At 67.8% G+C, this 57671-nt stretch carries 42 protein-coding genes (1 of these 42 running past the window's edge); 24 read left to right on the top strand and 18 right to left on the bottom strand.

Annotated features, from left to right (window positions below; genetic code table 11):
- From ARGLB_RS10395 to ARGLB_RS10375, 5 genes are all read right to left on the bottom strand, one after another.
- Positions 1 to 3788, bottom strand: partial view of an Ig-like domain-containing protein gene (locus tag ARGLB_RS10395; RefSeq protein ID WP_003801984.1) — the 5' portion only. Its footprint begins 2302 nt before the window's first position; only the first 3788 of its 6090 coding nucleotides appear in the window; the start codon lies at positions 3786 to 3788; the stop codon falls past the left edge of the window.
- A 228-nt stretch (positions 3789 to 4016) separates the two neighbouring features.
- The gene (locus ARGLB_RS10390; protein WP_003801982.1) at positions 4017 to 5192 is read right to left on the bottom strand and encodes an adenylate/guanylate cyclase domain-containing protein; all 1176 of its coding nucleotides are present in this window, start codon (positions 5190 to 5192) and stop codon (positions 4017 to 4019) included.
- Entirely contained in the window at positions 5182 to 5781 is a 600-nt protein-coding gene (locus ARGLB_RS10385) for a PH domain-containing protein (RefSeq protein WP_003801979.1), read from the bottom strand. The genes ARGLB_RS10390 and ARGLB_RS10385 overlap by 11 nt, the downstream gene beginning before the upstream one ends.
- Positions 5774 to 6817: a biotin--[acetyl-CoA-carboxylase] ligase gene (locus ARGLB_RS10380; RefSeq protein ID WP_003801977.1), complete on the bottom strand. Its 1044-nt coding sequence runs from the start codon at positions 6815 to 6817 to the stop codon at positions 5774 to 5776. The genes ARGLB_RS10385 and ARGLB_RS10380 overlap by 8 nt, the downstream gene beginning before the upstream one ends.
- Before the next feature lie 130 nt (positions 6818 to 6947).
- Positions 6948 to 7817 (bottom strand): SDR family oxidoreductase, encoded by an 870-nt coding sequence (locus tag ARGLB_RS10375; RefSeq protein ID WP_003801975.1) that lies wholly within the window; start codon positions 7815 to 7817, stop codon positions 6948 to 6950.
- 231 nt (positions 7818 to 8048) lie between these two features.
- On the opposite strand from ARGLB_RS10375, the gene ARGLB_RS10370 reads away from it, so the two are divergent.
- The 5 genes from ARGLB_RS10370 to ARGLB_RS10350 all read left to right on the top strand — a co-directional run bounded on the left by ARGLB_RS10370 (position 8049) and on the right by ARGLB_RS10350 (position 14096).
- Positions 8049 to 9632: an acyl-CoA carboxylase subunit beta gene (locus ARGLB_RS10370; protein ID WP_003801972.1), complete on the top strand. Its 1584-nt coding sequence runs from the start codon at positions 8049 to 8051 to the stop codon at positions 9630 to 9632.
- Positions 9629 to 9856 (top strand): acyl-CoA carboxylase subunit epsilon, encoded by a 228-nt coding sequence (locus ARGLB_RS10365; protein ID WP_003801970.1) that lies wholly within the window; start codon positions 9629 to 9631, stop codon positions 9854 to 9856. The genes ARGLB_RS10370 and ARGLB_RS10365 overlap by 4 nt, the downstream gene beginning before the upstream one ends.
- Before the next feature lie 53 nt (positions 9857 to 9909).
- A complete protein-coding gene (locus ARGLB_RS10360; RefSeq protein ID WP_003801968.1) occupies positions 9910 to 11610 on the top strand; it encodes a DUF885 domain-containing protein in 1701 nt (566 codons plus the stop codon).
- Between the two features lie 235 nt (positions 11611 to 11845).
- On the top strand, positions 11846 to 13252 hold the full coding sequence (locus ARGLB_RS10355) for a dicarboxylate/amino acid:cation symporter (RefSeq protein WP_003801967.1): 1407 nt from the start codon (positions 11846 to 11848) through the stop codon (positions 13250 to 13252).
- Between the two features lie 139 nt (positions 13253 to 13391).
- On the top strand, positions 13392 to 14096 hold the full coding sequence (locus tag ARGLB_RS10350; RefSeq protein WP_003801965.1) for an alpha/beta fold hydrolase: 705 nt from the start codon (positions 13392 to 13394) through the stop codon (positions 14094 to 14096).
- A gap of 70 nt (positions 14097 to 14166) precedes the next feature.
- Here ARGLB_RS10350 and ARGLB_RS10345 read toward each other — a convergent pair whose 3' ends face one another.
- Complete coding sequence (locus ARGLB_RS10345) at positions 14167 to 14742, bottom strand: hypothetical protein (protein WP_003801963.1); 576 nt, start codon at positions 14740 to 14742, stop codon at positions 14167 to 14169.
- Positions 14743 to 14999: 257 nt separating this feature from the next.
- Here ARGLB_RS10345 and ARGLB_RS10340 point away from each other — a divergent pair, with 257 nt between their 5' ends.
- The 4 genes from ARGLB_RS10340 (at position 15000) to ARGLB_RS10325 (ending at position 20882) form a co-directional block, all read left to right on the top strand.
- On the top strand, positions 15000 to 15719 hold the full coding sequence (locus tag ARGLB_RS10340; protein ID WP_003801961.1) for a TetR/AcrR family transcriptional regulator: 720 nt from the start codon (positions 15000 to 15002) through the stop codon (positions 15717 to 15719).
- 1 nt (position 15720) lies between these two features.
- On the top strand, positions 15721 to 18276 hold the full coding sequence (locus tag ARGLB_RS10335; protein ID WP_003801959.1) for an MMPL family transporter: 2556 nt from the start codon (positions 15721 to 15723) through the stop codon (positions 18274 to 18276).
- 32 nt (positions 18277 to 18308) lie between these two features.
- Positions 18309 to 18968 (top strand): Maf family protein, encoded by a 660-nt coding sequence (locus ARGLB_RS10330; protein WP_043418731.1) that lies wholly within the window; start codon positions 18309 to 18311, stop codon positions 18966 to 18968.
- Between the two features lie 102 nt (positions 18969 to 19070).
- The gene (locus ARGLB_RS10325) at positions 19071 to 20882 is read left to right on the top strand and encodes an acetyl/propionyl/methylcrotonyl-CoA carboxylase subunit alpha (protein ID WP_003801954.1); all 1812 of its coding nucleotides are present in this window, start codon (positions 19071 to 19073) and stop codon (positions 20880 to 20882) included.
- Positions 20883 to 20984: 102 nt separating this feature from the next.
- Here the strand turns inward: ARGLB_RS10325 and ARGLB_RS10320 are convergent, their stop codons facing one another.
- Positions 20985 to 22397: an MFS transporter gene (locus tag ARGLB_RS10320; RefSeq protein ID WP_043418704.1), complete on the bottom strand. Its 1413-nt coding sequence runs from the start codon at positions 22395 to 22397 to the stop codon at positions 20985 to 20987.
- Between the two features lie 280 nt (positions 22398 to 22677).
- Here ARGLB_RS10320 and ARGLB_RS10315 point away from each other — a divergent pair, with 280 nt between their 5' ends.
- The 4 genes from ARGLB_RS10315 to ARGLB_RS10300 all read left to right on the top strand — a co-directional run bounded on the left by ARGLB_RS10315 (position 22678) and on the right by ARGLB_RS10300 (position 28647).
- A complete protein-coding gene (locus ARGLB_RS10315; protein ID WP_003801951.1) occupies positions 22678 to 24105 on the top strand; it encodes an MFS transporter in 1428 nt (475 codons plus the stop codon).
- A 1-nt stretch (position 24106) separates the two neighbouring features.
- Positions 24107 to 26308 (top strand): molybdopterin oxidoreductase family protein, encoded by a 2202-nt coding sequence (locus ARGLB_RS10310; RefSeq protein ID WP_003801949.1) that lies wholly within the window; start codon positions 24107 to 24109, stop codon positions 26306 to 26308.
- Positions 26305 to 27867, top strand: coding sequence for an FAD-dependent oxidoreductase (locus ARGLB_RS10305; protein WP_003801947.1), 1563 nt, complete (start codon positions 26305 to 26307; stop codon positions 27865 to 27867). The genes ARGLB_RS10310 and ARGLB_RS10305 overlap by 4 nt, the downstream gene beginning before the upstream one ends.
- Before the next feature lie 72 nt (positions 27868 to 27939).
- The gene (locus tag ARGLB_RS10300) at positions 27940 to 28647 is read left to right on the top strand and encodes a hypothetical protein (RefSeq protein ID WP_139023311.1); all 708 of its coding nucleotides are present in this window, start codon (positions 27940 to 27942) and stop codon (positions 28645 to 28647) included.
- A gap of 13 nt (positions 28648 to 28660) precedes the next feature.
- On the opposite strand, the gene ARGLB_RS10295 is transcribed toward ARGLB_RS10300, so the two are convergent.
- Both ARGLB_RS10295 and ARGLB_RS10290 read right to left on the bottom strand, forming a co-directional pair.
- On the bottom strand, positions 28661 to 29038 hold the full coding sequence (locus tag ARGLB_RS10295; RefSeq protein WP_003801943.1) for a hypothetical protein: 378 nt from the start codon (positions 29036 to 29038) through the stop codon (positions 28661 to 28663).
- Positions 29039 to 29221: 183 nt separating this feature from the next.
- Complete coding sequence (locus ARGLB_RS10290; RefSeq protein WP_043418701.1) at positions 29222 to 30637, bottom strand: NAD(P)H-quinone dehydrogenase; 1416 nt, start codon at positions 30635 to 30637, stop codon at positions 29222 to 29224.
- Positions 30638 to 30754: 117 nt separating this feature from the next.
- Here ARGLB_RS10290 and ARGLB_RS10285 point away from each other — a divergent pair, with 117 nt between their 5' ends.
- The gene (locus ARGLB_RS10285) at positions 30755 to 31573 is read left to right on the top strand and encodes a purine-nucleoside phosphorylase (RefSeq protein ID WP_003801939.1); all 819 of its coding nucleotides are present in this window, start codon (positions 30755 to 30757) and stop codon (positions 31571 to 31573) included.
- A gap of 51 nt (positions 31574 to 31624) precedes the next feature.
- Here the strand turns inward: ARGLB_RS10285 and ARGLB_RS10280 are convergent, their stop codons facing one another.
- Positions 31625 to 32119, bottom strand: a complete 495-nt coding sequence (locus tag ARGLB_RS10280) for an RrF2 family transcriptional regulator (RefSeq protein ID WP_003801937.1) — start codon at positions 32117 to 32119, stop codon at positions 31625 to 31627.
- Between the two features lie 133 nt (positions 32120 to 32252).
- Here ARGLB_RS10280 and ARGLB_RS10275 point away from each other — a divergent pair, with 133 nt between their 5' ends.
- Positions 32253 to 34004, top strand: a complete 1752-nt coding sequence (locus tag ARGLB_RS10275; protein ID WP_003801936.1) for a phospho-sugar mutase — start codon at positions 32253 to 32255, stop codon at positions 34002 to 34004.
- A 14-nt stretch (positions 34005 to 34018) separates the two neighbouring features.
- Here ARGLB_RS10275 and nirD read toward each other — a convergent pair whose 3' ends face one another.
- Positions 34019 to 34384 (bottom strand): nitrite reductase small subunit NirD, encoded by a 366-nt coding sequence (gene nirD, locus ARGLB_RS10270; RefSeq protein WP_003801934.1) that lies wholly within the window; start codon positions 34382 to 34384, stop codon positions 34019 to 34021.
- A 294-nt stretch (positions 34385 to 34678) separates the two neighbouring features.
- Between nirD and nirB the strand changes: the two genes are divergently transcribed.
- The 6 genes from nirB to ARGLB_RS10240 all read left to right on the top strand — a co-directional run bounded on the left by nirB (position 34679) and on the right by ARGLB_RS10240 (position 41793).
- Positions 34679 to 37309 (top strand): nitrite reductase large subunit NirB, encoded by a 2631-nt coding sequence (gene nirB, locus ARGLB_RS10265; RefSeq protein WP_043418698.1) that lies wholly within the window; start codon positions 34679 to 34681, stop codon positions 37307 to 37309.
- Positions 37310 to 37311: 2 nt separating this feature from the next.
- On the top strand, positions 37312 to 38346 hold the full coding sequence (gene cobA, locus ARGLB_RS10260; protein WP_003801930.1) for a uroporphyrinogen-III C-methyltransferase: 1035 nt from the start codon (positions 37312 to 37314) through the stop codon (positions 38344 to 38346).
- Between the two features lie 14 nt (positions 38347 to 38360).
- Positions 38361 to 39527: a uroporphyrinogen-III synthase gene (locus tag ARGLB_RS10255; RefSeq protein WP_003801928.1), complete on the top strand. Its 1167-nt coding sequence runs from the start codon at positions 38361 to 38363 to the stop codon at positions 39525 to 39527.
- Positions 39528 to 39786: 259 nt separating this feature from the next.
- Positions 39787 to 40686 (top strand): FAD-dependent oxidoreductase, encoded by a 900-nt coding sequence (locus tag ARGLB_RS10250; protein WP_003801925.1) that lies wholly within the window; start codon positions 39787 to 39789, stop codon positions 40684 to 40686.
- Positions 40687 to 40769: 83 nt separating this feature from the next.
- Positions 40770 to 41513, top strand: a complete 744-nt coding sequence (gene deoC, locus ARGLB_RS10245) for a deoxyribose-phosphate aldolase (protein ID WP_003801923.1) — start codon at positions 40770 to 40772, stop codon at positions 41511 to 41513.
- A 46-nt stretch (positions 41514 to 41559) separates the two neighbouring features.
- Positions 41560 to 41793: a hypothetical protein gene (locus tag ARGLB_RS10240; RefSeq protein ID WP_003801920.1), complete on the top strand. Its 234-nt coding sequence runs from the start codon at positions 41560 to 41562 to the stop codon at positions 41791 to 41793.
- Positions 41794 to 41869: 76 nt separating this feature from the next.
- On the opposite strand, the gene ARGLB_RS10235 is transcribed toward ARGLB_RS10240, so the two are convergent.
- Both ARGLB_RS10235 and mfd read right to left on the bottom strand, forming a co-directional pair.
- Positions 41870 to 42691, bottom strand: a complete 822-nt coding sequence (locus ARGLB_RS10235) for a metal-dependent hydrolase (protein ID WP_043418696.1) — start codon at positions 42689 to 42691, stop codon at positions 41870 to 41872.
- A gap of 5 nt (positions 42692 to 42696) precedes the next feature.
- Entirely contained in the window at positions 42697 to 46446 is a 3750-nt protein-coding gene (gene mfd / locus ARGLB_RS10230; protein WP_003801917.1) for a transcription-repair coupling factor, read from the bottom strand.
- A gap of 312 nt (positions 46447 to 46758) precedes the next feature.
- Between mfd and ARGLB_RS10225 the strand changes: the two genes are divergently transcribed.
- The 3 genes from ARGLB_RS10225 to ARGLB_RS10215 are packed head-to-tail and all read left to right on the top strand — an operon-like array spanning position 46759 to position 49059.
- A complete protein-coding gene (locus ARGLB_RS10225) occupies positions 46759 to 48288 on the top strand; it encodes an SDR family oxidoreductase (protein ID WP_050934332.1) in 1530 nt (509 codons plus the stop codon).
- Between the two features lie 47 nt (positions 48289 to 48335).
- On the top strand, positions 48336 to 48833 hold the full coding sequence (locus ARGLB_RS10220) for a DUF2505 domain-containing protein (protein WP_003801913.1): 498 nt from the start codon (positions 48336 to 48338) through the stop codon (positions 48831 to 48833).
- A 4-nt stretch (positions 48834 to 48837) separates the two neighbouring features.
- Entirely contained in the window at positions 48838 to 49059 is a 222-nt protein-coding gene (locus ARGLB_RS10215) for an SCO4848 family membrane protein (protein ID WP_003801911.1), read from the top strand.
- Between the two features lie 205 nt (positions 49060 to 49264).
- On the opposite strand, the gene sufU is transcribed toward ARGLB_RS10215, so the two are convergent.
- The 5 genes from sufU to pth all read right to left on the bottom strand — a co-directional run.
- Positions 49265 to 49714, bottom strand: a complete 450-nt coding sequence (gene sufU / locus ARGLB_RS10210) for a Fe-S cluster assembly sulfur transfer protein SufU (RefSeq protein WP_003801910.1) — start codon at positions 49712 to 49714, stop codon at positions 49265 to 49267.
- Positions 49715 to 49745: 31 nt separating this feature from the next.
- Entirely contained in the window at positions 49746 to 51071 is a 1326-nt protein-coding gene (locus ARGLB_RS10205) for a SufS family cysteine desulfurase (RefSeq protein ID WP_003801908.1), read from the bottom strand.
- A 514-nt stretch (positions 51072 to 51585) separates the two neighbouring features.
- Positions 51586 to 54351, bottom strand: coding sequence for a LuxR family transcriptional regulator (locus ARGLB_RS10200; protein WP_003801906.1), 2766 nt, complete (start codon positions 54349 to 54351; stop codon positions 51586 to 51588).
- Positions 54329 to 57067 (bottom strand): helix-turn-helix transcriptional regulator, encoded by a 2739-nt coding sequence (locus ARGLB_RS10195; RefSeq protein ID WP_003801904.1) that lies wholly within the window; start codon positions 57065 to 57067, stop codon positions 54329 to 54331. Before ARGLB_RS10195 ends, ARGLB_RS10200 begins: the two co-directional genes overlap by 23 nt.
- 174 nt (positions 57068 to 57241) lie before the next feature.
- Positions 57242 to 57671 (bottom strand): aminoacyl-tRNA hydrolase (gene pth / locus ARGLB_RS10190; RefSeq protein WP_003801902.1); only part of this gene is annotated, 430 nt, incomplete at its 5' end.

Raw genomic sequence — 57671 nt, 5'->3', positions numbered from 1 at the left:
CTCAGGGTGGACTTGAGTCCGGCGGGGTCGTCCGGGCCGGAGCCGTCCGTCACTTCGAAGGTGATGGACCCCGGGCCCACGTAGTCCCTGTCCGCGGTGTATTTGACGGCGGTGCCGTTGCCGGCCACCGGGTTGCTCCCGTCCGCACCGATGAGCTTGATCCGGTCGGTCTGGGTCAGGCGGGGCGAACGGCCGTCCCGCACCTTGACCCATTCGGCGAGGTCTGCGGTCACGGACTGGCCCGCGACGACTTCGAGGACCTCGTCCTTGGCAAGGGTGGGAACCTGCTGGCCCAGGCCCGGCACCCAGATGATCGCCGTCGACTTCTGGCCGTCGACGTCCTCAACCGTGTAGGGCACCAGTTGTGGCTGCTCGGTCAGGCCGACGATCATGTTGCCGTCCGGCCCCGGGCGCGCCGTCTCGGCCGCGCTGCTGATCTTGAGGTTCTCACCCACGCCGTCAGGGTCCTCGTCGTTCTTGAGGACGGGGACGTCGACGGCGGTCTTACCGAGCGTCTGCGCGGACGTCACCCGGTCATCCCGGGCGATCGGTGCCTGCAGCGGGACGTTGCTGTCCACCACCATCCTGATGGCTGCCTGCGCGGAGGCTCCGCGTTCGTCGGCCACGGTGTAGCGGACGTTGACGGTACCTTCTGCGGCCGGTGCCTGCAGCAGGATACGGCCGCTTTGCTTGCTGACCGTGGCCTTGAGCGCGGCATCGGCTTCGATGCCGTCGGTGAGGATCCGGATCAGGTCCCCGTCCGGATCGGTGTCGTTGCCGGCAGCGTCGACGGCGATCTGCCGCCCGGGCCGGACCTTTACCTGGTCGTCCACCGGTGTGGGCTTCTGGTTGGTGTCGCTGCGGGGCGCGATGCCCACGGTGACGGTGCCGGTGTTCACGGCTCCCTGCCGGTCCACGACCTTGTAGCGGAACGTATCGGTTCCGGCGCCGTTTCCGGCCGCCACGAAGTCGATGAAGTTGCTGCCGGCCGTTGCGGTGCCCATACCGGGCGTGCTGTCGATGCCGGTCAGCTGGACGGAGTCGCCGTCGGGGTCAATGCCGTCCAGCGGCACCGGAATGCGCACCGTGCCCGCGGCCACCACCCGGGCCGTCAGGTTCTTGGGTTGCGGGCGGGAGTTTTCGGCGCCTTCCAGCGGCAGGATGTGGATGGTGACGGCGGCGGCGCTCTTCTGGCCCTGCGGATCCACCGCGTTGTAGATGGCGCGCACGGTCTTGGGCTGGCTCCCGGCGATGAAGCGGAGGGTGTTCTCCGAGACGAAGCCCTTCCCGTCCTCCGCCGGGACGGCCTGCGGCAGGACCGGGTCAACAGTCAGCTTTTCGCCCTGCGGGTGGGTGTCATTGTCCAGGACCGGGATGGTCACGACGTCGTTGACGCGGACGTTGACCTCATCTGGCTTGGGCTGCGGGGCCTCCACCACAGCCGGGGCGGGAACAGGCACCACCGAGACGCTTCCGGTGGCGGAAGACTTGCCGTTGGACATCGTGTAGCGGAACAGGAACGGGTCCTTGGTGCCGGCGATGTCGGTGATCCGCAGGACGCTGTGGTCGATCACGCTCACCGACGCCGTGGCGTTCTCCGGCACCGCGACCGACTGCAGGACCAGGACGCCCCCGGACGGGTCCGAGTCGTTGGCCAGCGGGTCCAGCAGCACGCTGCCGCCCACCGGCAGGAGTGCCACGTCATGGACCGCGACGGGGTTTCCGGAGTCCTTGCCGGATTCCACATCCACCCGGATGAGGCCCTGGCTGCTTTGCGGTCCGTTGCTGGCCAGATACGTCAGGTAGACCGGGCCCGGCGTCCGGCTGCGGAAGGTGAAGGTGCCGCCGTCGGTGACCGGGCCCAGTTCCGCAGCTCCGCTGGCTTCCACCTGGGCGAGGCGCAAGGCGCCGCCGTTGGGATCGACGTCGTTCTTCAACGGCGCGATGACCAGGTCCTGGCCTACCACTGCCGTGACGTGGTCAGCGTTGACCACGGGAGCGAGTGCTCCCGGCGGCTGGACGTTGACCACCACCTTTCCCGTGGTGGTGGCGCGGCCGTCCCAGACGGTTACGGTGACGCTTTTCTTGCCGGCCGAGGCGCCGGAATCCTGGAAGGTGAGCAGACCGTCGCGGCGGACCTTGACCTGGTCCTGTTCGTTGTCGGCGGTGGCTGACATCAGGACGAGGTCGTCGCCGTCGGGATCGGCCCAGTCGGTGAGGATGTTCTGGCTGACGGTCTTGCCCTGCTCCACCAGGAGTGTGGTGGGGTCGCCGCGCTTGAAGGCCGGGGGCCTGTTTTCGTCCGGCCCGACGACGTTCAGGCTTACTTTGCCGCCGGCGGACAGGCCGCGGCCGTCCGCCGCGGTGTAGTCGAAGGTCTCGGTCCCCGGCGTCGCATCGGCCGGCACCGTGATCTGGAAGGCGGACCCGCCGTAGATGCTCTCGATGCTCCCGGCGTGCGGGCCTTCGGCACCGAGTGATGCGGTCAGTACGTCGCCGTCGGGGTCGGAGTCGTTGTCGAGAACGCTCAGGACGGTGGTCCGTCCCGGCCGGACGCCGACGACGTCGGGTTTCGTTTCGGGGGGACGGTTCGGTTTGGTGCGGTCCGGCAGAACGTTGATGGTGTTGTCGTCGGCCGACTCCTCATCCGGGTCGTCAGCCTGGTTCTTGGGCGGGACAACGTCGTCCCAGTTGTTGACCAGCTGCATGTTCTGGTTGACCAGCCACACGTTTCCCGAGTTCACGTCGTTCAAAACCACGACATCCCGGTTAACGCGGAACACGTAGCTGGGCGACGCGCTGGCTTTGGGCACTGCCACGTTCTTGTTGTCGGACGCATTGGCGCAGTCCCGGACATACTTGTTCGCCCCGGACCATGCGGCGTGGACGCAGCCGCCCAGCTGCACCGGCGCTGCCGGCACGCCCTGGCCGCCGAACGTCACGGTCTTCGCGGCGGAGCCGTTCAGCGGCTGTTTGAGGAGCGCCTTGCCGGTGGCCACGGCCACGGAGTCTGACGCCGGCCCTGACTGCTGGAGCTTTGCCTCCCTCGCGTCGGCCAGCGGCACTTCGCGCCCGCCGGGCAGGAACAGTTTTCCTGCGGCTGCGTCCAGGACCACAGGCTGGTCCCCCACGACGGCGAGCTGGAGGTCCCCGGCGCCCTTCAGCCCGTCCCACGTGCTGTGCTCTGTATCGGTGGCTGCCCCCGCGGCGTCCACAGTGGTCACAGTCACCTGCCCCGACTTCGGATCCGCCGAATAGACCCGGTCATCCGGGCCGACGGCGGACACGAGGCCCTGGGAACCGGCCACGGCGGGCTCGCTGGACTCCTCGTCGAAAGCGTTGACGGTTGACGGGGACATGGCCCACATCTTGCCGGAGGAAGGGTCGGTGACCGAGATGACGTCGGCGCCGACGCTCACCTGTGCCGAGCCGGGAAGCTTCTTGTCGCCGCCCAGCCTCATGTTGGCGGCGGACACCTGGTTCAGGGTGGAACCCGATTCGTCGTCGACGAACACCTTGCCCGCATTCTGCAGGACATCGAACGTGGTGCTGGCCGGGGTCACGGCACCGTCAAGGACCCGCGAGGGGTAGTTGAGCCGGCCGACGGCGTTGCGGGCCTTGCTGACCACCCAGACGCCGCCGTCGTTAAGGTCAACCTCGGTTGTCTTGAACCCCGGGTGGATCACGGCACCGGCCACCAGCGCTGCGGCGGCAGCGGAAGAGACGGTTCCGGTGACGATCCTGTTGCGGCGTTTCCTCAGCCCCAGCTTGCCGAACAAAGTTGACACAGCGTTATTATTCCCCTGAAATCACGGCCGCCTGAGCGCGGCTTACTGGCCCCTGATGTTCATCACGGGCCGGTGACATTCCGCCACTCCCCCATAGAGACGCCGGAACAATTTTGAGTCTCGACTATTACATGGGCGCCGGCGGCTTGTCCAAGAACAGCCCTGTGGCCGTCCGTTACCCGGCCAGCCTACCTGCGCAGCCCGGCCCGGGCGATGGGGAGGACTACCCTAGTCCAGGACCAGGCCCTTGCCGCGTCCCCGGGCCAGGGTGACCGGCTGGATCTCCCCGAATCCCCGGACGTTTTCCACGTCCTGGGGAATGAGCACGAACCGCTCGTCCTGGTCCAGCGCGGCAGCCGTCATCGAGTCGACCAGCACGGTGCCCGGATCGGCGAGCGTGGTGAGGCGGGCGGCAAGGTTGACGGTGGGCCCGTAAATGTCGCCCAGACGGGAGAGGATGCGGCCCCAGACCATGGCAACCCGTGCCTCGGGCAGGATCTCGTCCCGGGTGAACGCTTCGGCCAGGGCAAGGGAGATCTCGGCGCCCGCTGCCGGCGTCTCGGCGATGTAGAGGACTTCGTCGCCCACGGTTTTCACCAGCCGGCCGCCGCCCACGGAAATGATTTCCGCGCACTTGTTCTCGAACCGCTGCACCAGTTTGGCGAGGGTCTTTTCGTTCATCCGGCGGGACAGGCTCGTGTAGGACACCAGGTCGGCGAAGCCCACGGCACGCGCCAGCGGAAGCGGCGCGTCGTCCTCGTCACCCTCGCGGCCTTCCTCGCTGGCCTGCAGGCCGGCTTCCGCCCGGACGGCCAGCCGCTGCACGCCGGCATTGAGCTGGCGCCGCCAGGAGTAGACAAGCATCTCCTCGAGGGGATCCACCAGGGCCGGCAGTTCATGGACCAGCCGCTTGCGGGCCTGGGCGTCCGTGAGCCCCTGCTCGTGGACCATGTCCTCAACCAGCGCCTCGATCTGCCACACCACCATGCGGTCCGTCATCTGCCCGATGGCACGGGTCACCGAGATGGCGGCCTCCTCGGTGAGCATTCCGGCCCTGACCATGCCCACGGCCGTGGACAGGGCGGCCTGGTCGCGTTCGGTGAAGGCGACGTCGTCGTCACCGAAGTTGGGGAAACCCAGTGCACGCCACAGCTTGCGAGCCGAGAGCAGCGACAGGCCAACGCCGCCCGCCACCTCGCGCCGGCGCAGCTTGCGTTCCCCGCCCAGAAGCCTTGCTTCGAGGGCTTTTGCCGCTATTCGCTCCGCGGACAGGGTACCGGTGGGCGGATTTTCGACGACGGCGTCAGCCACCTCCCGGTGACCGGTGCCGAGCGCGCCGGCCCCGTCGGTGCCGGCCTCATGCGTGCCTGCCTCCAGGCCGCCGCGCTGATCCTCATCGTTCATCTCTTCCACCTTCTCTCACATCACGCGGAAACCGGGCACCGGGCTCATCCGGCGCCTGACCCAATCCAAATGGTTCGTCGTCCGGAAGCTCATCAAGGGCATCCAGCAAGAACCTGTGGAAGGTGGCAACCTCCGGCACGTCCTTCAGCACTGCGCCGAAATGGTGCCCGGCATCCAAGGATATATTCCCCGAACGCAACATCCGCTGGAGCATCGACTGGCTGATTGTGACATTACGCACTGAGGCCAGGAAAACCTGCCGGTCCCGGCGGCGGAGCATGCCGTGGCGTGCCAGGACCCGCTGGCTGGTCAGGTAATACCGTGTGGCCTGCCACCGCAGCAGCCGGGGCAGGCAGTATCCCAGGAGGATCCACAGGCCAATAAGCACGCAGCCGGCCACCGCCCAAAACGTCCATTCCGCGGTTACGGCCGGGGCCAGCGCGGACAGGCCGCCGCGGATAATCCACGCGCTCGCAAATGCCGCAAGGGCGGGCACCACAATGAATACCGCCGCCGGGAGGAACAGCACCCTGGGCTGCGGGCGGGTCACCACGATGACCTGCTCGCCCGGAAGAAGTTCCTTACGCATAACCGCTTTCGCCGGACCCCTGCTTGTCAGAGCCATGCTTGGAGGTGCGCCCATCGGCGCTGTCCTTGTCGGCGCCGTGCTTGTCGGCGCCGTGCTTGGCAGACCTCTCCGGTGACCACGGCCGCAGGTGGACCACGTCTCCCGCAGTCACCACGTGCTCATGGGCTGAGGCGTCCACCACCAGCAAGGAGCCCGAGTCATCAAGCCGGGAAGCGTGGCCGATGATTTCGTGGTCGCCCGGCAGCTGGGCGCGGACCTGCTGGCCCAGGGTGACCATGGCCGTTTCGACGCGCTTGTGCAGCGACGGGCCGCCGGCCAGGCCGGCCGTGGCGTCGCCGTCGGCATTGCAGAAGCTGCGGTACAGCGTGCAAAAACGGGACAGGTAGCTCTTCAGCAGCGCGGTGCGGTCCACAGTTCCGGCACCTTGAAGCTGGACGGAGGTGGCGGTGGGCACCGGCAACTCGTCCTGGGTGAGGGTGACGTTCAGGCCCGTGCCAAGGATGACGGGCGGCACCGAGCCGTCGCCCAGGGGACCGAGCTGGGCGAGGATGCCGGCAATTTTCCCGCCGCGAACCAGGACATCGTTCGGCCACTTCAGGTCAGCGGGAATTCCCGCTGTCTCATTCAGGGCGTCGCGCAGCGCGACGGCGGCCAGAAGGGACAGCCATGAGTAGGTCTGGGTGGGCAGGGGGCGGCCGTCAGCATTAACGGGCCGCAGCACCAGCGAGACCAGCACGGAGCTGCGGGCGGGCGCTTCCCAGGCGCGGTCCAGGCGGCCGCGGGCGGCAGTCTGATGCTCCGCCGTCAGGACTGCCAGGTCGGGCCAGGCCCTGGGATCCACGGTTACGGCCCGCAGCAGGTCGGCATTGGTGGACCCGGTTGTCTCCACGACCGTCAGCTGGGCGATGCCGGTGGCGGCGAGGAAGTTGGCATCAGACAGGGTTTCCCGGTCCAGGGCCGGCCGCTCGGGCAGGCCCTTCGCACCGGTGAGGTTCTCCTGCGGTCCACGGCTATCGTCAGGGCGTGCGGCATCCATAGTTGAATCCTAGCGACTCGCAGGGCCGCGCGGCCGGGAAAGCCCCCGGCAGAGGCCGGCTCACAGGAACGTGCCAGCTAACCGGAAGAAACCGGCCCGCCGAAACATGCCGGCCCACAGACGGTGCCGCTCACAGGAAGATGTCCTGGACGAGGTCTTCCTCGGCAGCTCCCAGGCTGTAGGGCCGGAAATCCGTCACGCCGGCGGCAGCCAGGACCTGCTCGTCCGTGTAGAAGTGGCCCGTGCTGAAGGGCCCCGTGAGCACCGCATGGGCCGCGTCGGCCATGATCTCGGGACTGCGGGCAGCCCGGACCATGGACTCGCCGCCGGCCATGCTCCGGATGGCGGCCGTGTCGATGAGCGTCCTCGGCCACAGCGAATTGACGCAGATGCCGTCGCTCCTGAGCTCCTCCGCCAGGCCCAGCGTGGTCAGGCTCATGCCGTACTTGGCCATGGTGTACGCCAGGTGCCGGCCCGCCCACTTCGGGTCGAGGTTCAGGGGCGGCGAGAGCGTGAGGATGTGGCCGCCGGATGATTTGCGCAGTGCGGGCAGCGCCAGCTTGGAGAGCAGGAAGGTGCCGCGGACGTTGATGTCCTGCATGAGGTCGTAGCGCTTCATGTCCACCGCGTCCGTCGGCGAGAGGTCGATCGCGGAGGCGTTGTTGATGACGACGTCGATTCCCCCAAAGCGGCCGACGGCGGCGTCCACGGCGCGCGCCACGTCGTCGTCGTTCCTGACATCCCCCACCAGAGGCAGGGCACTGCCGCCGGCGGCGTCCAGCTCCCCGGCGGCGCTGTAGACGGTACCCTCGAGCTTTGCGTGCTGCTCGCCGGTTTTGGCGAGCAGCACCACATTGGCGCCGTCGCGCGCTGCCCGCCGGGCGATCGCCAGGCCGATGCCGCGGCTGCCCCCGGACATCAGGATGGTCCGGCCACGAAGGCTGCCGGTGGTCTGGTAAGGCGTAGCCGGAACAGGGTAAGCGTCGCTGCTCGAAGTCATAGGGACACCCTATCCGCAATTTGTTACCGGCGAGTAACATCGGCGGTTCCGTCGGCGCCACGAACGAAAATTGTAGGAACCCTACAGCGGTCCCGGGAATTAGCGTCACTAGACTAGCCATCAGGGCTTTGGATTTGTACGGATGCTACTTAAACCGACAACCAGGGCCCCGCGCCACGCTGCCGCAGCAGAACAGCCACAGCACAACAGCTACAGAGCCGGAGACACTTCATGAGCCACGATCTGACCACGACGGCGGGAAAGATTGCCGATTTCCGCGACCGCCAGGCCCGTGCTGAGCAGCCGTCCGGCCCTGAAGCCGTCGAGAAGCAGCATGCCCGCGGCAAGAACACCGCCCGCGAGCGCATCGACCTGCTCGTGGACGAAGGATCCTTCGTGGAGTTCGACGCCCTGGCGGTCCACCGCTCCACCGCCTTCGGCATGGAGAAGAAGAAGCCGCTCGGTGACGGCGTCGTGTCGGGTTACGGAACCGTGGACGGCCGGCTCGTGGCCCTCTACAGCCAGGACTTCAGCGTCTATGGCGGCTCGCTGAGCCAGGTCAACGGCGAAAAGATCGTCAAGGTCCAGGAATTCGCGCTGCGCAACGGCTGCCCGGTGGTGGGCATCAACGACGGCGGTGGGGCCCGGATCCAGGAGGGTGTTGCCTCGCTGGCGATGTTCGCGGATATCTTCCGCAACAACGTGCACGCGTCCGGCGTCGTCCCGCAGATCTCCCTCATCATGGGCCCGTGCGCCGGCGGCGCAGCCTACTCCCCCGCGCTGACCGACTATGTGGTCATGGTGGACAAGACGTCGCACATGTTCATCACCGGCCCCGACGTCATCAAGACGGTCACCGGCGAGGACGTGGACATGGAGACCCTCGGCGGCGCCCGGCAGCACAACGCGACCACCGGCACGTCCACCTACCTGGCCTCCGACGAAGCCGATGCGATTGAGTTCGTCCGGGAACTGCTGGACTTCCTGCCCTCCAACAACCTCTCCGAGGCGCCGGTGCTGGAGCACCAGCAGGAGCCGGAGCTCGACGACGACGACCTCGCCCTCGACACGCTGGTCCCGGACTCAGCGAACCAGCCCTACGACATGCGCAAGGTCATCGAGCAGATCGTCGATGACGCCCATTTCCTGGAGATGCAGTCGCTGTACGCACCGAACGTGATCATCGGTTATGGCCGCGTCGAAGGCCACACGGTGGGGATCGTGGCCAACCAGCCGCTGCAGTTCGCCGGCACCCTGGACATCTCGGCCTCCGAAAAGGCGGCCCGCTTCGTCCGCCACTGCGACGCCTTCAACATTCCGATCATCACGCTCGTCGACGTTCCCGGCTTCCTGCCGGGCAAGGACCAGGAGTTCCAGGGCATCATCCGCCGCGGAGCCAAGCTCCTCTACGCCTATGCCGAAGCCACCGTGCCCAAGCTGACCGTGATCACCCGGAAGGCCTACGGCGGAGCCTACATCGTGATGGGCTCCAAGAAGCTCGGGGCTGACCTGAACCTCGCGTGGCCCACCGCCCAGATCGGCGTGATGGGCGCACAGGGCGCCGTCAACATCCTGTACCGGCGCGACCTCGCCGCCGTCGCCGAGGCCGGGGGCGACGTGGAGGCCAAGCGCGCCGACGTGATCCGGCAGTACGAGGAAGAGCTGCTCAACCCGTACCAGGCCGCGGAGCTGGGCTACGTTGACGCCGTCATCGCGCCCTCGGACACCCGGCTGCAGATCATCAAGGGGCTGCGGGCGCTGCGCGACAAGCGCGCGAGCCTGCCCACGAAGAAGCACGGGAACATCCCGCTGTGAGCGCGACAGATCCGCTGGTTGAGCCAGTCGAAACCCTGTTCTCCGTTACCAAGGGCGAACCGACGCCCGAGGAGCTGGCGGCGCTTACCGCCGTCGTGCTTTCCCTGGGTCCCGCCGCCGCGGCCGGCCCGGAGAAGCCGAGCACACGGCACTGGGTGCGGCGCCAGCAGCTGCGGCTGGCGCCGACGCCGGGTCCGGGGGCCTGGAAGCGCAGCCGGGGCTGAGGAAAAGTTCAGTAAGTCTTTCATAACCGGAACCCCGCAGTTAGTCTCGTGGGGTGACTACTGAATCTGCCGCCCCAGCGCGCCCCCGGACCGCCATCGACGCCGTCGCCGACGCCCACACCGACACACTCGTTGCCCTGGACCCGAGCCTGGCCACCACGCTCGGCATCCCGGGGCATGACACCGAGTTCCAGGACTTTTCCCCTGCCGGACTCGGCAGGTTCGCCGCCGCAGAACGAAAGACCCTGCAGGCCCTCGAGGGGCTGGAACCCGTTGACGACGTCGACGCCGTCACCCTCGATGCCCTGCGCGAACGCCTCGGCCTCCAGCTGGAGATCCACGACTCGGGCTGGAATCTCGCCGAACTGAACAACATCGACTCCCCGGCGCAGAACATCCGGTCGATCTTCGACCTCATGCCCACGGACACCGAGGAGCACTGGGTGAACATCGCGGGCCGCACGCACAGCGTCCCGGCGGCCATCAGCGGCTACATCGAGTCCCTGCGCACGGCCAAGGACAACGGCAAAGTCTCGGCCCGGCGCCAGGTGTCGATCGTGATCGAACAGACCACCAAATACGCGGCGGAGGACGGCTTCTTCGCCAAGCTCGCGGCCGACGCCAAAACAGCTGACGGCCCGCTGCCGGCGGAACTGCAGGAAAAGCTCGACGCCGGTGCAGCCTCCGCCCGGGCGGCGTATGCCGGGCTGGCCGCCTTCCTGCAGGAGGAGCTGCTGCCGGTCGCGCCGGAGAAGGACGCCGTGGGCCGGGAGCGCTACGCCCTCGCGTCGCGGGTGTTCCTTGGCGCCGCCGTCGACCTCGAAGAAACCTACGCGTGGGGCGTCGAGGAACTCGAACGCATCATTGCTGCCCAGGAACAGGTAGCCGGGCAAATCAAGCCGGGCGCCTCCATCGCGGAGGCCAAGGAGATCCTCAACAGCGATCCCGCCCGCCGGATCAAGGGAACGGATGCCCTGACGGCGTGGATGCAGGAGCTCTCCGACCGCGCCATATCCGACCTCGCCGGCGTCCACTTCGAGATACCCGACGTCATGAAGACGCTTGAATGCCGGATCGCGCCCACCGACGAGGGCGGCATCTATTACACCGGGCCGACGGACGACTTCAGCCGGCCCGGCCGGATGTGGTGGTCCGTGCCGCCAGGTGAAGACACGTTCACCACCTGGGCCGAAACCACCACCGTGTTCCATGAGGGCGTGCCCGGCCACCACCTGCAGGTGGCCACGGCCGTGTACCGGCGCGAGCTGCTCAACAGCTGGCGTCGGAACGTCTGCTGGACGTCGGGACACGGCGAGGGCTGGGCCCTGTACGCCGAGAAGCTCATGGAGGAACTCGGCTACCTCAAGGATCCGGGCGACCACATGGGCATGCTGGACATGCAGCGGATGCGGGCTGCCCGGGTGGTGTTCGACATCGGCGTGCACCTGGAACTTGACGTGCCCGCGCGCTGGGGAACAGGCACCTGGACACCGGAGAAGGGCTTCGATTTCCTCAAGGCCAACCTGGACATCAGCGAGGGCAACCTCCAGTTCGAGTTCGCACGCTATCTTGGCTGGCCCGGCCAGGCACCGTCCTACAAGGTGGGGCAGCGGCTGTGGGAACAGATCCGCGCGGCACTCGAAGCCCGGCCGGATTTCGACCTCAAGGCCTTCCACACCAAGGCACTCAACATCGGCTCCGTGGGCCTCGACACCCTGAAGCGCGCCATGATCGACCAGCCCGCCCGCCGCTGATTGATGCGAGTTTTTGTACAGATACCGCGGCTTAGGGGGCGGCCTCCCGACCCGCGATATCTGTACAAACTCCGGGCCCGGGGCGAGATGTTTGCCACACGCGCCGCGGGAATAACTTCATATAACACCGGCCTGGCGCCGATTTTCCGGGCATAGGGGCCATGTGAGGCCCATCCATCCGCGTAATATTTCTCAATGGTGGCTGGAAGCTGTATTTTGTGCAGCCTAGCTTGTTGTGGTGAGCAATCAATCCACTTCATCCACGGCCGGGCGACCCGGCCTCCAGCTGCCCCGGTGGGCAGGTTCCTTCGGCTTCCAGATCATTGCGGCTTTGATCGTCGGGCTGGGGCTTGGCCTGCTGGCTAAGTACACCGGCAGCACCAAGGCGAACCCCAACGGGCTGGGCGCCACGCTGCAGACCATCGGCTCCAGCTACGTGTCGCTGCTGCAGACCGCCGTCGTGCCGCTCATCTTCACCGCCGTGGTCAGCTCCATCTCCAACCTGCGTGAGGTCTCCAACGCGGCGCGGCTGGCCTGGAACACGCTGTTGTGGTTTGCCATCACGTCGCTGGTCGCCGTGCTGATCGGAATCGGCCTGGGCGTGCTCCTGCAGCCGGGCGCAAACACCGGCATCTCGGGCGACGCTGAGTACGACGGCAAGCAGGGCGACTGGTGGGCGTTCCTCATCGGCCTGTTCCCCAAGAACTTCCTGGGCCTTGGCGCCAGCTCCACCGTCACCGACTCCGGCGCCGTAACCACCTCCGTCAGCTTCAACGTCCTGCAGATCCTGGTGATTGCCATCGCCGTCGGCGTTGCCGCCCTCAAGGTGGGCAAGCAGGCTGAGCCGTTCCTGGCCCTCAACGCCTCTGCGCTGGCTGTTATCCAGAAGGTGCTGTGGTGGATCATCCGCATCGCTCCCCTGGGCACCGTGGGCCTGATCGGCAACGCAGTTGCCGTTTACGGCTGGGACACCATCGGCTCGCTGGGCAAGTTCACGGTTGCCATCTACATCGGACTCGCCCTGGTGCTGTTCGGCGTCTACCCGGCCCTGGTCCGCTCGCACGGCCTGTCGGTCAAGCAGTACTTCTCCGGCGCGTGGCCAGCCATCCAGCTGGCCTTCGTTTCCCGCTCCTCCATCGGCACGCTGCCGCTGACCCAGCGCGTGACCGAGCGCAACCTCGGCGTTCCCCGGGGCTATGCCTCCTTCGCCGTTCCGCTGGGCGCCACCACCAAGATGGACGGCTGCGCGGCAATCTACCCTGCAGTGGCGGCAATCTTCGTAGCCCAGTTCTTCGGGATCCAGCTCGACTTCAGCCAGTACCTGCTCATCGCCCTGGTCTCCGTCCTCGGGTCCGCTGCGACGGCGGGAACCACCGGCGCCGTCGTCATGCTGACGCTGACCCTCTCCACGCTGGGACTGCCGCTGGCCGGCGTCGGACTCCTGCTGGCCATCGACCCCATCCTGGACATGGGCCGCACGGCGGTCAACGTCGCCGGCCAGGCGCTCGTACCCACGATTGTGGCCAAGCGCCAGGGCATCCTCGACGAAACCCTCTACAACGCGCCCCGCACCGGAGAGGCCTTCCGCGAGGAAGAGGCACCCGCCGCCGTCGACCGTGAGCTGGCTGATTCGAAGGCCTGACCACCGATGAATGTCTGATCACCGTTGTATGGGTGTGCCCTGGGGACTTCCCCGGGGCACACCCATTTAAGTCCGCCCGCGTTAAGTCCGGACGGCCGAACAGGTCCCGGACGGGAGGCAGCAAGGGTAGGGTACCGGCATGGACATCATTCTGGTTCCCGGCTTCTGGCTCGATGGCTCATCCTGGTCCGGCGTCACTCCCCCGCTTGTGGAGGCCGGTCACCAGATCCACGCGCTGACCCTCCCGGGGCTCGAGGCGAGGGACGCGAAGCGGACGGGCATTGGGCTCCGCGACCACATCAACGCGGTGGTGGAAGCCATTGACGGCATTGAGGGCCCGTTGGTCCTCGTCGGCCATTCCGGCGGCGGAGCGATCATCCACGGCGCTGTGGACGAGCGCCCGGACCGGGTAGTCCGGGCGGTCTACGTGGACAGCGGACCGCTTGGAGAAGGCGGGGTCATCAATGATGAACTGCCGGCTGACGGTGACGAGATCCCCCTGCCCTCCTGGGACGTGTTCGACGACGCCGACCTCACCGATCTCGACGACGGGCTGCGGGAAGCATTCCGGGCACGGGCCATTCCGCAGCCAAAGGCGGTGGCCTGCGACAAGCAGCACCTTCACGATGTGCGCCGCTACGACGTCCCTGCCACGGTGATCGCCTGCGAGTTCCCGTCCTCACTGCTGACAGAGTGGATGGACGCCGGGCACCCCTACGTCGAAGAACTCGCCCGCATCCGCGACGTGGAACTCGTGGATCTTCCCACCGGTCACTGGCCCCAGTTCACCAAGCCCGCGGAACTCGGAGCGGCAATCCTCGCCGCCGTCGACCGGACCGGCTGACAGCGCAGCCCCACGGGCGTCCCCGGGCCACACTAGCCCCCGGGCCCCGCCACCAAGCCCCAGTGCAGGCCTAGTGGCCGCCGATCACGCCCTTTTCCACGGCTTTCGTCACGGCGTCGGCTTCGGCCTGGGTGAGAGTGCCGTCCTTCACAGCCTGATCGAGCCTGCCCTTCAGGGCAGCCGCCCGGCCCGCCTGCGCCTGGGTGCGGAGTTCCTCGAGCGCGGCTTTGACTTTGGCTTCATCGATGCCCAGGGATTTGGCCAGCGATGCTGCCAGCGCAGCTTCCTTGGCTGCCCTGTCCGGTTTGGTGCCGTCGGTGCGGGGACCGGCTTGATGGTTGGCCTGGCGGAATGCCCGCAGGGCGTCCTCCACCTTGGCCTGGTCCACACCCAACTTGGCCGCGAGCGCCGCGGCGTCCGCTTTGCCGACCCCGTGGCCGCGCCCATGTCCGTGTCCGTGTCCATGTCCGTGCCGGCCGCCGTCGAAGCGCAGCCCGTCAGCGGGACCGCTGGATGGACTGCTTGAGGTGGGGGTAGGCGTTGGAGTGGCGGTTGTTGCGGCCGCCATTCCGGTGACAGTGAATCCGGTGCCAAGTGCCAGGGCGGTCGCGCCCAGTCCCAGAGCCACTTTCTTTGATCGCTCCATGGTCCGCTCCTCGATCCGCCGGCCTTGAGGCATCATTGCCGCCGTGCCGGCTATGACTCAGGATGCACCCTCCTCCTCAAGAACGGCTTTAGTCCGGCTGTGAAGAGGCTGTGAATCCTGCCGCGAAAGCTGTGAGGCATTCGCGGCATAGTTTGCGCAGAGTGCAAACTTGCACGTAGTGTAACTGCGTGTCCACTTCCACTTCCTCGTCTTCGTCGTCGTCGTCGGATTCGGTCCCGGCCGACGCCGGTGAACCGATGTCCCGGCGTGAGCTGAACAAGGCTGCCACCCGGCAGTCGATTACCGACTCCACGCTGGCTCTTCTCCGGCAGCACGGCCCCGGCAACTTCACGGTCGAGGACATTGCCGAAGCGGCGGGCATCTCACGCCGGACCTTCTTCAATTACTTCAGCAGCACCGAGGCCGCCATCGCGTCGGTGACCAATGGTTTCCTGGACAGCGCCCTCGAACTGTTCCGCCAGCGTCCCGCGGACGAACCCATCCTCGAGTCTGCCCGCGCCGCCCTCGTTGGCCTGGCCGATCCCATGACCGTGGCTCCGCTGGCTGAGCTGTTCGGCCTGACCCAAGGCAATCCGCTCATGGCGCGCTCCGAACTTGAGGCATGGGACCACTGCACCGAGCAGATCGTTGCCGCGGCCCGCGAGCGTTCTCCGCGGACCAAACAGGGTCCCGGCACTGAGCAGGACAGCGGCACTGAACAGAACTCCGGTGCTGAGCAGGAAGAGCTCTACGTCCGGGCCCTCGCAGGTTCGGTCGTCTCCTGCGGCAAGGCTGCCATGGACGTGTGGTTCCGCCGCTGCGGCCCCGACCTCTCCCCCGGTTCTCTGGCGATCCTCCGCCAGCTGCTCATCGATTCGATGGGGCTCCTCGGATCCGGTTTCGCCGGGCCGGCACCGGGTCCGCCGTCGAATGAGTCGTCCGCCAAACCCTCCACCCGCAACGCAGAACGGTCCTGACATGGCACTTCTCCTGTACCGCCTCGGCAAGTTTTCCTACCGTCACCGGTGGCTCGTCGTCTCGCTTTGGCTGGCAATCCTGCTGGCAGCCGGCGGGGCAGCGGCAGCGTTGCACGGCACGCTGTCCAACAACTTCCAGATTCCGGGCACGGAAACCCAGCAGATGGCCGACAAGCTCCAGAAGGAACTGCCGGCGTCCTCCGGAGGCTCGGCCGGGGTTGTCTTCCAGGCAAACGACGCCCAGTTCAGCCAGGCCGGCAAAGAGGCGGTATCCGCCGCGCTGGCCAAGCTTGAGACACTCCCGGATGTCCGCGGCACCGTCGACCCGTTCGCCACGCAGGACCAGCTGGACCAGGCGGCAAAAGATCTGGCCGCAGGCGAGGCCAAGGCGGCCGCGGGCAAGGCCGAACTGGAAAGGGCCGCCGCCGAGCTGGCCGCCGGCAAGGAACAGCTGGCCGCGGCCGAGGCACAGATGACCGCTGCCGGGCTGCCGGCGTCGGCCATTGAAGCCCAGCTGGGCCAGCAGAAGACCGCCCTGGGGGCCGGCCAGGAAAAGCTCGACGCCGGCACGAGGGAAGCGGAGGCCGGCAACGCCAGGCTGGCACTCGCCAAGCGTCAGTTCGAAGCTTCACAGGGCATGCGTTTCGTCTCGGAAGACGGCAAGGCGGCCCTTGCGCAGGTCCATTTCAAGACCTCCATCAACGGGCTGGCCCCCGAGGTGCGCCAGGAAGTCCAGGACATCGTGGGGACAGTCTCCTCAGCCGGGGTTACCGCGCTGCCCAGCAAGGAAATCAGCGAGGACGTCTCTGAAATCTTCGGGGTGGCCGAGATTATCGGTATCGCCGTAGCGGCACTGGTCCTGATCATCATGCTCGGCACACTTGTCGCCGCCGGGCTGCCGCTGCTGATGGCTGTGATCGGCGTGGCGGTGGGCGTTGGCGCCACCATGGCATTGAGCAGCGTTGTTGACATGAGTTCCATTTCCCCGATGCTCGCCCTCATGCTGGGCCTCGCCGTCGGCATTGACTACTCGTTGTTCATCGTCAACCGCCACCGCGGGCAGCTGCTGGCAGGTGTGGACGCGGAAGAGTCCGTGGCTCGTGCCACCGGAACCTCGGGCAATGCCGTGCTCTTTGCCGGCCTGACGGTCATCATCGCCCTCGCCGCGCTGGTCGTACCGGGGCTTCCCTTCCTGGGAGTCATGGGCGTGTCCGCGGCCGGGACTGTCGCGGTTGCCGTCCTGGTGGCCCTGACGCTGACGCCGGCGATCCTCTCCCTCGTGGGCAGGAAGCTGATCTCCAAAGGGGCCTGGGCCAAAGCCGAGCGGCACAATGCCGACCCCAACCGTGAGGCTGAGGACCGTGCCAGGGACGAGCACCGCAGCAGCCATGGCTGGGGCGGACTCGTCACCAGGCACCCGGTTCTGGCCCTGCTCGCCGGGGTTCTGGCACTGGGCATAGTGGGCCTGCCCGCTGCCCAGCTGCGGCTTGCACTGCCCGACGGCGGCTCCGAACCTGCCGATTCCCAGGCTTTCAAGGCCTATGACGCCACCAAGCGCAGCTTCGGCGAAGGCATGACCGGACCGATCATCGTGGTGGGTGATCTCCCTGACGGCCTGGGTGAAACCGAGGCGCAGGCCAAGCAGCTGGACGTCGCGGACATCCTGCGCAGGACCGAGAACGTCACCGCCGCCATCCCGGTGGCACTGAGCGAGGACCGCGGGACGGCGGTGTTCCAGGTCATCCCGAAGGAAGGACCGGCAAGCGCCAGTACCGTCAACGTGGTCTCCGACATCCGCGCCGAACGCGCCGAAATCGAGGACTCCACCGGAGTCAGCATCGGCCTGACCGGCCAGACGGCAGGCAACGTTGACGTTTCGACGAAGCTGGGCGACGCCCTGCCGTCGTACCTGGCCATCGTGGTGGGGCTCTCCCTGGTCCTGCTGCTGCTGGTGTTCCGCTCGATCGTGGTGCCGCTGCTGGCGACCGGCGGCTTCCTGCTTTCGCTTGCGGCCGCCTTCGGCGCCGTGGTGGCGGTCTACCAGTGGGGCTGGCTGGGGTCGGTGTTCGGCGTCGACAACCCCGGCGCCGTGCTGAGCTTCCTGCCGATTATCCTGATCGGCGTGCTGTTCGGGCTGGCCATGGACTACCAGGTGTTCATCGCCTCGGGCATGCGTGAGTCGTTCATGCACGGCGAGTCCGCCAAGCACGCCGTGCGGTCCGGCTTCAGCCACGCCTCCGCGGTGGTGACCGCCGCCGCGATCATCATGGTCAGCGTCTTCGCGGGCTTCATCTTCTCGCACCTGAACATGGTCCGGCCGCTCGGCTTTGCGATGGCGTTCGGCGTGCTGGTTGACGCCTTCGTGGTGCGCATGACGATCGTTCCGGCGGTCATGTACCTCCTCGGCGAGAAGGCGTGGTGGCTGCCGCGCTGGCTGGACCGCATCCTGCCGGATGTGGACGTGGAAGGGGCAAAACTCCGCAGGCACGAGGGCGCCACCGGAGCCGCGTCCGAAGGCGAGCCGGACGCCGAGCCAGCGGAGGTCGCCGCGCGCTGAGCAGTGCCGCGAGGATGAATTACGCTGGATCCGTGACCCGCCTCATTCTTGCCTCCCAGTCCCCCGCCCGCACCAAGCTCCTGGCTGAGGCCGGCATCGAACACGAGGTCCTCGTGTCCGACGTCGACGAGGACGCCGTGCAGGAACGCTACGGCGTTACCGATCCGCATGACACCGCCCTGCTCCTGGCCCGCGCCAAGGCCGAGGCCGTCGCATCGCTGCCGGAGGCCGAAGGGGCCCTGGTGCTCGGCTGCGATTCGGTTTTTGAGTTCGACGGCGAGTCGCACGGCAAGCCGTACACAGTGGACGTGGCCCGGCAGCGGATGCTGCGCATGAGCGGCAGCAGCGGGGTGCTGCACACCGGCCACTGGCTGGTGGACTGCCGCGACACGGACGACGACGGTGGTTCCGGCGCCACGCTGGGCAGCGTCGCCTCCGCGGAGGTGCATTTCATGGAGATGCAGCTCGCGGAGATCGACGCGTACATCGCCACCGGCGAGCCGCTCCACTGCGCCGGCTCTTTCACCATCGACGGCCTGGGCGGCGCTTTCATCCGGAAAGTCGACGGCGACCCGCACGCCGTCATCGGGTTGTCGGTATCCACCCTGCGCTCCCTGCTGGCCCAGGCGAATGTGAGCATCACCGAGTTCTGGCAGGACCTGCCCGGCTCGGCAATTCCCGGGGAGTTGTAGCTTCCCTACAAAGGCCGGGCCTCTTACACGCGGATTCCGCCAGTAATATCAGCGGAATCCTCAAAATCAGGCTAGGCTCCCTGAAGGAAAGAAGGAGACGCCTTGTCAGTAAAGCCGGAGCAGTCCGCAGGTCCAGTGCATTCAAAACTCACCAAGGTTCTGATCGCGAACCGCGGTGAGATCGCCGTCCGCATCATCCGTGCAGCCCGGGACGAGGGCATCGCCTCCGTCGCCGTTTACGCGGACCCTGACCGGGACGCCCTCCACGTCCGGCTCGCAGACGAAGCATATGCACTGGGCGGCAACACAGCAGCCGAGTCCTACCTCGTTATGGACAAGCTGATCGAGGTGGCCCGCCAGTCCGGCGCCGACGCCATCCACCCCGGCTATGGCTTCCTGGCCGAGAACGCCCAGTTCGCAGCCAAGGTCATCGACGCCGGCATCACCTGGATCGGCCCGTCGCCGGAAGCCATCTCCGCACTGGGCGACAAGGTCCAGGCCCGCCACATCGCCGAGAAGGTGGGCGCCCCGCAGGTGCCCGGCACCGCCGACCCCGTTGCGTCCGCCGAAGAGATCCTCGAGTTCGTGGACAAGTTCGGCCTGCCCGTGGCCATCAAGGCCGCCTTTGGTGGCGGCGGCCGCGGCATCAAGGTGGCCCGCACCCGCGAGGAAATCCCCGAGCTCTTCGATTCCGCCGTCCGCGAGGCCACCGCAGCCTTCGGCCGCGGGGAGTGCTTCATCGAGCGGTTCCTCGACTCCCCGCGGCATGTCGAAACCCAGTGCCTCGCCGACGCGCACGGCAACGTGGTGGTCGTCTCCACCCGCGACTGCTCACTCCAGCGCCGCAACCAGAAGCTCGTGGAGGAGGCCCCGGCCCCCTTCCTGACGGAGGAGCAGAACCGGCGCCTCTACGAGTCCTCCAAGGCCATCCTGAAGGAAGCCGGCTACCTCGGCGCCGGAACGTGCGAGTTCCTCGTCGGCCAGGACGGCACCATCTCCTTCCTCGAGGTCAACACCCGCCTGCAGGTGGAGCACTGCGTGTCCGAGGAAGTCACCGGCATCGACCTGGTCCGCGAGCAGTTCCGCCTGGCCTGCGGCGAAGAGCTCGGCTACGAGGACCCCGAAGTCCGCGGCCACTCCTTCGAGTTCCGGATCACCGGCGAGGATCCGGGCCGGAACTTCATGCCAGCCCCCGGCACCGTGAGCACCCTAAAGAACCCCACCGGCCCTGGCATCCGCATTGACTCCGGCATCGAAGAAGGCGACGTCATCAGCGGCAACTTCGACTCGATGCTGTCCAAGCTGATCGTCACCGGAGCGAACCGCCCCCAGGCCCTGCAGCGTGCCCGCCGCGCCCTCGAGGAGATGGTGGTGGAAGGCATTCCCACCGTCATTCCCTTCGACTTGGCCGTGGTGAGCAACCCGGCGTTCGCGCCGGCCGAGGGTCCGTTCAGCGTCCACACGCGCTGGATCGAAACCGAGTTCGTCAACGACCTTCCCGCATGGACGCCCAATGGCGCCGCGCCGGAGGGTGAGGACGCCGCTGAGCGCCGCACCGTGGTGGTGGAAGTGGGCGGCAAGCGCCTGGAAGTGGCGCTGCCCGCCAGCCTCGGCTTCGGCGGCGCCGCAGCAGCCGGCACAAAGCCGGCCAAGTCCAAGAAGCGCAGCCGCACCGGCGGCGCCACCGCCGCCGCGGGCGGCAACGCACTGGCCTCCCCCATGCAGGGAACAATTGTGAAGGTGGCCGTGGCCGACGGCGACGTCGTCGCCGAAGGTGATCTCGTCGTCGTGCTTGAGGCGATGAAGATGGAACAGCCGCTCACGGCCCACCGTGCCGGCACCATCACGGGCCTGTCCGCCGCGGCCGGCCAGACGGTGGCTGCGGGCGCAGTCATCGCAACGATCGAAGACTAAGGCGACTCAAGCGAGCCGCTGCTCAACACGGCTGAACAACGCATGAAAATGCCCGGTGTGATTCACACCGGGCATTTTCATTTCCGCATCTAAACCTGGAAATCAGGCCACGTTGTTCTCGTAGTCCGTGTCCTTGGTCTCGCGGGTGATCCACAGGGCGATGAACGTCAGCACGGCAGCCGCGGCCATGTACACGCCGACGAGCCAGGTGCTGCCGCCGGCTGCCTGCCACAGGGCAATCGCGATGAACGATGCCGGGGCGGCGCCAATGACGCTGGAGAGGTTGTACGCGACAGCCGAGCCCGTGTAGCGCACGTTGGACGGGAACAGCTCGGGCAGGATCGCGGCCATCGGGCCGAAGGTGAGTCCCATCAGCGTGAAGCCGACAATGAGGCCGACGATTGCCGCGCCGGGGCCCGGGCCGAACATGGTGAACCACAGCGCGCCGAACACGAAGATGCCTACGGTGACGCCCATGAGGAACTTGCGGCGGCCCCACTTCTCGGCCAGCGGGCCGGACACGAGCGTGAAGATGCCGAAGAAGACGACGCCGAGGATCAGCATCCAGAGGAAGTCACCGCGGGGAACACCCAGGCCGGGAACGAAGTTGGCCACCTCTGCGGCCGACATCGGCTTGCCTGCCTTCTCCGCGGCGGCCTGCGCGGCCGCAACGGAGGCGGGCTTGGTGCCGTAGGTCAGGGTGAAGGAGGTCATGATGTAGAACAGCACGTACGTGGCCAGCATGATGAAGGTTCCGGCCAGAACCGGGCGCCAGTGGCTCTTGATGGTGGCGGCGAAGGGGACCTTGACCACCTTGTCTTCCTTCAGGACCTTCTGGAAGGAGACACTCTCCACCAGCTTGAGCCGGACGTAGAGGCCCACGATCACCAGGACCGCGCTGAGCAGGAACGGAACGCGCCAGCCCCAGGCGATGAATTCTTCGGGGCTGAGGGCGGCGTTGAACCAGATGAAGAGCAGGTTGGCCAGGATGAAGCCGATGGGGGCGCCGAGCTGCGGGAACGTCCCGTAGATGGCGCGCTTGCCCTTGGGGGCGTTCTCGGTGGCCAGCAGTGCCGCACCGGACCACTCACCGCCCAGTGCAAGGCCCTGGGCGAAGCGCAGCAGCACAAGCAGCAGCGGGGCCAGGACGCCCCAGCCGGCGACGGTGGCGGTGGGCAGCAGCCCGATGAGGAAGGTGGCGAGGCCCATGGTGAGCAGGGAGGCCACCAGGGTGCCCTTGCGGCCGAACTTGTCGCCGAAGTGTCCGAACAGGACCGAGCCGATGGGCCGGGCGATGAACGCGACGCCGAAGATCGCGAACGAGCTCAGGAGGGCGTTGATTTCCGTGGCTTGCGGGAAGAACAGCCGGGGGAAGACCAGCACCGACGCGGTGGCGTAGATGTAGAAGTCATAGAACTCGATCGTCGTTCCGATGAGGCTGGCAAAGATGACTTTGCCCTTGGAGTTCACCGGTTTGGCGGTGCCATGTTCCGTTGACGTAGCAGGCGATGACATGTGGGGACGCTTTCGTGAGAACTGGACGGGCCTCGCGCTGAAGCCCCTCAAAACATAGGGATAAAACAGAGTTCAATCTTAGTTCCCGCCATCCACCCAACGGACAGGCGGTCCAGTATCCGGACTTTCCTTGTTGTCTCAGCATGAGGTCGTCCGACAAGCCTAACGCTGCCCAAAGCGGGCTGATAGGCAAATGTCACAGCACGTTAACAAACTGCGACCGTCTGCGAAACGCGCCATCTCTACCTTGGAAGGACAACAATCCCCAAGGAGGTAAACCGTGACTGCTGACCGCACCGCAGACGCCGGAACCCACAATTCCCTTGATCTTGCCGCCGCCGCCACCACCACTGACGCACCTGCCCTTGAAGAGCGTCCCGGGCGCTGGATCGCCAACTGGGACGCCGAGAACAAGCACCAGTGGGAATCCGAGGGCCGCTCCATCGCGCGCCGCAACCTCAACTGGTCCATCTTCGCCGAGTTCCTTGGCTTCGTCGTCTGGCAGCTGTGGTCCATCGTGGTGGTCCAGCTCCCCGCCGCCGGATTCACGTTCAGCACCTCCGAGATCTTCTGGCTGATCTCCATGCCGAGCCTCGTCGGGGCCACGCTCCGAATCCCCTACACGTTCATGGTTCCGCGCTTCGGCGGCCGGAACTGGACCATCGTCTCCGCCCTGCTCCTCCTCATTCCCTCCATCGGGCTCGCACTGTGCGTGTCCAACCCGGAGACACCGTTCGGCGTCATGCTCCTCGTGGCTGCCCTCGCCGGCTTCGGCGGCGGCAACTTCGCCAGCTCCATGGCCAACATCACCTTCTTCTACCCGGCCCGCGAAAAGGGCTGGGCGTTGGGCCTGAACGCCGCCGGCGGCAACCTCGGCGCAGCCGTGGCGCAGCTTGCCGTCCCGATCGCCATCACGCTGCTGGCCGCCGGCACCGTCAACCTGCCTGTCGCCGGCCTCATGTGGGTTCCGCTGATCCTCCTGGCAGCCTTCGGCGCCTACAAGTACATGAACAACCTCACGAGCGCCAAGGGCGACGTTGCCGGATCCCTGGCAGCAGCGAAGGAACCCCACCTGTGGGTCATGGCCCTGCTCTACATCGGAACGTTCGGTTCCTTCATCGGCTTCGCCGGCGTCTTCCCCAAGCTGATCAAGGACTACTTCCCGGCCTTCTCCTCCATCTCCGTCGGTGCAGTGGCCCTCTCGCTGGCCTTCCTCGGCCCGCTGGTCGGCTCACTGGCCCGCCCCTACGGCGGACGCATGGCTGACCGCATGGGCGGAGCCCGCATGACCGTCACAGCCTTCGCCTCCATGGCCGTCATCACGCTGACCATGATCTGGACGCTGCCGCTGAAGAACTTCTGGCTCTTCCTGGTCCTGTTCCTGATGCTGTTCACGGCCAGCGGCTTCGGAAACGGCGCCACCTACCGCATGATCCCGGTGATCTTCGCGACCTCCAGCCGGGCGGCCCGTTCCGGAGCCAGCTCGGTGCAGACCCAGCGGCTCGCCTCCTCGGCGCTCGGCCTGATCTCCGCCATCGGCGCCTACGGCGGGTTCGTTATCCCGCAGGTGCTGAACGCCTCCAACACCGCCAGCGGCTCCTACACCCCGGCCTTCTACGGCTTCGTCGGAGCATACGTCCTGATGCTGGCCGTCTGCTGGTTCTTTTACATCCGCAACGCCAACCGAAATGCGATGGGACACGTCTAACATGACCAAAAGCGCCGACACGCACTGCCCTTACTGCGCCCTGCAGTGCGCCATGACGCTCAAGTCCCCAGCGGCCACGGCCGCAACGGGCCTGACCCCGGCTGACCAGCCGGGGTCAAGCCCCGTGCCGGCCGCGCCCGCCCTCGAGGTCAGCGGCCGCGACTTCCCCACCAACCGCGGCGGCCTCTGCCGCAAGGGGTGGACGTCCGCGTCGCTGCTGCAGCACCCCGGACGCGTCACCGAGCCCATGTTCAAGGGGCCCGACGGCGTCTTCCGCCCCATCTCCTGGGACGAGGCCCTGGGGCGCGTCACCACAGCCGTCAAGGACGCCCGCGCCAAGTACGGCGCGGACTCCGTCGGCGTCTTCGGTGGCGGCGGCCTCACCAACGAAAAGGCCTACCAGCTGGGCAAGTTTGCCCGCCTCGCCCTCGGCACCTCCCGGATCGACTACAACGGCCGGTTCTGCATGTCGTCGGCGGCCGCCGCCGGCATGCGCGCCTTCGGCCTGGACCGGGGACTCCCGTTCCCCCTTGAGGCGCTGGACACGGCCAGCACCATCCTGATGCTCGGCTCCAACGTCGCCGAGACCATGCCGCCCTTCGTCCAGCACCTGCAGGGCGTCCGTGACGCCGGCGGCTTCATCGTCGTGGACCCGAGGCGTTCCGCCACCGCCGCATTTACCTCCGACGGCGGCGGCATCCACCTGCAGCCCCTTCCGGGCACCGACCTCACGCTGCTGCTGGGCATCTCCCATGTGGTGATCCACGAAGGCCTGCTCGACGCCGAATACATCCAGGCACGCACCACCGGCTTTGACGCCGTGGTCCGGTCCGTCAACGCCTACTGGCCGGAACGGGTCCAGTCCATCACCGGCGTTCCCGCCGAGCTCATCCGTGAGACGGCCCGGCGGCTGGCCAGCGGCGCACGCAGGGGCGGCAGCTACATCCTGACCGGACGCGGCGTGGAGCAGCACGTGGACGGCACGGACACCGCCACGGCGGCCATCAACCTCAGCCTTCTGCTGGGCTTGCCCGGCAGCACCCGCAGCGGCTACGGCACACTCACGGGCCAGGGCAACGGCCAGGGCGGCCGCGAGCACGGCCAGAAGGCCGACCAGCTGCCCGGCTACCGCAAGATCACCGATCCCGCCGCCCGGGCACACATGGCGAAGGTCTGGAACGTCCCCGAGTCGCTCATCCCCGGCCCCGGCCTGCCGGCCGTGCAGCTGCTCAAATCACTGGGACAGCCCGACGGCGTCCGCTGCCTTTTCGTGCATGCCTCCAACATCGCCGTCGCCTCACCGGATGCTAACGCTGTCATCCGCGGGCTCCGCAGCCTGGATTTCCTGGTGGTCTGCGACTTCTTCATGTCCGAGACCGCAGCCGAGGCCGACCTCGTCCTGCCGGTGCTGCAGTGGGCCGAGGAGGAAGGCACGCTGACCAACCTCGAAGGCCGTGTTCTCCGCCGCCGGCAGGCGATCCAGCCGCCCGCCGGCGCCCGCAGCGAACTGTGGATCATGGCCCGGCTGGCCGAGGCGCTTGAGGCACCGTCCACCTACAGCGACGATCCGGAGACAGTCTTCGAGGAGCTGCGCCTGGCATCTGCCGGCGGGGCGGCCGACTACTCCGGCATCGACTACGCCATGCTGGACAGCGGCGCGGCCGCGTACTGGCCCTACCCCGCCGGCAGCACCGGAACCCCGCGCATGTTCCTGGAGGCGTTTGCCCACGCCGACGGTAAGGCGGTCATGACGCCGGTGGCGCCCCGCCGCCGTCGTACTCCCGTCGCGAACCCCGATCCGGCCGCCAAGCCCATGACCCTCATTACCGGCCGCCTGCTGGAGCACTACCAGTCGGGTGCGCAGACCCGGCGGGTGGCAGAGCTCCTGGCCTCCCGGCCCGAAGCACGGGTGCAGATCCATCCGGCCGCCGCCGCGGCCATGGGCATCACGGACGGCGCGGGGGTCTCGGTGGCCAACGAACGCGGCGAAGTGGTCTGCCGGGCCGAGCTCAGCACCGCCATCCGTCCCGAGACCGTCTTCCTGCCGTTCCACTTCCCCGAACTGGAAAGCGCGAACCGGCTGACGGAAGCGGCCACGGATCCCATTTCGGGAATGCCCGAATTCAAGTTCAACAAAGTCTGGGTCAGGCTGGCAGCGGCCACCCCGATCACCAGTGTTCTTCAGACATCGGAGGCCTCATGAGCGAGCAGATTGTAATTGTCGGATTCGGTCCGGTGGCGGCCCGGCTGGTCGACGAACTGCTGCCGGCACTGCGTGCCGGGCAGGTGGGGCTGACGGTCATCGGCCAGGAAACCGAGGCCGCCTACAACCGGGTGCTGGTGGCCGACCTCGGGGTCGGCCGCACCACCCCCGAGGCGCTGGCCCTCGCCGACGCCGCAGCACTGGTGGCCGACGGCGTGGACGTCCGGCTGGGCGTGAAGGTCCGGCGCGTGGACCGCGCCCGGCAGTCCGTCATCCTCTCCGACGGCACCTCCGCCCACTACGACCGGCTGGTCTTCGCCACCGGTTCCCGGCCCGTGATCCCCAACCTCACGGGGCTGAATCCTGACCCTGCCGCCCCCGTCCTTCCACCGGGTGTCACCGCACTCCGGGACCTCCGCGACGCCGAGGTCCTCCGCCGGGCCGTGGCAGGCCGCAAGCGCGTGGTGGTCCTGGGCGGCGGCGTGCTCGGCCTTGAGACGGCCCTCGCCGCCGCTGAAGAAGGCGCCACAGTCACGGTCGTGCACAACGGGCCCCACCCGCTGGGCCGGAACATCGACCGCGGCGGCGGCGCCGTGCTGGCGGCCAGCCTGCGCAGCTGCGGCGTCCGGGTGGCGGGCAACGCCCGTTCCACGGGCGTTGAGCACAACGGTCCCGACGGCGGGTTCTCGGCACTGCTGCTCGACGACGGATCGGCGATCGACGGCGACCTGCTGGTCCTGTCCTGCGGCGTCCGCCCGCGCATTGAGCTCGCCGAGGGCTGCGGGCTCTCCACCGGAGCAGGCATCCTGGTGGACCACCGGCTGCGGGCCCACCACGAGCCGCATATCTTCGCCATCGGTGACTGCGCCGAGGTCCGCTGCCCGGATCCCGCCTGCACCGAGTGCCGCACCGCGCGGGGCCCGTCCGGCCTGGTGGGCCCGGGCTGGCGGCAGGCCGAATGGCTCGCCGAATACCTCGTGCTGCTGTCCGAGGGTTCGGTGGAGGACGCCGACTCGCTGCCCCCGCTCCCCCAGGAAAAGCCGGGCGTCATCGTGCTGAAGGCGCGCGGCATGAACATGGCCGTGGCAGGGGACAACTCCGCCGAACCCTGGGACGAGGAGGTCCTGACGGCCGGGGCCGTCAACGGCCGGCCGCGCCTGCAGATCGCGCAGTGGGCCGACCCCGAGCACGGACGCTACGTCAAGATGACCACCCGCGGCGGAGTACTGGAGGGCCTGGTCAGCGTGGGCATGCCGCGCACCGCTGGAGAGCTGGTCCAGCTGTTCGAACGCGGAGCCGAGCTGCCCGCAGACAGGTCCCTGCTCCTTCGTCTCGACGGACCGGACCAGCTCGCGTCGGCAGGCGCCTCCAACGACCCCGAGAGCACCGTGTGCCGCTGCGCCGGCGTGAGCGGAGGCAAGATTGCCGACGCCGCCGCCGGGGGCTGCTCCACGGTGGCAGAGGTTTCCGCGGCCACCCGCGCGGGCACGGGCTGCGGTGGCTGCCACGAGGACATCAGGGGGCTGATCGAGAAGCACTTTCAGGGTGCTGCCGCCTGAGGCCGCTCCCGGATGACCCGGCCTGCGTCACAGAAATCGGGCCAGCCGCGGCTGGCCGGTAGCATCGGTGGCATGAATGCCGACGACGACGACGACATCACCGACGAACTGCTGGCCGATTCCGAAAAACTCACCGGGCTGAGCCTTGAACTCCTGGGTCTGGACCCGCACCCCGACGACATGACCGCCGAACAGCGGCTCCAGTTCGACCCCGACGACCTTGCCGAGATGGCCGCCGCCAGCCCCGGCGAGCGGGAGCGGTCCGTGCGCCAGACGCGCCTGCTCGCGGGCCTGCTGTGGAACTCGTCCAGCATCCTCATCGACCAGCTGTTCCGCGACCTTGGCACGCTGCACGAACTGGACACCGTCACACCCGAGGCCATCGCCGGAACCTCCGTGCTGTCCTCGCTGCCCCCGCAGTTCGCTGCCAGCTATGACGCGAAGTTCACGCAGCGGTTCATCGTGGTGGCGTCGGACGTCACCGCGTCCTTTGCCCGCGGCTGGACCGCCCCCGGCTGCCTGGCCGGTGAACTCGCGGTCCACTGCCTGCTCGACCAGGCCAGGATCACCGAGGACATTTACGAACTGGACCTCCCTGAGGAGTGGCGGGCCATCGTGGAGGAAGTCCTGCTGGAGGACGCCGACTCCGAGACCCTGTACGCGGACAACGCCGGCGCAGCGGACGGCGCCCAGGAGCAGGACGCGGGAAAGCTGGACATCCGGCACTGGTTCGAGCCCTTCACGCCCGGCGACGCCGTTCCCCCGTACGCCTGCTCCTGAGCCGCCGGAATTCCTACCGTCCGCGTCCGGCTTCCGTGGCGGTGACGTTGAAGGAACCGTCCAGCTTGACTGTCGCCCGCGAGCCGTCAGCCTTCGTGATGTGCGCTTCGTAGACCGCCCCTTCGGCGTCGGTCTCAACCCGGTGGACCGTCGCGCCTGGGTTGGCCGCCAGCACTGCGTTCCTTACCCGTGTGGCGGTGCTCCCCGTCAGCAGCTGCTCGGTGATCCCGTTGGCCTGGTGGCCGCCTTTGGTTGAGTCCGTGCCGGACTGGCTTCCCGTGCCGTTTGTGGACGAGGCAATGACGGGATAGCCCATGGCGAGGTACGCGCCGCCGCCCACGAGCGCCGCTATGAGGGCGGTGTTGATAGCGGCTTTTTGAACAGTGATCATGGCATGCTCCTGGCTTCCGCGGTCCGACCGTTCGGAAGGAAATCTCCGCATGGCTGTCCGCTGGTGGATCGGTCTGTCGGAGCCCGGCGCCGCCAATCCCGGGGATCGACAGTCTGAATTTTACTCAGCTCTGCCGGTGGCGACTAGGAGAATGCTGCCATTCACAGGTTGCGCGGCAACACCTTAGATGTGCACGTGCAGACGCCGTGCCGCCTCGGAGATGGAGCCGCTCAGGGACGGGTACACCGTGAAGGTGCTGGCGACGTCGTCGACGTGCAGTTTCTGCTTCACCGCGATGGAGATGGCGAAGATCAGCTCCGACGCGTTGGCACCGACCACCACGCCGCCGATCACGGTGCCCGATCCCTTGCGGGCGAAGATCTTGACGAAGCCGTCCTTGACGTTGCGCATCTTGGCGCGGGCGTTGCTCTGCAGGGAGAGCTTGATGATGTCGCCCTGGTACTTGCCGGATTCGATCTCGGCCTCGGAGACGCCCACTGACGCGATCTCGGGCGACGTGAAGATGTTGGACGCCACCTGGTGCAGCTTGATGGGGGTCACCTGGTCGCCCAGGAAGTGCGCAATGGCGATCCGGCCCTGCATGGCCGCGACAGAGGCGAGCGCCAGGACGCCGGTGCAGTCGCCGGCAGCGTAGATGTTCGGGGCAGTGGTGCGGGACACGCCGTCCACCTTGATGTGGCCGCTCTCGGTCAGCGCCACGCCGGCTTCCTCCAGGCCGATGCCGGCGGTGTTGGGAATGGAGCCCACGCACACCAGGCAGTGGCTGCCGGTGACCTTGGAACCGTCACCGAGGGTGACCACCACGCCGTTTTCGGTCCGTTCCACTGTCTCCGCACGCGCACGGGACAGCACCTTCACGCCGCGGCGTTCGAAGACCTCTTCCAGCACCTCGGCGGCGTCCGTGTCGGAGCCCGGAAGCACGCGGTCGCGGCTGGAGATGAGGGTGACCTTGGAGCCCAGGCCGTTGTAGGCGGAGGCGAACTCGGCGCCGGTCACGCCGGAGCCCACCACAATCAGTTCCTCCGGCAGCTCGTCCAGGTTGTAGATCTGTGCCCAGTTCAGGATCCGTTCGCCGTCCGGCCGTGCCGTGGGCAGTTCCCGCGGGTGCGCCCCGACGGTCAGCAGGATGGCGTCAGCCTCGACGGTTTCGGTGCCGTCGGCGGTCAGGACCTCGATGGTGTGGTTGTCCACCAGCTTGCCGGAGCCGTTCAGGATGCGGACGTTCTGGTGCTCCAGGCCGGTCTGGATGTCGGCGGACTGCTGGCGGGCGAGGCCGAGCAGGCGGTCGTTGATGTGCTTGAGATCGGCGCGCATGACCGGAACGAAATCCCCGCCGTCGACGTCGAACTTGACGCCCAGCTCGCCTGCAACGCTCACCCGGGTCATCAGGTCCGCCGTCGCGATCAGCGTCTTGGACGGCACGACGTCGGTCAGCACCGCGGAGCCGCCCAGGCCGGAGCGCTCGATGATGGTGACTTGGGCTCCCAGCGAGGCGGCCACCATGGCGGCTTCATAGCCACCCGGACCTCCGCCGAGAATTGCGATTCGGGGGGCGCTGAAATCAGGATGCATAGTCACAAACGTCTATTGTCCTGCATCCTGCGCCGGACCACCAACCGTCCGGGGCAGGCCAGCCAGCCCCAGGGGGCGCGTTTCTGCTGCCCGCACCGGCTCCGGCACGGTAGCTTGGATCGGGTGAGCATAACAGATTTCCTGGACACGGACCCCTTCGAAGCAGCGCGGACGGCCGCGGACTACATCGCGTCGGAGACCGGCGTCGAAGCACACGACACCGCCCTGGTCCTGGGCTCAGGCTGGGCCGAGGCCGCCGACCTCATCGGCGAGACCACCGCGACGCTGGCAGCCTCGGACGTGCCCGGCTTTTCGGCTCCGGCCGTGGAGGGACACGTGGGCACGATTCGCTCCGTGCTGACCCGGGAAGGCAAGCGCGCACTGGTCCTCGGCGCCCGCACCCACTACTACGAGGGCAAGGGCGTCCGCGCCGTTGCCCACGGCGTGCGCACCGCGGCCGCCGCCGGCTGCCGGACCCTGGTGATCACCAACGGCTGCGGCGGACTCAACGAAGACTGGACCCCCGGCACCCCCGTGCTCATCAAAGATCACATCAACCTCACCGCGACGTCCCCGCTCGAAGGCGCAACCTTCGTGGACCTGACCGACCTGTACTCATCGCGGCTCCGGGACCTGGCCCGGGACGTCGACCCCTCCCTCGATGAAGGTGTCTACGCCCAGTTCACCGGCCCGCATTACGAGACGCCGGCCGAGGTGCAGTACGCCAAGCGGATCGGTGCCGACCTCGTGGGCATGTCGACTGCACTGGAGGCCATCGCCGCCCGGCACGCCGGCATGGAGGTCTTCGGCATCTCGCTGGTCACCAATCTCGCGGCCGGCATCAGCCCGACCCCGCTGAGCCATGAGGAAGTGCTCGAAGCCGGACACGCTGCCGGGCCGCGCATCTCCAAACTGCTCGCGGAAATCATTGGCCGCCTCTAGGTGCACGGCCCGGCTCCAGTGCACTGCCCGGCTCCAGTGCGCTGCCCGGCTCTAGTCCCGCCCGTCGCTGCTGGCGCGGAGTTGGGCGAGCGAGTCGGCCCGCGCCTGCGGGAAGCGCCGCTCGAGGGACTGCGCAATGCCCGCCACGGTCTGCCGCGCCAGTTCGGTGCGCCAGGCCAGCTCCGCCTGGCGCATGGACTGCGCAATGATGCAGCTCCGGAGGTAGTCCTGCTCCGCATCCCCGCCGGGGCAGTTCGCCAGGATGCCGTCGCAGCGGAACGCCAGGTCCCGGCCTTCGATGGCCAGCACCACGTCCAGCACTGAGATGCGGTCGGCACGGCGCGCCAGCTGGAACCCTCCCCTGGGGCCGGACACGGACTGCAGGACGCCCGCCCGCACCAGGCACTGAAGCTGCTTGTTCAGGTATGCCGGCGGCAGCTTGTACAGCTCGGCCAGCCGGCCGCTGCTGATCGGTTCCCCTGCGGATGCCCACGCCAGGTTGACGCAGCAGTGGAGGGCCCACTCCACCCCCTGGTTCAGCTTCACAACCGAGACGTTACGTGTCCAGAATTTTTGCTGTCAAGCGGCGGCCCGGCCCGCCACGAACCGGTCGGGTTATGACGGGTCCGCTGCCCTGTCCGGCACCGCTCCGCCGAGTTTTGACGATAGTTTGGTTTCCATGACGTCCTCCGAAGCCGATCTGCAGCTGCTCAACGACGCCCGCGCCTGGGCTGCCCAGGATCCGGATCCGCGCACCGCGGCAACGCTGATTGAACTCGTGAAACTCACCGAGGCCGGCACGGCCGCCGCCCGGCAGGACCTCGAAGACAGCTTCCGGGGAACTCTGCAATTCGGAACGGCGGGCCTGCGTGCCGCCCTGGGACCGGGGCCCAACCGGATGAACCGCGTCGTGGTCCGCCGCGCAGCGGCGGGCTTCGCCAATTTTCTGGTCCGGGCGGTGGCGGAGGCTGCGCCCGGCACACGGCCACGCGCCGTCGTCGGCTATGACGCCCGCTACAACTCGGAGATCTTCGCCGCGGAGACGGCGGCGGTGCTTACCGCGGCCGGAATCGAGACGTTCCTGATGCCGGCTGCCCTGCCGACGCCGCTGCTGGCGTATGCGGTCCGGGCGCTGGAATGCGACGGCGGTGTGATGGTCACTGCCAGCCACAACCCTCCGCAGGACAACGGCTACAAGGTGTACCTCGGCCGTCATGCCGTGGAGGAAAACGGCCGGGGCGCGCAGATCGTGGCGCCGTACGATGCCCTGATCGCCACCGAAATCAGCAACGTGGGGGACCTTGCCTCGATCCCCCTGGCCCAGGACGGATGGACGGTCCTGGACGCCGGCATCGTTCAGGACTACGAGGCGGCCACGGCAGGGCTTGCCGACCGCGGGCTGTTCCCGGCCCGGGACCTGAAGATCGTCCTGACACCGCTGCACGGCGTGGGCGGCACCACGGCTGTCGCCGTGCTCCGGGCAGCCGGGTTCACCGACGTGACGCTGGTCAGCGAGCAGGCCGAGCCGGACCCGGACTTCCCCACCGTCAGTTTTCCCAACCCCGAGGAACCCGGCGCCCTGGATCTGGCGCTCGGCGCGGCGATGCAGGCGGACGCGGACATTGTCCTGGCCAACGACCCGGACGCGGACCGCGCCGCGGTGGCCGCGAAGGACCCGGACACGGGTGCGTGGCGGATGCTGCGGGGCGATGAGGTGGGCGCCCTCCTCGGGGCGCATGTCGTGGCGCGGCTGGCGGCCGGGGCCGACGGCTCCGAAGCGGACGCGGGCGGCGGAGTGTTCGCCAGTTCGATTGTTTCGTCCCGGCTGCTTGCACGCATCGCCGCGGCAGCAGGGTACGCCCACGAGGAGACGCTCACGGGGTTCAAGTGGATTTCCCGGGTGCCGGGCCTCGCCTACGGCTACGAAGAGGCGCTGGGCTACTGCGTTGCACCGGATCTGGTCCGCGACAAGGACGGACTGTCCGCCGCGGTGCTGATTGCGGAACTCGCGGCCGCGGCCAAGTCCGAGGGCAAGACGATCTTCGACACCCTGGACGAGCTGTACCTGGTCCACGGGCTCCACGCGAGTGACCAGCTGAACATCCGGGTGGGTGATCTCGGCCTGCTGGACGCCATGATGAACCGGCTGCGCGTGAACCCGCCCGAATCGTTTGGCGGTTCGGCCGTGGCGTCATTCGTTGATCTGGCCGAAGGCAGCGAACAGCTGCCCCCGACCGACGGGCTGCTCTACGTGACCCGCGACCTCAGCCGTGTGATCATCCGGCCCAGCGGCACGGAGCCGAAACTCAAGTGCTACCTCGAGGTCATTCAAAGCGTCGGCTCGGCCGCTGAACTGCCCGAAGCCCGGCTGGCGGCCAGGGCCGCGCTGGACCAGGTGCTCACAGACGTGCGCGAGGCCCTGGGCCTGTAGATGGCCCTTGGGTTTTAGAGCTCGACCTCGATGAAGCCGTCCACGATGCGGGTGCCGTACGCGGCCAGGCGCAGGTCCTCGTTGCCGAAGCACTCGCCCGTTTCGAGGTCGTAGACCTCCTTGTGCAGCGGCGAGGCGATGGTGGGGCGGGCGCCGCGTGATCCGAGGATGCCGCGTGCCATGACGAAGGCGCCGGTGGCCGGGTCCTCCTGCGCTACGGCGAAAACCTCACCGGGGCCCGTGCGGAACAGGGCAACCTGCCGGCCGGCCACGAGTGCCGCTTCGCCCCAGGACAGTTCCAGGTCCTCCAGCGCGCAGACACGATGCCAGCCTGCTGCATGTCCGGTGGCGAGATCCTCAAGTTCCAGTGTTGCCGTCATGTCCGGCTCCTCTCCCTTTGCGTGCTTTCCGGCGGCGGGCCGGTTCTGCAAGACGTGAAATTGCGTCTGCTGTAGCCGCCGCTGCGGCCGTATACCAAAGCTAGGGTGATGGTGTTTCGACGGGGTGCAGTCAATGTGTCGGGAACGTAAAAGACACCTCACATGGCCCGAAACAATCCCGTGATGCAGAAGTTAAGTTCACGAAACAATTGGGAAACTGAAGCGAAACTGCGCCTCCCTAGTCTGGATGGACAAGCTGCAGAGCACCGTCTGCGGCCCAGCGAAAGGCCCACAGTGACCGAACAGACTTCAACCTCATCGACTCCGCGCCGCATCGTGGTCGCCGGCGGCGGCCCAGCAGCCCACCGTTTTGCGGACGCAATGCATGCCCGCGGCCTCGATGGCTGGCATGTCACGGTCCTCACTGAGGAAGCCCACCTCCCCTACGACCGCGTTGCGCTCTCCAAGGCCCTCACCGACATGGACTACGACCTCACCCTGGGTGAGGCCGCCATGTGGGACCACGCCAACGTGGAGCTTAAGACCGGCGAGCGCGTAGTCAAGATCAATGCCGAAGCCAAGACGGTGGAAACCGCTGCCGGCAACACCTATGAATACGACGAACTGGTGGTTGCAACCGGTTCTAATGCAGCCCGCCTGCCCATCCCCGGCGCCGAGCTCACACACGTGTACCGCACGCTTGAAGATGTCTGGGCCATTAACAAGGCCATCGCCGAGCTCACGGAAAAGCTCGGCCGCAAGGTCAACGCCGTCACCATCGGTGGCGGCCTCCTCGGCCTCGAGTCCGCCGCCGGCACCGAGCAGCTCGGCGCCAACCCGATCGTCATCGACGGTTCGCAGTGGCTGATGGCCACGCAGCTCGACGAAGGAGCGGGCCAGGCAATGGGCCGTCTCATCAAAGCCAAGGGCTTTGAAGTCCACGGCGGCGTCTTCCCCTCAGAAGTCCTGTCCGACGGCGAGGGCCAGGTCACGGGCGTCCTCATGGCCGACGGCCGCATCATCGAAGCCGACATGGTGATCGTCGCCATCGGCGTCCGGCCCCGCGACGAACTCTTCCGCGCCCCCGAGGGCGAAGAGCAAGTCTTCTCGCTGGGACAGCGCGGCGGCGTGGTCATCAACGACTACTGCGCCACCGAAGTACCGGGCATCTGGGCCATTGGTGAAGTAGCCAACTTCGGCGGCATGTGCCTGGGCCTGGTTGCGCCCGCCAACACCATGGCAGAGATCGTGGCCGACCGTCTGCACGGCGGGGACGCCACCTTCCCCGGTTTCGACACCGCCACCAAGCTCAAGCTGTCCGGTGTGGATGTAGCCAGCTTCGGCGACGCCTTCGCCAAGACCGAGCACGCCCTCGAAATCGTCTACGCAGACCCCGCCCGCGGCGTTTACCAGAAGATCGTCACCACGGACGACGCCAAGACCCTCCTGGGCGGCATCTTCGTGGGCGACGCCTCACCGTACATGAGCCTTCGCCCGCTGCTGGGCCGCGAACTTCCCGCCGAACCCGGTGCGTTCCTCAGCGCCGCCGGCGGCGGCGACGCCCCCGAGACCGAACTGCCGGACGACGCCACGCTGTGCTCCTGCAACAACGTCACGGCAGGAACCATCCGCGACGCCATCAACGGCTGCGGCGCCTGCGACGGCAACGCCCCCGTCCAGGAACTTGGCGAACTCAAGGGCTGCACCCGCGCCGGAACCCAGTGCGGTTCCTGCGTGCCGATGCTCAAGAAGCTGCTGGAAACCGAACTGACCAAGTCCGGCGTCGAGGTTTCGAAGGCCCTGTGCGAGCACATCGAGCTGTCCCGCCAGGAACTGTTCGACGCCATCCGCGTCCTGGAACTGACCTCCTTCGAAGAGATCATGGCCAAGTACGGCACCGGCGCAGGCTGCGACATCTGCAAGCCGACCATCGCCAACATCCTGGCCAGCCAGAACAGCGCCTACGTCCTGGATGCCGGCCGCGGCACCCTGCAGGACACCAACGACCGTGCGCTGGCCAACATGCAGAAGGACGGCACGTATTCGGTGGTCCCCCGCATCGCCGGCGGCGAGATCACCCCGAAGAAGCTCGGCGTCATCGCCGCCGTCGCCGAAAAGTACAACCTGTACACCAAGATCACCGGCGGCCAGCGCATCGACATGTTCGGTGCCCGGCTGGAGCAGCTCCCTGAAATCTGGAAGGAACTGGTGGACGCCGGCTTCGAATCCGGCCAGGCGTACGGCAAGAGCCTGCGCACCGTGAAGTCCTGCGTCGGTTCCACCTGGTGCCGCTTCGGCGTCCAGGACTCGGTGGCCATGGCCATCCAGCTCGAGCTCCGCTACCGCGGCCTCCGCAGCCCGCACAAGCTCAAGATGGGCGTCTCCGGCTGCGCCCGCGAGTGTGCCGAGGCCCGCGGCAAGGATGTGGGCGTGATCGCCACCGCGGACGGCTGGAACCTGTATGTCGGCGGCAACGGCGGCGCCACCCCGGCCCACGCCCAGCTGCTGGCCAAGGACCTGGACGACGAGACGCTGATCAAGTACATCGACCGCTACTTCATGTACTACATCCGCACCGCCGACCGCCTGCAGCGCACTGCCCGCTGGCAGGAGGAGCTCGACGGCGGCATCAAGCACGTCGAGGACGTCGTGGTACGCGACACCCTGGGCATCGCCGAGGACCTCGAGGCAGCCATGGCCAAGCACGTCGACACCTACATCGACGAGTGGGCCGACACCCTGAAGGACCCCGAGCGCCTCCGCCGGTTCCGCTCCTTCGTGAACGCCCCCGATCAGAAGGACGATTCCATCACCTTCGTCCCGGACGAGCGCGGCCAGATGCGCCCGGCAACTGCAGAGGAAAAAGGCAAGGTGCTGATCGGGGCCGCCATCCCCATGCGGCCCCGCGATGAGAACGAGGTATAGGCATGCAGCTCAGCATTGATCTCACCGGCCGCGAGGTCCTGGTCACGGGTTCGGATTTCGCCGCCCGCCAGGCCGTCCGCCGCTACGAGGCAGCCGGCGCCGTCGTCTCGCGCCTCAGCACCCCGCAGGGTGCCGGGCACGACGGCCCCCTGCCTGAGCGTCCGTTCCTGGTCGCGGCGGTCGACGACGGCCAGGCCGGCTGGGAGCCGCTGCTGGACCGCTGCCACGCCGCCGGCATTCCGGTGGCGGCCGAGCCGGCCGCCGGCCGGGCCGGCCACGTCACCCTGGTTGGCGGCGGGCCGGGCACCGGAGAACTGCTGACCGTGGCGGCCGTCAATGCCCTGCGCGATGCCGACGTCGTGTTCTACGACCGGCTGGCCCCCTACCAGGAGCTGGCATCCCTCACCTCCGCCGAACTGGTCGACGTCGGAAAGCGCCCGGGACATCACAAGGTGAGCCAGGGCGACATCGAGAAGCTCATGGTCGCTTCCGCCCTGGAAGGCAACAACGTGGTGCGCCTCAAGGGCGGCGACCCGTACGTCTTCGGCCGCGGCGGTGAGGAAGTTGCTTCCTGCGTCGCCGCCGGCGTCCCCGTCCGCGTCATCTCCGGGGTGACCAGCGCGATCTCCGTGCCGGCCGCCGCCGGCATCCCTGTGACGCACCGTGAAGTCAGCCACATGTTCACCGTTGTGTCCGGCCACGCGCCGCTCACCGAGAAGGAACTGACGCACCTGGCTGGCCTCGGCGGGACGATCGTGGTGCTGATGGGCATCGGCACGCTGCACCACCTCGCCGCCGGCCTGCGCCGCGCCGGGATGCGCGCGGACATGCCCATGGCGGTGGTGGAGCGCGGCTACCGGCCGGGCCAGAAGACCACCATTGCGGAACTGGGCACCATCGCTACTGCCGCCGCCGGCTGCAGCAACCCCGCCGTCCTGGTGATCGGCGAGGTGGTGCGGGTGGCTGAGGCCAACCGCGGGCATGCCGAGGCCGCGGCGGAACTCGACCGCCTGGCGGCCTCGCTGCTGGGTTCGTGATAGGCATGAACGCAATGAATGCACTGGCCCCCACCGAAACAGCACCCACCGAGGCAGCACCCACCGAAACCGCGCCGGAGGCGGCTGCCGAAGCCCCGTTGGAGGGTTTCCGGATTGGCGTAACATCCCACCGCCGTTCGCGGGACCTCATCGAGGCCCTGGAACGCCGCGGTGCCGAGGTGCTGCATGCCCCGGCTCTGAAGATCGCCCCGGTGAACGAGGACATCAGCCTCATCGAGGACACCAAGGCGATCATCGCGGCCAAGCCCGACCTCTGCATCGCCACCACCGCCTACGGCATGCGCCGCTGGTGCGAGGCGGCGGACGCGTCGGGGATCGGTGAGCAGCTGCTGGAAACCCTGGGCGCCTGCCGGATGTTCGTCCGCGGACCCAAGGCCCGCGGCGCCGTGCGCGCGGCCGGCCTGGCCGACGTCGGCATCAGCAGCGACGAGACCACGGCGACGCTGGTGGACATGCTGCTGGCGGAGGGCGTGCGCGGCAAGACCGTTGCCGTGCAGCTGCACGGCTACACGGATGTCCGCCAGCTCGAACGGCTGCGCATGTCCGGCGCCACGGTCCTGACCGTGACCCCGTACCGCTGGGTCAAGCCCGACGGCGCCGACCGGCTCCCCCGCCTGATCGAGGCGGCGTGCAGCGGCAACCTGGACGTCCTGACGTTCACCAGTGCCCCCGCCGTGGACGCCATGTGGAGCACTGCCCATGAGATGGGGCTGTACAAGCAGCTTGTGGAGAGCCTCAAGACCACCGTCACGACCGCCGTCGTTGGTCCGGTGACGGCGCAGCCGCTGCTGGACGCCGGCATCACCCCCCTGGTGCCGGAGCGGTTCCGGATGGGCGCCCTGATCCGGCTGGTGTGCGAGCACCTCGCGCTCAACCATGTGCGCCGCCTCGACACGCGCTCCGGAAACGTGGAACTGCGCGGCCGGTCGCTGCGCATCGACGGCGAAGCGGTGGAAATCGCCCCGGCGCCGCTGCTGCTGCTCCGTGCGCTCCTGGGCGCCGGCGGTGCGGTCCTGTCCCGGGAGTCGCTCTCCGAGCTCCTGGAACTGCGCGGCTCGGTGCACGCGCTGGACATGACGGTCAGCCGGCTCCGCTCCTCCCTGCCGGACGGCAAGCTCGTGGAAACCGTGGTGAAGCGCGGCTACCGCATCCGCGTCTAGCGGCCGCACCGGCCCCGGTGTGATGCGAATAACAGAGGGAGTTTTTGTACAGATAATGGCCCCAAAACGTGGTTTAGGGCGCGATATCTGTACCAAAACTCCCTTTTGTTACCGGGTGGTAAAAAGCAGCGAACAGCCGGGGACAATTCCGCAATGGCAGGGAAACACCCGCGAAAAATGCTCCCCCTAGGCTGGGTCCCATCAGCACAACAGGGCCCGAGACCGGCCCGCCTGGTGCAGCATTCGAAAGGGCCAGCACATGTCCGCTCCGGCACAGTTTCCGTCCATCGCCACCGTTACCTCCACCGATCCCTCATCCGGACCGGCCGCTGACGCCGCTACGAAAATCCTCATCGCCGGTGCCGGCCCGGCCGCCCAGGCGCTGGTGGCCCAGTTGGCCGCAGCACAGTTCGCCGGGACCGTGACGGTGCTGAGCAGCCGGGACGACGCCCCTGACGACCTGCTGGAACTGGCCGCCCTGCCGTTTGTCTCCGTGCGCTTCGGCCAGCCCGCCAGCCACATCGACGCCACCGCCAAGGTGGTCACCACCGCCGACGGCATGGAATTCCCGTACGACGAGCTGGTCATCGCCACCGGCTCGGCCCCGGTGCACTCGCCGGTGGACGGCTCCGGCCGCTGCCTCAACTACTCCACCATCGACGACGCCGCCAAGATCGGCCACGCCGTCAAGGAAGTCACCCGCGTCCTCGGCCGCAGGCCGCTGGGCATTCTCGTGGGCACCGGTCCCGCCGCCGGCCAGGCCGAAGCGGTGCTCCGCGCCCGCGGCGTCCGGCCGGTCCGCACCACTGCCCGGCCCGCCGCCGTCGTGCCAACCCTTGCCGGCTCCGTGCTGCCGGCCGCCGGCATCGTGTTCGAGGACGGCAGCCGCATGAACGGCGACCTCGTGGTCCTCGCCGAGGACCGCACACCCCGGGACAGCCTGGCGGCCGCCGCCGGCGTGGAAACGGCAGCGTCCGGCGGGGTCGTCGTCGGCCGCGACTTCCGCTCCTCCGTGCCGGGCATCTGGGCCATCGGCGACGCCGCAGCGTTCGACGGCGTGCGGCTGGGCCTGCTGGTGGCGTCCGGGTCCGCTGCCGGCGTCTGCGCGGCCGAGCTCATGGCGGCGCTTTCGGCGGGGCAGCTGGCTACCGCTGCCTAGCGTGCCTGCTGTGGCAGGATGGTTCGCAAGGACGCCGCGACACCCGGGGCGTCCTTCGGCCAACGGCCCATGGAAAGGACAGCATGAGCAACGAAGCCAGCCCCGGAACGGGCACGGCCACCAGCCCCGCAGGATCTCCGGCGGAGGGTAGCGGGGCGCCGGGCATCGCTTCCTTCATCGACCACACGCTGCTGAAGCCGGACGCCGGCGAGGCGGAAATCCTCAGGGTGTGTGCCGAGGCCGCCGAGTACAAGTTCAAGTCGGTGTGCGTGAACCCGGTGTGGGTCAAGACGGTCAAGAGGGCGCTCAAGGGCACCGGCGTGCTCACCTGTTCCGTGGTGGGTTTCCCGCTGGGCGCCACGCCCAGCGATGTCAAGGCGTTCGAGGCCCGCGGTGCCGTGCTGGACGGTGCCGACGAAGTGGACATGGTCATCGACATCGCCGCGGCCAGGGCCTCGGACAGGGGCGCCCTGGTGGACGACATCAAGGCCGTTGCCGAGGCCGTCCACGCCGGAGAGGCGATCCTCAAGGTCATCATCGAGACCGCCCTGCTCACCGATGACCAGAAGGTCCTGGCCTGCGAAGCGGCCGTGGAGGCCGGCGCCGATTTCGTCAAGACCTCCACGGGCTTCAACGGCGGCGGCGCCACCACCGCGGACATCGCCCTCATGCGGCGCACCGTAGGCCCGGACCTGGGCGTCAAGGCCTCCGGCGGCGTGCGGTCCCTCGAGGACGCACAGGCTATGATTGCTGCAGGTGCAACACGTATTGGCGCCAGCTCCGGTATTGCAATCGTCAAAGGCGAACAGGGTTCGTCTGCGTACTGACCGGCGGCAGCCACAGTTTGAGCCCCGCGGGGCCGAGGAGGAATGAATGTCCAGCAAGATCGACCAGCAAGTAAAGACGCCCCAGAACGAGAACCCCCTGGCCGGCAGCATCGTTCTCTTCGTGGTGATCATGGCCCTGTTCCTGGGCGCCATCTACTCGCTGTCCTTCCTGTCCCTGGAGAACCCGTGGCCGATGGCCGTGTGCCTTGGCCTTTTCGCCCTCGCATTCTGGATCCCGCAGACCATCACGGGCCGCTCCGATTCAGCCGGCGAATACTAAAGACCAACTGAACTAAAAAGCCGAAGCCCCGGACTGTGTTTGAACTGTCCGGGGCTTCGGCTTTTAAACTATTGAATCAGGGCAGCCCCAGCAGGCTGCTGGCCAGCCGGCCGGCGAGGGCCAGCGCGGCAGGAAAATGCGTGCCCGCCAGCGACCACGCGGCCAGGCACATTCCCACCATGGCGTAGCCGCTCACCGGTATCAGCACCAGCCACTCCCGCCGGGACCCCGCCCGGCCCAGCAGCGGGATGGAGAACGCGCCGTTGGGCCGCCAGAAATTCCGTAACACCCACAGCCGGCGGAGGAACCTTGGCGGTTTGATCACCAGCGGCCAGAGGAGCGGAACACCGCCGGTGGTCACCATGTCGCCAACGATGTGGACCACGACGCCGATCAGCATGGACATGGGCAGCCAGGTCCACTGGTGGGGCGCAAACCAGGTCACCATGCCGGCCATGACCAAGGCAAAGACCCAGTTGGTGATCCACCCGGACTTCGGAAACAGTTTCAGCGCCTTGGCGGCGATGTTGATCATGAACATGCACAGCAGCCCGGCACCAACGGACAGCACACCCCACGGAGTGTCCATCTGGATCTGCGCCGCAACGGCGGCGAGCAGCACGAACATGGCCGCCCCCAGCACCGAATGCGTGCCCTGCCGGTGGCCGCCGCTGGCATTCTCGATGCCCACGGCGATCATGTTGGACAGCGGCGGCAGCGAGTGTGCCACGGTGCTTGAGCGGTGGTCCCAGTCACACACCAGGGCGGTGCCCGCCGTCGCCATGCCGCCGATCAGCACCCCGGTGGCGTCCAGCGGATACCAGCCCAGGGTGTACGGGCCCGTCGCGGCAACAGCCACCCACGCCGCGGCTCCTGACGCGGCGTGGTGTCCTCCCATCACGGCTAGCCCTTGGTGGCTTCGAGCGGGACGGGGGCGTCGGCGAAGATGTTGCGGATGACGCCGTCGGCCCATTCCAGGATTTCGGCGTCCTGCAGGTCGCGGCCGCCGATCCTTGCCGTTTTCGGCTTGGGGATGAGCACGGCGTCGAGGGCGGGCTTGGACTGCGCGCCCGGGTACATGCGGTTGAGCCGCATGGTCTTCGATTCGGGCAGCTGGGCCGGGGAGAACCGGATAAAGTTTCCCTGCAGGGCGACGTCGGAGAGCCCGGCTTCGCGGGCACCCACCCGGAAGCGCGCGACGGCGACCAGGTTCTGGGCGGGCAGCGGCGGCTCACCGTAGCGGTCCACGAGCTCGGCGACGACCTCGTCGATCGCCTCGTTCGTGACGGCGGACGCCAGCTTCCGGTAGGCCTCCAGCCGCAGCCGTTCGCCCGGGACGTAGTCGTGTGGCAGGTGCGCGTTGACCGGCAGCTCGATCTTCATCTCGGCGGCCTTCTCCTCGGCTTCACCGCGGTATTCGGCCACGGCTTCGCCCACCAGCCGGATGTAGAGGTCGAAGCCGACGCCCTGGATGTGGCCCGACTGTTCACCGCCCAGCAGGTTGCCGGCGCCGCGGATTTCCAGGTCCTTCATGGCCAGCTGCATGCCCGCGCCGAGCTCGTTGTGGGTGGCCACGGCCTTGAGCCGTTCCAGCGCCACCTCGCCGAGCGGCTTCTCGGAGGGGTAAAGGAAGTAGGCGTAGGCCCGTTCGCGTCCGCGGCCCACGCGCCCGCGCAGCTGGTGGAGCTGCGACAGGCCGTACTTGTCCGCGCCGTCCACGATCAGGGTGTTGGCGTTGGAGATGTCCAGGCCGGTTTCGATGATCGTGGTGCACACCAGGACGTCGAAGCGCTTCTCCCAGAAGTCCACGATGATCTGCTCCAGCCGGCTCTCGGACATCTTGCCGTGCGCCACCTCAACCCTGGCTTCGGGGACGAGTTCGCGGATTTTGGCTGCGGTCTTTTCGATCGTGGACACGCGGTTGTGGACGAAGAACACCTGGCCCTCGCGCATCAGCTCACGGCGGATGGCGGCGGAGGTCTGCTTGTCCGTGTACGGCCCCACATAGGTGAGCACGGGATGGCGCTCCTCCGGCGGGGTGGCCAGGGTGGACGTTTCGCGGATGCCGGTCAGCGACATTTCGAGCGTACGCGGGATGGGGGTGGCGCTCATGGCCAGGACGTCCACGTTGGTGCGCATCTTCTTCAGCGCTTCCTTGTGTTCGACGCCGAAGCGCTGCTCCTCGTCCACGATCACCAGGCCCAGGTCCTTGAACTCAAAGTCCTTGGACAGCAGCCGGTGCGTGCCGATCACCACGTCCACGGAGCCGTTCTTCACGCCCTCGGCGGTTTCCTTGGCCTCCTTGGACGCCTGGAACCTGGACAGCGGCTTCACGCGCAGCGGGAACCCGGAGAACCGCTCAGTGAACGTCTCGTAGTGCTGCTGCGCGAGGAGGGTGGTGGGCACCAGCACCGCCACCTGTTTGCCGTCCTGCACGGCCTTGAAGGCGGCGCGGACGGCGATCTCGGTCTTGCCGTAGCCGACGTCGCCGGAGACCAGCCGGTCCATGGGGATCTCCCGCTCCATGTCGGCCTTGACCTCGTTGATGGTGGTGAGCTGGTCCGGGGTCTCCACGTACGGGAAGGCCTCCTCCAGCTCGCGCTGCCACGGCGTGTCCGGGGCGAAGGCATGGCCGCGCGACGCCATCCGGGCCGAGTAAAGCCGGATGAGCTCGCCGGCGATTTCCTTGACCGCCCGGCGCGCCTTGGACTTGGTGCTGGCCCAGTCCGCCCCGCCCATCTTGCTGAGCACGGGGGTGTCGCCGCCGACGTAGCGGGTCACCTGGTCCAGCTGGTCGGTGGGCACAAACAGCCGGTCCCCCGGAGCTCCGCGCTTCGACGGCGCGTATTCCAGCACCAGGTACTCGCGCACGCCGTCCCCGCCGCCGGCGACCTTGCGCTGGATGAGCTCCACGAACCGGCCGATGCCGTGCTGCTCGTGCACCACATGGTCCCCGGCCACCAGCTGCAGCGGATCCACGGCGTTCCGCCGCTTGGAGGGCATGCGGCGCATGTCCTTCGTCGAGCCTGCGGAGGTGCGGCCGAGCAGGTCGGCCTCGGTCAGGAGACCGAGTTTCAGTCCGTCCAGGACAAAACCGCGTCCGACGACGGCGGTCGTCACCTCGATGATCCCCGCCTGGGGTTCGTGGTCCAGTGTGTCCACCCGGGCGCAGGGGATGTCGGCGTCGTGGAACAGTTCGGCCAGGCGCTGCGCCGGGCCCGGGCCTTCGGTGGCCACCACGATCCGCCACTGGTCCCGCACGTGCGAGCCGATGAAGTCCATCATCTCCGCCACGTCGCCCTGGTAACCGCGCGGTTCACGGGCGTGGAGGTTGAGCACGTCGATGTCCGGTGTCAGTTCCTCGTCCGTGGCCAGCGACGTGATGGACCACCAGGACACCTCGTTCCCGAGGGCCGCGGAGCGGGTCTCGGCGAGCGAGCGGAAACTGGCGGAGTGCAGGGCCGCCGACGCCTGCGAGCTCAGATCCAGCGGCGCGGTTCCGCCGTCGGAGGCCGTGGACCACGCGGCTTCCAGGAACTCCTCGTTGGTGGCCGCGAGGTCGTGCGCGCGGGTGCGGACCTTCTCCGGTTCGATGACCACCGAGATGGAACCCGCGGGCAGCTGTTCCATGAACGGGACCATGGCGTCCACGAGGACGGGCGCCAACGATTCCATGCCTTCCACGGCAATGCCGCCAGCGATCTTCTCCAGCATGTCGGCAGCCGCGGGAAGCTGGGACTTCAGCGTCGCTGCCCGGGACATCACCGAGGGCGTGATAAGGATTTCGCGGCAGGGCGGGGCATGGAGTTCGGTGGGGTGATGCAGGCCGGGCGAGGACAGCGAGCGCTGGTCGGCGACGGCGAACCAGCGCATCTGGTCCACCTCATCGCCGAAGAACTCCACCCGGATGGGATGGTCCTCGGTGGGCGGGAAAACGTCCAGCATGCCGCCGCGGACAGCGAACTCGCCACGGCGGGTCACCATGTCCACACGGGCGTAGGCGGCGTCTGCAAGGTTCTTGACGACACTGCTGAAGGGCGCCTCCTGGCCGACCTTCAGCGTCACCGGAACCAGGTCCCCCAGGCCGGCCACGATCGGCTGGAGCACGGCACGTACGGGGGCCACCACCACCCGGAGGGGTCCCGCTGCGTTTTCCGGGTGCGCTGCGTTTTCCCCATGGGCAGCGTCTCCCGGATGGGCTGAGTCTTCGGGGTGAGCAAGGCGCCGCAGGACCGACAGCCGGCGGCCCACCGTATCCGAGCGCGGGGAAAGCCGCTCGTGCGGGAGGGTTTCCCAGCTGGGGAACTCAGCCACGGCGTTGGCGGGCAAATAGGCGCGGAGCGCGGCGCCAAGATCCTCGGCCTCGCGCCCCGTAGCGGTGACGGCCAGGACAACACCCGGTGCGGCGTGGTCAGCGGCGGAGCCCCCGTTTCCCGCAGCATTCAGCAGGCCGTCCGCCATCTCCGCCAGGAGAACGGGCCGCAGGCCTGCCGGGGCGCTGATCTGGTAGTCCTCGCTGCGGACGCTGAAGCTCCTCCCCGCCTCGGACTGCACGCGGGCGAACGTCCTGTCCGCATGGAGGACACGGCGCAGGCCGTTGAGGGGCAAGCCATTGGCGGGCTGGCCTTTGGGGCTCTGGCCTTTGGAGCTCATGGGCAGGATCTCCTGGAATCTCAATCGAACGCAGGCAACACGAAAAGCCGAGATTCTTGCGAATGCCGGGGCCTCCAGCCTACCCCTGAGGGCACACCGGCGGCATCCGGGTCCGTGTGCCGCATTGCTAAGCTTGCTGAGCAGGTGAAGTTCGGCACAGCCCGAAGATCAGCTAAGCCAGCAGATCAGCACAGCCATACCGCCGCCCCCAAGGAGACTCCCGTGAGCGACCAGACCGGAAATGACAGCAGCGGAAGTGACAGCAGCACCGGCGGCACGGCAGGCGGCGGCAGCACCCCCGACGCCGGCGCCGTGGACGCCCGGACGGTGCTCGTTACGGGCGCCACAGGGTACATCGGCGGGCGGCTGGTCCCCCGGCTGCTGGACGCCGGCCACCGCGTCAAGGTGCTCGTAAGGTCCCCGGAGAAAATCACCGGCGTGCCGTGGTTCGACGACGTGGAGGTGGTCCGCAGCAGCCTCGACGACTCCTCGGCACTGGAGGAAGCCCTGCAGGGGGTCGACGTCCTCTATTACCTGGTCCATTCCATGGCAGCAGGCTCCGGTTTCGAAGCCAAGGAAAAGGCCATGGCCCAGCTTGTGGCCGGTGCCGCCGCGGCTGCCTCCGTCCGGCGGATCGTCTATTTGGGCGGCCTGCACCCGCGCAACACGGCACTGTCAACGCATATGCGCTCCCGCGAGGCGGTGGGCGAGGTATTTCTTTCCGGCCCGGTCGACGCCATCGTGTTCCAGGCCGGGGTGGTGATCGGTTCCGGCTCGGCGTCGTTCGAAATGATCCGCCACCTCGCCGAAACCCTGCCCCTCATGCCGGCACCCAGCTGGGTCCGAAACCGGATCGAAGCCATCGCCGTCCGGGACGTGCTCTACTACCTCGTCGGAGCCGCCGCACTGACGGAACCCCTCAACCGCACCTTCGACATCGGCTCCCGGGACGTCCTGACGTACGCCGGCATGATGAAGGAGTACGCAGCCGAGGCGGGCCTGCCCCCGCGGCCGGTCCTGGCACTGCCGGTGCCGGCACCCAGGCTGGCCGGATTGTGGGTTGCCCTGGTGACCCCGATTCCGCTGTCCATGTCCGTGCCGTTGGTCCAGTCCCTGCAGCACGACGCGGTCTCGGCCGAACACGACATCGACACCTACATCAAACAGCCCGACGGCGGCCTGACCGGCTACCGCAGGGCCGTGGCCCTGGCGCTCGGCAAGGAACGCGACGGCCAGGTGGAAACCATCTGGGCTAACGCCGGCGCCGATGCCGACCCACTGCCGAGCGACCCCGGCTGGGCCGGGCACAGGGTGTACGTCGACGAGCGGACCTTCGCCAGCGACGTGGACCCGTCGCACGTGTGGACCATCATCGAGGGGATCGGCGGCCGCAACGGCTGGTACTCGCTCCCCCTGGCCTGGAGCGTCCGCGGCTGGCTGGACAAGCTCTCAGGCGGGGCCGGCCTGCTCCGCGGACGGCGGCATCCGCACCATCTGGTGGCCGGTGAAGTGGTGGACTGGTGGCGTGTGGAACGGATCGAGCGCGGCCGCCTGCTGCGGCTACGGGCCGAAATGCGGGCCCCCGGACGCGCCTGGCTGGAGCTCTGCGTGGAGCCTGACGGCACCGGAAGCCGTTACAGCCAGCGGGCGATTTTCTTCCCCAAGGGACTCAGCGGGCGGCTCTACTGGCTGGCCGTCCTTCCGTTCCACAGCATCATCTTCCCGGCCATGTCCCGCAACATTACCGCGGCGGCCCGGAGGCTGGCGGCCGAGGAGAAATCCGGCGTCGCAGAGCAGGGTGCCGGAGGTCCCGGTGCCGGGGAAGCACGGCCAACCCCGTAGGATGTGGTGAGCAAAAAGCGTTCTGACCCCACAACGACGGAGGATCAATGGCACTGAGTGCATCCACCACCCTTCCCCACGGCGTCGACAGCGTCACCGCAGTCTTCGCGAACGAGGACTTCCAGCGCCACACCAGCGAATACGTCGGCGGCACCCTCGAGTCCTTCACCGTGGCGGGCGACATCGCCGGAGAGTTCAGCACCACGTCTGTGCGCACCCTCCCCACGACGCGTCTGCCGGAAATCGCCCGCAAGTTCGTCGGCGAGAGCCTCAAGGTGACCCAGGTGGAAAACTGGGACGCGCCGGCAGCCGACGGTTCGCGCCAGAGCACCATCTCGCTCAAGATCGCCGGCGCGCCGATCGACGTATCGGCGGTCCAGCGTCTCGTGGCGGACGCGGGCAGCACGCGGGTTGAACTCGAAGGCAACGTCACGTCCTCCGTGCCGTTCCTGGGCGGCAAGATCGCCGACGCCGCCGAGCCCATGGTGGGCAAGGCGCTGAACATCCAGTCGCAGCAGGCCCAGGCCTGGCTCGAAAGCCACTAGTCCGGTGGACGTCCCTGCCTTCCTTGCCCTGGTCCTGGTTGTTTCGGGCGTGTGGTCCCTGGTGGTGTGGCCGCAATTCCTGCGCCGCGTCATGAAGGACCCGCGGGCACGGGACGCCGCCGGCAAGGCCACGAAGTTCCTCACCGTCCACGTGGTCCTGGTGACGGTATCCATGGTGTTGGGTGCCGCCACAGCCGCCATTGGAATCGCGGCGCTCGTCAGCTGAACGGCGCCGGCTAACCGGTTCCGGAGAAGGTCCGCTGGCTGATCTGGTCGAAACCCAGGGTTTCGACCACCACCAGCGGGCCTTCGCCAGCCGGATAGGCTGGGGGCGCGTGGTGCGCCGGGAGGTCTGGCCGGCGCAAAAGGCAGCACCGCCGGGTCCGGGCAGGACGGTTAAACGTCCGGGCAGGACGGTTAAAGAGGTGCGGTCAGGCTGCCTGGTTCAGCGCGTCCTCGGCCGCAACCCAGGAAATCATGGCGCACTTTACCCTCGCCGCGTAGCGGGCCACGCCCTCGAAGGCGGCGGCATCGCCCAGGATTTCCGGGTCGGCAGGGATTTTCCCGCGGGAGCGCAGGACCTCGCGGAAGTTCCCGATCACCGAGCGGAGTTCGTCCACTGTCATGCCCTCGGCCAGCTCGCTCAGCACGGAGGCCGAGGCCATGGAGATCGAGCAGCCGGCCCCGTCCCACGCCAGCTGCGTGACCGTGCCGTGGTCAACGGCCACGCGCAGGGTGACCTCGTCGCCGCACACGGGGTTGAGCTGGTGTGACTGCCCCGTGGACGCGCCGTCCGGGGCAGCCGTTTCTGCCAATCCGCTGCCATGCCGGGCCTTGGAGTGGTCCAGGATGATCTGCTGGTAAAGCTGGTCGAGGCTCATGGTGAGGTACCTGTCGTCGGGGGTCCGGGCCCTAGGCCCGGAAGTAGGCGCGGACGCCGGACACGGCGTCCAGGAATTCGTCCACGTCGTCGGTGGTGTTGTACAAGTAGGCGCTGGCCCGGGTGGTGGCCGTCAGGCCCAGGCGCCGGTGCAGCGGCTGCGCGCAGTGATGGCCCACGCGGACCGCGATGCCCCGCGCGTCAAGGAACTGGCCGACGTCGTGCGCGTGGACACCGGCAACGTCAAAGGCCGCCAGGCCGATGCGGTCCTGGCCTGCGGCCGGTCCCAGCACGCGGATTCCGTCGATGGCTTCCAGGCCTGCCACCATGCGCTGGCCGAGCCCGGACTCCCAGCGGTGCACCCTGTCGATGCCGGTTTCCGTCAGATAGTTGACCGCCGCGGCAAGGGCCACTGCCTGGGAAATTTTCTGGGTCCCGGCCTCGAACCGCTGCGGCGCGGGGAGGTACTCTGCGCGTTCCATGGTCACGGTGGTGATCATGGAACCGCCGGTCTGGACCGGCGGGAGCACGTCCAGGAGCTCCTGCTTGCCGTACAGCACTCCGACGCCGGTGGGTCCCAGCATCTTGTGGCCGGAAAACACGGCGAAGTCGACATCCAGCTGCTTGACGTCCAGGGCAAGGTGCGGCGCCGACTGGCACGCATCCAGCACTACGAGGGCGCCTGCCCGCCGGGCGAGGGTCACAAGGTCGCTGACCGGGTTGATGGTGCCCAGCACGTTCGAGGCGTGGGTGAACGCCAGCAGCCTGGTGCGCTCCCCCACGATTTCCGCTGCCTCATCCATCCGCAGCACCCCGGCGTCGTCCAGCGGGATGTGCCGCAGCGTGGCACCGGTCCGGTAGGCCAGTTCCTGCCAGGGAATCAGGTTGGCGTGGTGCTCCATTTCGGTGACGACGATTTCATCGCCCGGCCCGAGGGCCAGGTCCCGCAGCCTGGCGTCGCCGCGTCCCTGGGCTGCCCACAGGGCAGCGTTCGACAGCGCGTAGCTGATGACGTTGAGGCCCTCGGTGGCGTTGGAGGTCCAGACGATCTCCTCATAGGCGGCCCCGACAAAGTCGGCGACGGTCTGCCGGGCGTCCTCGAACACCTCGGTGGCCTCGACGGCAAGGTGGTGGGCGCCGCGGTGCACGGCAGCGTTCCGCTGCTCGTAGAATTCCTGTTCCGCCTCGATCACGCTCAGCGGATTCTGCGACGTGGCACCCGAATCCAGATAGATGAGCGGGCGGCCGTTGACCGTCTGGTTCAGCACGGGAAAGTCGTTGCGGATCCGCAGGACCTCGGCATTGTCCATCGCAGAAAGGGCACGCGTCAGCGTGGTTGGCGTTGATACTACGGCCAATGGGACTCCTTGGGTGCCTTGAGGTACCTCTCAATTGTCCCACAGCACCTTTGCCGGCAGCACGGGCCGGCGATGCACTCCCGGAGCCCATACACACTAAGGGCGGCCCTCGTCTGTGCGGGCCGCTCCCTGCGATGCCGATGCTCCGGCGTACTACTCGACTGTTAGTTATAAGGACCGGCGACGGCTGGGGGGAGAGCCTCGGTCTCAGAAGGCTCTGACGTCGCCGGCCCCGCCTTACCCGGACCCGAGGGACCGGAAATCTGGTGCGAGACCTGGAAAATCTGGTGGCAGCTTCGGGGGGAGATCAGCCCTGCTTCCGCTGCCACTATTAGTTAATCGCGTACCGGCGCCCGCGGCACCAGTATCATGTACTCGTTTTTCTGAGTACTTAACTACTGGTTCCCGCAGGTAGCGATGTCCGCCGCGGAACCGCGCGGAATTTGCCCGGCGGGCCAAAAAACATCTTTGGGGAAAGCGCTACTTCTTCGGAGGCGCCACTTCTTGGGAAGGGCTACTTCTTCGGGAGGGCGAGCGCGAGCTCGTCGCGCCGGCGGACGCCGAGCTTGACGTAGCTGCGGTACAGGTGCCCCTCGACGGTCCGCACGGACACCATCAGCTGCTGGGCGATCTCGCGGTCGGAGAGGCCCTGCACGGCCAGCTCCACGATGTCCCGCTCGCGGCGGGTCAGGTGGACACTGGGGACGGAGGCAACGAACGGGCTCTCCCGGAACCGCTCGCCCAGCTCCTGATCGCATTTCTCCCGGTGCGCGATCGCCTGGCGGGCGCGTCGCCGCTCCCCTGCCTCGTCCAGCAGGGCACCGGCCCTGGCGTACGCCTCGCGCGCCAGGTTCAGCAGGCCCGCCTCCTCCAGGGCTGCGGCCGTGTCCATCAGGACATCGGCGTTTTCCGAGGCCCAGGCCTGGGCCAGCTGCCGCCAGCCGGCAGCCCACCGGCCCTCAACGGTAGCGGCGAGTGCGGCGAGTTCCTGCGCCAGCGACCGCTCACCAAGATCGGAGCAAAGGATGAGGCACTCCATCCTGGTTCCTGGATGGCCCGTAACGGACTCGGACCCCGCAAGCTCACGGAGCCTGTCCAGCCCGCTGCCCTTTCGGTCAAGGTATTCGGCCGCGGCGGCCGCATAAGCTTCCGCAACTGCGTCGCAGCCAGGTCCGCTGGCGTGCCTGGCCGAAATAAAGTCCTGTTCGAGCCGCTTCGCCTGTGCGGTGTCGCCCAGGCGTGCTGCCGCGTAGAAGGCAAGCGACGAGCCGAACCTGAATTCCTGCAGCGGGTCATTGACCCGGAGCGCCTCGACCGCGGGCAGGAGGACCTGGTAGGCGCGTTCCAGCTGCCCCTGCCGCAACAGCCCAAGGCCCCGCAGCGCCTGGATACCGCCACCGAAGGTCGAAGCTCCCTCGGTGCGCTCAGCCGGGTATCCGGACAGTTCATGTTCGGCCGACTCCCAGTTGCCGGCAGCGAGGGTGCTGAGCGCCAGCCGGGTCAGGACGAACTCGTTGAAGAAGTAGAGGCCGCCACTGAGCGCGGGCAGGAAGGGGCCGGCGGCGGCCGCGGCGGCGTGGGCCTGGTGCGACCGGCCGGCGGCAACCAGCGCCTGGGCAAGCAGGGCCTGCGCCACGGCGTGCTGTGTTGCTTCGACGCTCGACGCATTGTCGGGCTCCGTGGTTCCCAGCTCCGCGATGACCCCCATGATGCTTTCATGGTCGCCGGCGGCGGCCATCTCCAGCAGGCCAAGGATCCTGTCCTGCCAGGCGTCGGCCGGCTCGATCCCGGCTTCCTCGAGCAGACGGCGCGATTCAGCCCTGAGCACGGGCACGGATTTTCCCAGCGCCAGGTGGGATGACGCCCTGAGCATGAGCACCTGCGGAGCCTCCGGGCGGTCCGCCAAGTCCAGCCAGCAGCTGTCAAGGAGTTCGGCGGCCTCGCGGTACTTGCCCTCGTTAAAATGGGCCCTTGCGGTGATTGAGAGCGCAAGGGGCTGCAGCTCCGGGGCCTGCACGTGTCCGGCCATGAGGCGCGCGCCGGCGTTGTTGAAGGTGGTCGCAGCCAATAATCCTGCATCCAGCAGGTCCTGGTCTGACACCTCCAGGCCGCATTCCAGCGACCATTCGACCAGACGCAGCCTGCCCTCGGCGCTTGCGGCCGCGGCGTCCAGGTGGGCGTCAAGCTTCTGCCGCAGCTGCAGGCTCCGCGAGACCGAAACATGTTGCCGCATCGATTCGCCCAGGATGGCATGCGTGAGCCGCAGCTCGGAGTGCGGCGCTGCCGACTCGCTCACCACCTGGTTGTCCAGCAGGGAACGCACGACGCCGGCACCGCAGACGTCCTCGATCAGGCCGCGGGATACCGGCTCCGCCAGGGCGATCACCTTAAGCGCGTCCTGTTCCTCCGGCGTCCGCCGGAGGAGATCCTTGACCACGAGGTCCGACAGCCTGGGCCCGTCTGCTGGCAGGGGGCCGAGCAGCACCCAGATCCCGTTCCGCTGGACCAACGTTCGGGAAGCTGTTGCGTCGCCCAGCAGGCAGTCGAGGAGCAGGGGGTTGCCGCCCGAGGCGGACCACAGCGACTGGACGGTGCTGACGGGAACGGTCCCCTGGAGGGTGTGTTCCACCACCTCCCTGACCTGCTCGCCGTTGAGCGGCCGGAGATCGATGCGTTCTGCCAGACCGTCATACCAGAGCTGGTTCAGGGCCTGGGGCAGGCCGGGCCGCGGCCGCCCGGCTGCCAGCACTGTCGCCCAGCCGGCCGAGGTCATGTCCACCACCATGCTGGCCGTGGCCTCATCGAGGTGGTGCGCATCGTCCACCACCAGGAGCACGGGGGTTTCGCTGCCGCCCTTCAGGTCGTTGCTTCCCCTTAGCTCCTGGAAGTGGGCCCACACGGCCCGCAGCACCGCCACCGGCGAGTCCGCTTCCTCGGGGGCGAGGCCCGAGGTGTAGGGCGCCAGCACGCCGTAGGGGACCTTGGCCAGCGAGGCGCTGCCGTGGACGCGGAGCACCGTCATCTCTTCCGACAGCTTCTCCCGCACGGCGTCCGTAACAGATGTCTTGCCGACCCCGGGGCCCGCCATCAGGTAGACCGCCTGGCTGGCTCGGCTCCGGATGACCGTGCAGACATGCTCTATGGCTTCGCGGCGGCCGGTGAGCTGCCGGCGTTCGGAGTCAGCCTTGGCACCGCGGCCATTGGACGCGGCGCCGTGGGACGAGGTGTTGCCCGAAGCGCTGTTTGCTGGGGAGCTGTTAGACGAGGCCAGGCAGATCACCCCTGGAAGTCACGCCGAGCTTGGTGAAGACCTGGTACAGGTGGCCCTCCACGGTTCGGACCGATACGCCCATCTCCAGGGCGATGTCCCGGTTGGATACGCCCCTTCCGGCCAGCCGGGAGATCTGGCGTTCACGCGCGGTCAGGAGCGGGCTTCCGCTGCTGGGAACGATCGGCAGGCTGGGCACCGTGGCGGTGAGGCTGTCCAGCCGGGCCTGGGCAACACGGGCGGAGGCGGAATCGCCGGAATGGCGGGCAAAGTCGACGGCGAGCGCAACGCACCGCGCTTCCACGGCGTCGAGCTCCAGTTCGGCACACAGGTGCGCGCCTTCCAAGAGAACCTTGGCGTCCTTGGTGCGCGTGCCCACGGCGATGAGGCGCGAGATCTCGGCGAGGGTCCCCTGCCGGTGGCCCGCCACCTCCTCCATCAGGCGGAAGTCCTCATCGGTTCCGTTCACGGTGGCGCCGAGCAGGCTGATCCCGGCCAGGGTGAAGCGGCCGGCATCGATGTCGCGGTGTGCTGCCTTGAGCAGACGCTTCACGGCATCGGTGTCCCCCAACCAGCGCCCGGCCATGTCCGCACAGAACTCGGTGACGAACAGGGTGCCGAAGTTGCAGTGCCCGCGCACTCCGCGGAGCTTATCGAGGTACTTGTGCGCCTGCCCGGCATTGCCGATCTGGGCGTAGGCGAAGGCCGTGGCAGCGTAGGCGGCCTGCAGCATGTTCAGGACAGGGCGGAGCTCCAACTGGGCGACCGCGGACAGCAGCGAATCCAGGGCTACCGCGCCACGTCCGGAGAATACGTACGCGATTCCGGTGGCAAGTTCCGTGGCAGACGTGCGGTAGGCCAGCCTGCGTTCTTCCTGCCCCTGGGGCGGGCCGACGAGTTCCAGGCACCGTTTCCACTGCCCGGCCTGCAGCAGCACGTTGAACGCCGTCATCGCGAACCGTTCGCGCAGGCCGGTCAGCGGCCCAGCATCCGAGATCTGGCCGCCGACGCGCCGCATCAGCTGGAGGGCGTCCATTTCCCGGCCGACCGCCGACAGGGCGTGCATCAGGATCAGGGCCGCCTGGATCCGCAGGCCGGGATCCTTGTTGACCGCGGGGTCGGAGGCTTCCTCCAACTCGGTGATCATGGAGGCGTAGTCGCCGATGAAGGACTTGTATTCAAATTCGGCCAGGGTGATGACGTTGGCCGCGACACCCACGGGTTCAGGCCAGTTGGCTGCCACTCCGCCGGCGACGCCGAGCCTCTCCCGGGCGGCCGCCAGCTCGTCCGGCACGTTGTCACAGAGCTCCGGCAGCCAGACCATTACCCGCGTTTTGGCTGCCACCACGCGGGCGAAGGCCTGCTCGCCGAGCCCGTTCAGCTGTGCCTGGGAGATGTCCTCCAGCGCGGCCATTGCCTGCAGCGGCAGGTCGAGCAGCAGGTACGCCGTTGCCTTGTACAGCTGCGCTTCAACCCAGACGTCGTCGGTCCTCTTGATGCCTTCAACGCAGGAGATCGCGAACCGCGGGTCAAAGAGCTGCACGGCCGCCTCCGCCGCGGCCACCGCCATGGCAGGGCTGAGTTCGGCCTGGCACTCCTTGGTCCAGGCGGCGAACTCGATCCGTTCCTCCAGGGTCAGGGCGGACAGCTCGGGTTCGTGGCCGCGCAGCAGCTGGGTCCGCAGTTCACGACGGCGGGAGATGCTGAGCCAGGAGCGCACCACGTCCCCAAGGTACTGTTCCCGCAGCGAGACCCAGCGGTCCCCGGTGTCGGCCACGGTCAGCAGCCCGGCGTCCTCCATGTCGGCCACGGTGGCTGTGCCGTAGATTTCGGTCAGCCTGGCCAGCGGGACACGCCGTGCACACGCCAGCATCTCGATGATCTCGCGGGTTTCCGGCTCTTCCCGGGTCCAGCGGGACCGGACAATGTCATCCAGCCCGGTGGCGCCGTCGAGCACCACCCTGTCCCGCAAAGTCCAGACGGAATCGGACAGGACGAGGTTTCCCGACTGCTGCTGCTCCGTGACGAGTGCCTTGAGCAGGAGCGGATTGCCGCCCACGATGGCGTGGTAGGTGCTCACCAGCGAAGCCGAGACCCGGTGGCCCAGCAGCGTCAGCAGCACCTGCCGGGTCTGCAGTTCGTTGAGGTTGTCCAGCCGGACTTCCGTCAGCCGCCTGTCGGTGAGCAGCCAGTGGAAGTCCGCCGGCAGATCGCTGGTGCTGGGCGCGATGGCGATGACGCGGGCGGTGTGCGTCAGCATGATGTTCAGGATGACACCGGCGCTCATGTCGTCGATCTGGCCGGTGGTGTCCAGGGTGATGACGCACTCGCGGCCGGCGGCGTCGGACCGGATCAGGGAGGTGATGCCCTGGAGGATGGCAGTCGGGGAGGCCAGCGCGGACTGCGGAAGCCTGGCCAGGAGGAAGGCGAGGCAGCCGTAGGAGGTTTGGGAGCCTGACAGGGGGCTGCGCAGTTGCAGTGGCCAGACGTCGGGACCGAGTTCGGCCACGGCGGTGCGGGCGAGCGAGGATTTCCCCACACCGCGGGCACCGGTGATGACTACGCCCAGGGACTCGGGATCTGTCAGCGCAGTGCGGATGGCTTCAAGGTCTGCGCTGCGCGCCGGAACCGACCATCGTTGGAGGTCCGTTCCGCCCGCGACGCCCACCGGTCCCGCCAGCACGCCCGCCGTAGACCCACGTCCCCAGCTCAGTGGCTCAATTGACATGAACTTTTCCTTACATCCCGCCCGGCAGGATAAAGGCTCCATCGCCTCCCCCGCTTAGAAAGTAGACTACCCCGTTACTTTGCAGGGATATAGGGCACTGCGTTCACATTTCGCAGACCTTGATGCGACCTTGAGGTTCGCGCGGCGGGGAGGGGGAAGGCGTGACCGGCTGTGCTACACCTTGGCGGTGTGGAACTGCTGCTGCGCGGCCGTCAGGCCCTCCCTGACCAGGAGCTCGACGGCGTCGGCGGCGTCATCGAGCAGGAAGGGCAGTTCCTTCCTTTCGGCGGTGCCGAAGTCCCGCAGCACGTAGTCGGCGGTGTCCATCCGGCCCGGTGGCCGGCCGACTCCCACCCGGACGCGGAGGTAATCCTTGGTGGCGAGGGCCTTGGAGATGTCCCGGAGGCCGTTGTGCCCTCCCTCACCGCCGCCGATCTTCAGCTTCACAGTATTAAAGGGAATGTCGATCTCGTCATGGACGGCCACCACGCGGGAGGGCTCGACGTCGTAAAACCTGGCGAGCGCCGACACCGGACCGCCGGAGACGTTCATGTAGGTACCGGGCTTGGCCAGCACCACGCGGGGGCCGCCGATCCCCAGCCGG

The organism is Arthrobacter globiformis NBRC 12137 (assembly GCF_000238915.1).
Lineage (GTDB): Bacteria > Actinomycetota > Actinomycetes > Actinomycetales > Micrococcaceae > Arthrobacter > Arthrobacter globiformis.
The sequence above is the reverse complement of the archived record's forward strand: the minus strand, read 5'-3'. Positions and strand labels throughout refer to the sequence as shown.

What these genes read in the sequence shown, in the direction of transcription:
- ARGLB_RS10390 (WP_003801982.1), bottom strand. Translation starts at nt 5,192, where the DNA reads ATGAACGATGAGGATCAGCGCGGCGGCCTGGAGGCAGGCACGCATGAG.
- ARGLB_RS10385 (WP_003801979.1), bottom strand. Translation starts at nt 5,781, where the DNA reads ATGCGTAAGGAACTTCTTCCGGGCGAGCAGGTCATCGTGGTGACCCGC.
- ARGLB_RS10380 (WP_003801977.1), bottom strand. Translation starts at nt 6,817, where the DNA reads ATGGATGCCGCACGCCCTGACGATAGCCGTGGACCGCAGGAGAACCTC.
- ARGLB_RS10375 (WP_003801975.1), bottom strand. Translation starts at nt 7,817, where the DNA reads ATGACTTCGAGCAGCGACGCTTACCCTGTTCCGGCTACGCCTTACCAG.
- ARGLB_RS10370 (WP_003801972.1), top strand. Translation starts at nt 8,049, where the DNA reads ATGAGCCACGATCTGACCACGACGGCGGGAAAGATTGCCGATTTCCGC.
- ARGLB_RS10350 (WP_003801965.1), top strand. Translation starts at nt 13,392, where the DNA reads ATGGACATCATTCTGGTTCCCGGCTTCTGGCTCGATGGCTCATCCTGG.
- ARGLB_RS10345 (WP_003801963.1), bottom strand. Translation starts at nt 14,742, where the DNA reads ATGGAGCGATCAAAGAAAGTGGCTCTGGGACTGGGCGCGACCGCCCTG.
- ARGLB_RS10340 (WP_003801961.1), top strand. Translation starts at nt 15,000, where the DNA reads ATGTCCCGGCGTGAGCTGAACAAGGCTGCCACCCGGCAGTCGATTACC.
- ARGLB_RS10335 (WP_003801959.1), top strand. Translation starts at nt 15,721, where the DNA reads ATGGCACTTCTCCTGTACCGCCTCGGCAAGTTTTCCTACCGTCACCGG.
- ARGLB_RS10320 (WP_043418704.1), bottom strand. Translation starts at nt 22,397, where the DNA reads ATGTCATCGCCTGCTACGTCAACGGAACATGGCACCGCCAAACCGGTG.
- ARGLB_RS10310 (WP_003801949.1), top strand. Translation starts at nt 24,107, where the DNA reads ATGACCAAAAGCGCCGACACGCACTGCCCTTACTGCGCCCTGCAGTGC.
- ARGLB_RS10305 (WP_003801947.1), top strand. Translation starts at nt 26,305, where the DNA reads ATGAGCGAGCAGATTGTAATTGTCGGATTCGGTCCGGTGGCGGCCCGG.
- ARGLB_RS10300 (WP_139023311.1), top strand. Translation starts at nt 27,940, where the DNA reads ATGAATGCCGACGACGACGACGACATCACCGACGAACTGCTGGCCGAT.
- ARGLB_RS10295 (WP_003801943.1), bottom strand. Translation starts at nt 29,038, where the DNA reads ATGATCACTGTTCAAAAAGCCGCTATCAACACCGCCCTCATAGCGGCG.
- ARGLB_RS10275 (WP_003801936.1), top strand. Translation starts at nt 32,253, where the DNA reads ATGACGTCCTCCGAAGCCGATCTGCAGCTGCTCAACGACGCCCGCGCC.
- nirD (WP_003801934.1), bottom strand. Translation starts at nt 34,384, where the DNA reads ATGACGGCAACACTGGAACTTGAGGATCTCGCCACCGGACATGCAGCA.
- cobA (WP_003801930.1), top strand. Translation starts at nt 37,312, where the DNA reads ATGCAGCTCAGCATTGATCTCACCGGCCGCGAGGTCCTGGTCACGGGT.
- ARGLB_RS10255 (WP_003801928.1), top strand. Translation starts at nt 38,361, where the DNA reads ATGAATGCACTGGCCCCCACCGAAACAGCACCCACCGAGGCAGCACCC.
- ARGLB_RS10250 (WP_003801925.1), top strand. Translation starts at nt 39,787, where the DNA reads ATGTCCGCTCCGGCACAGTTTCCGTCCATCGCCACCGTTACCTCCACC.
- deoC (WP_003801923.1), top strand. Translation starts at nt 40,770, where the DNA reads ATGAGCAACGAAGCCAGCCCCGGAACGGGCACGGCCACCAGCCCCGCA.
- ARGLB_RS10240 (WP_003801920.1), top strand. Translation starts at nt 41,560, where the DNA reads ATGTCCAGCAAGATCGACCAGCAAGTAAAGACGCCCCAGAACGAGAAC.
- ARGLB_RS10235 (WP_043418696.1), bottom strand. Translation starts at nt 42,691, where the DNA reads ATGGGAGGACACCACGCCGCGTCAGGAGCCGCGGCGTGGGTGGCTGTT.
- mfd (WP_003801917.1), bottom strand. Translation starts at nt 46,446, where the DNA reads ATGAGCTCCAAAGGCCAGAGCCCCAAAGGCCAGCCCGCCAATGGCTTG.
- ARGLB_RS10220 (WP_003801913.1), top strand. Translation starts at nt 48,336, where the DNA reads ATGGCACTGAGTGCATCCACCACCCTTCCCCACGGCGTCGACAGCGTC.
- sufU (WP_003801910.1), bottom strand. Translation starts at nt 49,714, where the DNA reads ATGAGCCTCGACCAGCTTTACCAGCAGATCATCCTGGACCACTCCAAG.
- ARGLB_RS10195 (WP_003801904.1), bottom strand. Translation starts at nt 57,067, where the DNA reads ATGTCAATTGAGCCACTGAGCTGGGGACGTGGGTCTACGGCGGGCGTG.